We start from the raw sequence: 55,052 nt of genomic DNA, 5'->3' as shown, positions 1-55,052 counted from the left end.
GATTGTAAGCAACCCGAAATACCCCAATTCTCCGGGTTCGCCCGCCGTGGTGGCGCAGATTGTCGGCAAGCTGCATGCCCTTTCAGGACATCAGTTCTGGCCTGACGAGATCAGCCTTGTCGGTTCCAACGACATCGATGCAGCCAGGATCCTCACCCCGGCACAGGTAACGGATAGCTATCTGTTGGGACTCGCCAAGGCGCGTGACGGCCAATTGGCGACGTTTGACCGAAAGCTGTCGACGGCAGCGGTAAAGGGAGGAAGGTCGATCCTCCACCTGATCCCAAGCGAATGAATGGCTGAGTTCCGCTTCGATCGCAAACTGCGTGGCTGCAAGACCGCTTGGCAACGTCAGCTGCCGCATTGCTGCAGCTGTTCGGCATAGTCGCGGCCCATCTTTTCGGTCGCCCTGGCATAGCCCTGCACGCCGGCGTCACCACGGTTGCCACGGCCGTAGGCGGTCCAGCCGAGATAGTAGGCGAGATAGAGATTGTAGGTGTCGTTGCGGGCGACGCCGAACGTGTCTGATGTCTTGGAATGGTACCAGCCGACGAAATCGACGGCATCGGCAAATTTGGTCCGCCGCGCCGCCCAGCTGCCGGTTTCGCTTTGGTATTGCGACCAGGTGCCGTCGAGCGCCTGCGAGAAACCGGTGGCCGACGAGACATGCTTCCACGGAATGAAGCCGAGCAGTTTGGTACGCGGCGGCCTGGCATTGCTCTTGAAACCGGATTCCTTGCGCACCGTCGCCATCAGCACGGGGACGGGGACGCCGTATTTCTGCGAGGCGCGCTCGGCGGCCGACTGCCAGTTGTCGAACCAGCCGTCGTTCTGGTCGAAGACGGCGCAGACATTGTTGATATGGTTGGGCGGCGTCGCGCAGGCCGGCAAAGCCAGCAGCACGCCAACCGCTACAATTTTACTCAAATTCGAACTACGCATGGAAGACGGATAGGCTGAAATCATAAAGGGAATCTTGCGGCGTTTCTTAACGGCTTGCCGGCCCGGCTCCGCTGAGTGGGACCTTTATCATTATTCCGACCTTTTGCGTCGCCTCTGTCTCCATACGAATTCAAAAATGCCGCCTTGGCTAAAATCACGCCCGCGAAGGGCGGATTTCTGACAGCGATATCCGGATGCCGGCGCTCTGATGCCAGGCATGAATGAACCAAGACGAAAGCGCGGCGCGGAGCGAACCAGCAACCGGGGGCCCGCCGCCATCCCGCAACTTCCACTGCGGCGGGTGACCAATCCCTATCCGCCGATGGCGATGCTCTCAGTCGACCAGGTCGAAGCGATCCACCAGGCGTCGATGCACATTCTGGAAAATTTCGGCATCGAGGTGATGTCTCAGCGGGCGCTGGCGCTGTTCGAGAAGGCGGGCGCAAAAGTCGACCATGCGACCGCGAATGTCCGCATCGACCGGGGTCTTGTCGCCGAGGCGCTGAAGACCACGCAGTCCAGCTATCGGCTGACGCCGCGCAATCGCGCCAACACCATTCATCTCGGCGGCAACACGATCAATTTCACCCTCGTCGCCGGGCCGCCCAATGTGCACGACATGGAGCGCGGCCGGCGCGCTGGAAACTTGCACGACTATGCCGATCTGACCCGGCTAGCGCAGCATTTCAACTGCATCCACATGCTCGGTAACCAGGTCTGCGCGCCGGTGGAACTGCCGGCCAACACCAGGCACATGGATACCTATTTCACCAATCTGACGCTGACCGACAAATCGTTCCATGTCTCGGCGATCGGACGAGGCCGGGCGCTGGACGGCATCGAGATGATGGCAATCGCGCGCGGGCTGACGCTGGACGAGATGCGCGATGATCCCGGCATTGCCACCATCATCTCGGTCAACTCGCCGCGGCGTTTCGACGAGATGATGGCCGAAGGGCTGATGACCATGGCTGAGTTCGGCCAGTCGGTGGCGGTGACGCCGTTCACGCTGATGGGCGCGATGAGCCCGGTGACGCTCGCCGGCGCCCTGGCGCAGCAGAATGCCGAGGCGCTGTTCGGCGTGGTGCTGACGCAACTGGTGCGCCCCGGCGCGCCGGTGATGTACGGCGCCTTCACCTCCAACGTCGACATGAAGTCGGGCGCGCCGGCCTTCGGAACGCCGGAGAACACCAAGGCCAACATCGCCTCGGGGCAATTGGCGCGGCGCTACAATCTGCCCTACCGCACGACACCGGGGTCGGCATCGAATGCGGCGGACGCGCAAGGCGCCTACGAGACGCTGATGGCGCTGTGGGGCGCTGTGCTCGGCCACGGCAACCTCGTCTATCATGCCGCCGGCTGGCAGGAGGGCGGGCTGACGGCATCGTTCGAAAAGCTCATCATTGATGTCGAGATGATCCAGCACATGATGGAGTTCTTGCGCCCGATCGTCGTCGACGAGGCGGAGCTTGCGGTCGAGGCGCTGGGCGCGGTGCCGACCGGCGGCCATTTCTTCGGCGAACCGCACACGCTGGAACGCTATGCCACCGCCTTCTACCAGCCGATACTGTCCAACTGGCAGAATTACGAGGCATGGCAGGAGGCCGGCGGCCTCGACACGACGGCGCGCGCGACCCGGCTGTGGAAGAAGGCGCTGGAAGACTATGTCGAGCCGGTGATGGATATCGCCGTGCGCGAGGCGCTGGAGGCGTATGTGGCCAGGCGCAAGGAAGCGATCGGGCAGGGCGAGCCGTGACTTTTTCAGCGTCGGCGCGCGGCGCTGCCTTTCTGATTCACCTTATCTCCTCAACTCATTGATAACAGAGCAAAACTCATGAAATCGCATGCAAAGGTCGTGGTCATTGGCGGTGGCGTCGTCGGGTGCTCCGTGCTGTTCCATCTGGCGCGTCATGGCTGGACCGATGTCGTGCTTTTGGAGCGCGACGAGCTGACCTCCGGCTCGACCTGGCATGCGGCCGGCGGCATGCACACGATCAATGGCGACCCCAACGTCGCCAAGCTGCAGAAATACACGATCTCGCTCTACAAGGAGATCGAGGAGCTGTCGGGACAGGCGACCGGCGTACATCTGACCGGCGGCGTGCTTCTGGCGGCAACCGAGGCGCGGCTCGACTGGCTGCGCGGCGTCGTCGCCAAGGGGCGTTACCTCGGCATCGACCTCGAGGAGATATCGGCCAATGAAGCGGCCGAGCTGATGCCGCTGCTCGACCCGAAACAATTCGTCGGCGCCGTCCGCAACAAGGAGGACGGCCATCTCGATCCCTCTGGCGTTACGCATGCCTATGCCAAGGCCGCGCGGAAACTGGGCGCCGAGGTCGAGCGCTTCACCAAGGTCGAGGACATTGTGCGCCGGCCCGACGGCATGTGGCGCGTCATCACCAACAAGGGCGAAGTGGTGGCCGAGCATGTCGTCAATGCCGGCGGGTTATGGGCGCGCGAGGTCGGCCGCATGGTCGGGCTGGAGCTGCCGGTGCTGGCAATGGAGCACATGTACCTGATCACCGAGGATATGCCCGAGGTGGCGGCGTGGAACGCCAAGACCGGGACCGAGATCATCCATGCCGTCGATTTCGATGGTGAGCTGTACCTGCGCCAGGAGCGCGGCGGCATGCTGATGGGCACGTACGAGAAGGCCAACAAGGTCTGGTCCGAATTCCAGACGCCGTGGAATTTCGGTCATGAATTGCTGGAGCCGGACATCGACCGCATCGCGCCGTCGCTCGAAGTGGGCTTCAGGCATTTCCCGGCCTTCGAGAGGACCGGCATCAAGCAGATCATCAACGGGCCCTTCACCTTCGCGCCGGACGGCAATCCGCTGGTCGGGCCGGTGCGTGGCCTTCCCGGCTTCTGGGTCGCCTGCGGCGTCATGGCGGGCTTTTCACAAGGCGGCGGCGTCGGCCTGGCGCTGTCCAACTGGATGATCGAGGGCGATCCAGGCGCCGACATCTGGGCCATGGATGTCGCGCGCTACGGCGACTGGGCGACGATGGCCTACACCAACGCCAAGGTGCGCGAGAATTATTCGCGCCGCTTCTCGATCCGCTTCCCCAATGAGGAACTGCCCGCCGGGCGGCAGCTCAAGACGACGTCGATCTACGATTTGCTGTCGGCCAAAGGCGCGCAATGGGGTGTGTCCTATGGGCTGGAAGTGCCGCTGTGGTATGCGCCCGAGGGTGTCAGGGACGAATTCTCGTGGCGGCGTTCCAGCGATTTTTCCCATGTCGCCAATGAGGTCGCGGCGGTTCGTGAAAGCGTCGGCCTGGCGGAGATTTCGAACTTCGCCAAATACAAGGTGACGGGAGAAGGGGCGGCCGCTTGGCTCGACCGGATCTTTGCCTGCAAGTTGCCCAAGCCAGGCCGCATGACGTTGGCGCCGATGCTGAAGGACGACGGCAAGCTCATCGGCGATTTCACGCTGGCCAATATCGGTGCCCCCAATTCCAACGGGACCGAGTGGTTCATCGCCGGCTCCGGTATCGCCGAGCAGTATCATATGCGCTGGTTCGAGGCGCATTTACCTGCGGATAGCTCAGTGCGCATAGAGGCGCTGGGGCAGAAACTGACCGGTCTGGCGATCGCCGGACCCAAGGCGAGGGAGGTGCTGGCAAAGGCCAGCCGCGCGGATGTCGCCAACATCGCATTCCCGTTCATGGCGGTCGCGAAAATGGACATCGGCACGGCGCCGTGCCTGGTCGGCCGCGTCAGCTACACCGGCGATCTCGGCTACGAGATCTGGGTGGGGCCGGAATATCAGCGCGCTGCCTTCCAGGCGTTGATGGCGGCAGGCGAGGAATTCGGCCTCGGCCTGTTCGGCTCGCGCGCGCTCAATGCGCTGCGGCTGGAGAAAAACTACGGCTCATGGGCGCGCGAATACCGGCCGATCTACGGGCCGCTGGAGGCCGGGCTCGACCGTTTCGTCGCCTATGGCAAGGATGCCGATTTCATCGGTAAAACCGGCGCTCTTGCCGAGCGCAAGCAGGGCGGCAAGCTCAGGCTGCGCACATTTATCCTCGATGCTGACGATGCCGATGTCATCGGCGACGAGCCGATCTGGTACGATGGCGCGGTGCGCGGCTGGGTGACGTCAGGCGGTTATGCCCATCATCAGAAGAAGTCCGTCGCCCTCGGCTATGTGCCGAAGGAGATCGCCGATGAGAGCGACGGCTTCGAGATCGAACTTTTGGGCAAGCGCCACGCGGCGCGCGTTCAGGCAGCGCCGCTCTTTGACGCGAACTTCGAGCGAATGCGCGCCTGAGGCGCTTCGGCTTCGCCGAGGCGCTTCAGATTCTTGTTTTGTGCAAGTCGTTTTTTGTGCAAGTCGTTATCCCAAAACCGCTGCGCACTTTTGGGCGACATGCATCAGGCGCGTCAGGTGCTGCGGCGGTTGTCGAGCGCGAAGGCGCCGGCGCCGGCAAACACCAGATAGAGGAAGATGAAGCAGAAGGAGATCGCGGCATCGCCGCTGTTGTTGACCGGGAAGAAGTCGCGCGGGTAGTGCGCCATGAAATAGGCGATGGCCATCTCGCCGGCCAGCAGGAACGCGACCGGGCGGGTGAACAGACCGAGCGCCAGCAGGATGCCACCGGCGAATTCCAGGATGCCTGCCGTCGCCGTCAGGCCGCTAAGAGCGTGAGGCTCGGCGCTGACCGGAAAATTGAACAGTTTCTGCGAGCCATGCTCGAGGAACTGCAGGGCTGTGATGATGCGCAGGACGCCGAGTGCCTGCGGCTGAAATCTGGCGAGACCGTCAAAAAGCTTCATCTAAACTCCATTTTTTCCAACCATGTGGCCCGGCCATAAATCATCACCCGGCGCTGGACCATTCACTTCCCATGGCCTGTCATCAACAATCGGTGATTGCAATTATTTCCAGTCTGACTTCGAAATTTGCTCTCGTTATGGTTGCATATATCTCGTTAAGGTTGTATATCTGCGAGTAGACACTCGAAACCAGACGGGTTCCTTCGCCATGAAAAAAGTCGCCATCAGCCTGTTCGCAATCCTCGCAAGCACCAGTTTCGCCATGGCCGCTGATGCTGGCTGCGATGGCTTCAAATGGCCGGTGACACGCGAGCAGGAACTGTTTCCGGCTGCGCCCGCCGCGCAGTCAGGTGCCTCTCTTGCTTTTGGCGAAGCCGCGGATATGGCGCTGGAGCCGGTCGATGCGGTCAGCTTCACGGTCTCACCGCAACGCGCGCCGGCAGCCGGCACGTTCGGCGCGACGGCAAACGTGGCCGTGCCAACGGAAGGAGAGCTCCAGATCAGCCTGTCCGATGAGGCCTGGGTCGACGTCATTCAGGATGGCCAGGCCGTGAAATCAGCCGGTTTCAGCGGCGTGAAGACCTGCCTCGGCGTCCGCAAGAGCCTGCGCTTCAAGCTGACGCCTGGCGCAGCCACGATCCAGCTCAGCGGCGCCAGGAAAGAGAACCTCAAAGTTGCGGTGCTGGCGCCGGAGTGACCGCGCCCGGACGCGCCTCTCATCGCACCAGCGGCGCGATGAGAGCAGTTCCGTGCAGGCGAGTACCGGAGGGGATCAGCGGCCCGGCGCGATCAGCGCGAAATAAGCGCCTTGCGGATCGGTGAACTGGGCAATCCATTGGCCGGTCGGCACCGGCATCGGACCCATGACGATCTTGCCGCCATTGTCGGTGACGCGTTTGGCGGCTGCGTCGATGGCATCGACATTGAAGTAGAACAGCCACACCGGCACCGGCAGCTGTTGTGGCTTGTTCATGATGCCGCCGCCGGATTCAGGGCCGGCCGAGAAGGTCTGATAGATGCCCATCTCGCCGACGTCCATGCTACCGGCATCGGTCCAGCCGAACTGGCTGGAGTAGAAATCGAAGGCCTTCTGGCGGTCGGCCGCATAAAGCTCGTGCCAGCCGACATGGCCCGGCGTCGTTGCCGGAAGGACGGGCTGGTCGGGGCCATTGGGCTGCAGGAACATGAAGGCGGCGCCTTGCGGGTCGGCGACGACGGAGAAGCGGCCGACGCCGGGAATGTCGTCGGGTTCGCGGTGAACAGCCCCGCCGGCCGCTTTCAGTGCCTCGGTCGAGGCAACGGTATCGCTGGTGTGGATATAGCCGAACCAGGCCGGCTTCAGACCCGTCCTGGCTGCTTCCTCGGGCAGGGTCATCAGCCCGCCGACGCCACGCTCGGCGGAGTTCACCACGATATAGCGCGGCATGCTGGGCGCCTTGTCGAAGGGCTCGGCCCGCCAGCCGACCACGGTGGTGTAAAATGCTTGCGCCGCATCGAGGTCGCTGGTCATCAACTCGTACCAGAAGAAGGGCATTGGGGATTTCGGCATTTTCGGTCTCCTCACCTTCATGCATAGATCGTCGTCCGATCCATCAAAGGACGTTTTCAGCGACGCGAATCCGACAGCGAAGCGGAGAAAGTTCAACGGCTGCGTTGACACATCGTTCCGCACTTCGCCCCACCGGCGGCTTGCACATGCGGCGGTTTTCGACTTTCCTTGGGGCAAACGAGGGGTTGTCGTTTCATGCGCCTTATGTCGCTCACGCCTGAGCTTGTGTCACTGTGTCATCGCGAAGAGGTCGATCCCGGACCCGACTGCAGTTGGACGCAACTGAACGATGAGGATTACCGGACCTTGGCCTTGCGGCTGTCTGATGAAGCAGACGAGGGGCCTCTGTGGGTGTTCGCCTATGGCTCGCTGATCTGGAAGCCGGCTTTCGAATCCGTCGAACGCCAGCGCGCCACTGCGTTTGGCTGGCATCGCTCGTTCTGCCTCGACATGGTGCGCTGGCGCGGCAGCGTCGCGCAGCCGGGGCTGATGATGGCGCTCGAACGCGGCGGCCGATGCGACGGCGTCATCTACCGCCTGCCCGACGGCGACAAGCCGCAGCAGATCGAAAGATTGTTGCGGCGCGAGATCGACGATCATGAGAGTGTCAGCTCGGTCCGGTGGGTTCCCGTGCGCACGGAGCAGGGCCGGATACGGGCGCTCGGCTTCTGGGTCGGGGTGACGGGCAGGGGAACCTCGCTCGGGCAGCCGCTGGATCGGGTGGCGAGGGTGCTTGCCAGAGCCTGCGGCCATGTCGGCTCAGGCGCGGAATATCTCTACAACACCGTCAGCCACCTTGAGGAATTCGGCATCCGCGACCGCAATCTGTGGCGGCTGCAGCAACTGGTTGCCAACGAGATCAGGTCGATCCATGGCGGCGCTACGAGCACTGGCTTTTCGCCCGTGACATAGGCCATAACATGAGTGGTCCGATCATATTATCAGCTAGGCTTTTCAGTGGTTTGCGGCGAAAATTGACCAATTGATAAAAAAATAAAACGTGCTAGCCTTCCCCAAAACGAAAACATGGGGAACTGACGATGCCAGAAGGCCAGTTCAAGGACGGCATTGCCGGCGGCCGGCTTGCCGCCGACCAGTACGCCGAGAATTTTTCCGACCTGCATCCGCCGCTCGATCACCACGAAGCGCTGGTCGAATCCGACCGCTGCTATTTCTGCTACGATGCGCCGTGCATGAACGCGTGCCCGACCTCGATCGACATTCCGCTGTTCATCCGCCAGATATCGACCGGCAACCCGATCGGTTCGGCCAAGACGATTTTCGACCAGAACATATTGGGTGGCATGTGCGCCCGCGTCTGCCCGACCGAGACGCTTTGCGAAGAGGTCTGCGTGCGCGAGGTGGCGGAAGGCAAGCCGGTGCAGATCGGCCGCCTGCAGCGCTACGCCACCGACGTCGCAATGGCCGAGCACAAGCAGTTTTATCCGCGCGCTGAATCGACCGGCAAGTCGGTCGCCGTCGTGGGCGCCGGACCGGCCGGTCTTGCCGCCGCCCACCGGCTCGCTCGCCACGGCCATGACGTCACCATTCTGGAAGCCCGCCCGAAGGCCGGCGGCCTCAATGAATATGGCATCGCCGCCTACAAGAGCGTCGACAATTTCGCCCAGGCCGAGGTCGACTATGTCACTGGGGTCGGCGGCATCGATATCCATAACGGCAAGGCGCTCGGTCGCGACTACCAGCTGTCGGACCTGATCCTCAATTATGATGCCGTCTTCCTCGGCATGGGGCTTGGCGGCGTCAATGCGCTGCGCGCCGATGGCGAGGAGGCCGGTGGCGTCGTCAATGCAGTCGAATTCATCGCCGAACTGCGCCAGGCCAGCGATCTCTCGAGCCTGCCAATCGGCCGGCGCGTCGTCGTCATCGGCGGCGGCATGACGGCGATCGACGCCGCCGTGCAGTCGAAGCTGCTCGGCGCCGAGGAGGTGACGATCTGCTACCGGCGCGGCCAGGAACACATGAACGCTTCCGAGTTCGAGCAGGATCTGGCAGCCGCCAACGGCGTCACCATCCGCCACTGGCTGCAGCCGAAGCGGGTCATTGTCGAAGGTGGCAAAGTGTCGGGCATCGAGCTCGAATACACAGCGATGAACGGCGACACGCTTGTCGGCACCGGCGAGCGGCTGACGCTGGCCGCCGACCAGGTGTTCAAGGCGATCGGCCAGAGCTTTGTGCCGGCGGCACTTAACGGCAGCGGTGCTGCGATCGAACTCGAAGCCGGCCGCATCAAGGTCGACGCAGAAGGGCGCACCTCGCTCGCCAATGTCTGGGCCGGCGGCGACTGCATTTTTGGCGGCGACGATTTGACGGTATCGGCCGTCGCGCAAGGCCGCGATGCGGCGGAGAGCATCAACCGGAGTCTGGCACAGGGATAGAGATCATGGCCTCAGTGGAATCAGGCATCGCGCGTCACTACGACGTCTCGGATCTTGAGCAGCACATTCTTGCCGTGCTCGCCGATACCGGCGTGGAAATTGCCCATCTACGCGCTGGCGATCTCGAAGCGGTCGACGAGTTCCACATTGGCGGTATCGCCGCCACCAGGGAACTCATCGGCCAGATGGGTTTGAAGCCGGGGGCCAGGCTGCTCGACATTGGTTCCGGCGTGGGTGGTCCAGCCCGCTTCGCCGCCAACAATGCCGGCGCCGATGTCACCGGCATTGATCTGACGCAAAGCTATGTCGACATCGCGACCAGCCTGTCGAAGCGGGTGGGAATGGCCGACAAAGTCCGGTTCGTGCAGGGCAGCGCGCTGGACATGCCGTTCAGCAACAAAAGCTTTGATACGGCCATGATCCTGCATGTCGGCATGAATCTTCCCGACAAGAAAAAGCTGATGAGCGAGGCGGCGCGTGTGCTCAAGCCGGGCGGCGTCTTTGCCGTCTACGATGTGATGCGGCTCAAGGCAGGTGCGCTGACCTATCCGCTGCCATGGGCATCCGACGAGAGCATGTCCTTCGTTGCCACGCCCGACGACTATCGTTCGGCTGCCGCCGCCGCGGGGTTCTCTGTAACCGCCGAGCGCCCTCGTGGCGCCTTCGCCATCGAATTTTTCGACACGATACGGGCGCGCATGGCTGCGGCGCAGGCGGAAGGAAAAAAGCCGCCGCCTGGCGTTAATCTTATCATGGGCGAGAACGCCGGCACCAAGATCGCCAATCTCACCCCCGCGCTTAAAGGCGGCATTCTCGCACCCGTGGAAATGCTCCTTCGTCTCGGTTGAAAGGGACCTGTCATGGCAGACATCCGCAACAATTTCGTCGGCATCAAATCGCCCAATCCGTTCTGGCTGGCTTCGGCGCCGCCGACCGACAAGGCCTATAACGTCATCCGCGCCTTCAAGGCGGGCTGGGGCGGCGTCGTGTGGAAGACGCTGGGCGAAGAAGGTCCGCCGGTGGTCAACGTCAACGGCCCGCGTTATGGCGCGATTTGGGGGGCCGACCGGCGCCTGCTCGGCCTCAACAATATCGAGCTGATCACCGACCGCGATTTGCAGGTCAATCTGCGCGAGATCAAGCAGGTCAAGAAGGACTGGCCCGACCGCGCCATCGTCGTCTCGCTGATGGTGCCATGCGTCGAGGAAAGCTGGAAGGCGATCCTGCCGGTGGTCGAGGAGACCGAAGCCGACGGCATCGAGCTCAATTTCGGCTGCCCGCACGGCATGTCGGAACGTGGCATGGGCGCGGCTGTCGGCCAGGTGCCGGAGTATATCGAAATGGTGGTGCGCTGGTGCAAAGCCAACACCCGCATGCCTGTCATCACCAAGCTGACGCCCAACATCACCGATGTGCGCAAGCCGGCGCGCGCCGCCCACGCCGGCGGCACCGACGCGGTGTCGCTGATCAACACCATCAACTCGATCACCGGCGTCGACCTCGACAGTTTCGCGCCGCAGCCGACCATCGACGGCAAGGGCTCGCATGGCGGCTATTGCGGCCCGGCGGTGAAGCCGATCGCCATGAACATGGTGGCCGAGATCGCCCGCGATCCGGAAACGCGCGGCCTGCCGATCTCCGGCATTGGCGGCATCACCACCTGGCGCGATGCGGCTGAATTCATGGCGCTCGGCGCCGGCAATGTGCAGGTGTGCACGGCGGCGATGACTTACGGCTTCAAGATCGTGCAGGAGATGATCGCCGGTCTCGAAAACTGGATGGACGAGAAAGGCCACGCCTCGCTCAACGACATTGTCGGCCGCGCCACGCCCAACGTCACCGACTGGCAGTATCTCAACCTCAATTACATCGCCAAGGCGCATATCGACCAGGACGCCTGCATCAAATGCGGCCGCTGCCACATCGCCTGCGAGGACACTTCGCACCAGGCAATCACCAACATGGTCGACGGCGTCAGGCATTTCGAGGTGATCGAGGCCGAATGCGTCGGCTGCAATCTGTGCGTCAATGTCTGCCCGGTCGAGAACTGCATCACCATGGAGCCGCTGGCCGCCGGCGTCATGGACCAGCGCACCGGCAAGCCGGTGTCGCCGGTCTATGCCAACTGGACGACGCACCCGAACAACCCGATGGCCAAGGTGGCCGCAGAGTAGGGAACGGGTCGAAGAAAAAAGCGGCGCTTTCGAGCGCCGTTTTTCATTTTACTATTGCAGATAAAATCTATCTAGGATAAAAGATATCCATGAATAGGAGCGCAACATCGTGAAACTGGGCGAGGGTGTAGAAGCGGCCATCCATTGCGCGGCCACACTGGCCAGCGTGGAGGGCAACAGCACGATACCGGGTGCTGCTTTGGCAGAGTCCTTCGGCCTGTCGCCGAGCTATCTGCTGAAACATCTGAACCAGCTGACTGCTGCGCGCATCCTGGAATCGGTGCCGGGACCGGCGGGCGGCTACCGGCTGGCGCGTCCGGCCGAGCGCATCACGCTGCTCGATATCGTGCTTGCGGTCGAGGGTCGCGAGCCGGCCTTCCGCTGCGGCGAGATCCGCCAGCGCGGCCCGGTCAAGATCGATGCTTCGGCCTATGTGAAGCCGTGCGGCATCAATGCCGCGATGCTGAAAGCCGAGCGTGCCTATCGTGCCGCTCTCGCGGAAACCCGGTTGTCCGACATCGTGGCTGACTACAAGGCCGAAGGCGATCCGCGATCGTTTGCCGCCAGCTGTGCCTTTGTGGCGCGCCATCAGCGGCCGCAGAAACCCGCTTCGACCAAACAGATTTAATCCCCCGCAAACAGATGTGAAAGGAAAGACGATGAAACAGAGACTGCAATTCTTCGCCAAGGCGCCTGAGATCATGAAGGCGGTGTCAGCGCTCAACAAGGCGGTCGACGAATGCGGGCTTGAAGTGAGCCTGCTGCATTTGATCAAGCTCCGCGCCTCGCAGATCAATGGCTGCTCCTACTGCGTCGAGATGCATAGCCGCGAGGCGAGGCGCGATGGCGAAACCGAGACACGGCTCTATCTGGTTTCGGCCTGGAAGGAATCGCCGCTGTTTTCCGAGCGCGAACGCGCGGCGCTTGCTTGGACCGAGGCAACGACCCTGATCGCCAACAATGGCGTTTCGGACGAACTCTATGCCCGCACGCTAGAGCACTTCTCGGAAGAGGAACTGGTCAAGCTGTCGGTCGCGATCGGCATGATCAACACCTGGAACCGGCTCTGCATCCCGTTCCACGCCATTCACCCGATGCCGGCTGCCAAAGCAGCCTGACCGTCCGGTTAGTCATGGAGCGCCGTGGAAAGGGCGGCGCTCCACCTGTTTCATGCTTAAGTACGGGGAAGATTTCATGCCTGTCGATTTGCCTTCGACCTTTTTGTTTCTCGGCCGCCTGTTGCTCGGCGGCGCCTTCGTTTGCGCCGGCCTGCGCAATGTTCAGAACGAGACCTTCCTGACCGGGCTGATGACCGCGCGCGGCGTGCCGCAGGCGAGATTGGCGTTGTGGGCCGGCATCGTCCTGCAGACCATTGCCGGCGCGCTGTTGATGGCCGGCCTGTGGACTGCGACCGCCTGCGCCGTGCTGCTGCTGTTTCTCATCGTCGCCACGCCGATGTTCCACAATTTCTGGGACCATCAGGGCCCGGACCGGGCGTCGCGCATCAACGGTTTCGTAGGCAACGTCGCACTGGCCGGAGGCCTTCTCACGCTGATCGCGCAGTCGCTGTAAGGTCACGCCGCGTAGCGCAGGCCGCCGTCGCAGGTCAGCACCTGGCCGGTCATGAAGCCGTTGGAGACTAGAAAGGCGATTGCGCCGGCGACGTCTTCGGCGCGGCCGATCCTGCCCACCGGGGTTTTGCCGGCATATTCGCTGAACACCGCCTGCCGCTGGTCTTCGGCCAGGAAATCCCACCACGGCGTGTCGATGACGCCGGGCGCCACGACATTGACGCGCAGCGGCTTCAGTTCGACCGCCAGGATCGGCACCACCGTCAACAGCATGCCGTTGACGGCGGCAATGCCAGCCACGCCGGGCGCCGACAATTGTGCCGACACCGCCGAGATGAAAGTGACCGATCCCGATCTGTTGAGCGTCGGCAAGGCAGCCTGCAGGCAGGACAGCTGCGGCCTGACTTTCTCGTCGACGCCGCCGGCGATGTCTGAGAGATCGAGGGTTTCGAACGGCCCAAGTCCCTTGCCGCCGCTGGCAGCCAGCACGAGGTGATCGAACGGTCCGAGTTCCCCAAAGAAATGGCGGACTTCATCCGGCTTCGAAGCATCGAAGGCAGCTTTTTCGGCGGCGCCGCCGAGGCTCTTCCAGGCGCTGGTGAGCTTGTCCTGGCTTCGTCCGGTGATGGTCACCTTCATGCCTGGGCCCAGCAGTTTTCGCGCCGTTGCGAGGCCGATGCCGGATGAGCCGCCGATGACGACCGTGTGTTCGATCTTGCCGGTCATGAATGCTGTTCCTTCGATTTTGCGGAGACTTGGCCGACGAAGTCGAGGCTCAGGGTTCGCAATTGCTGTCTGGCCTTGGCGTCATAGGCTTGTGCTTCGGCGCGGGATTCCTTTAGGCCATCGAAATAGAGGCCACTGCGGCCCTCCAGGGCGGGCGATGTCGCGAGGTTGAGAATGGCGTCGGCGCCGGTCTCGACCGAGCTCCATGGCGTCACGCCGGCTTGGCGGACCATGGTGGTGTTCATGTAGCTCGCTGGATGCAGAGCGTTGACGGTGACGCCGCTGCCTTTCAACTCTCCGGCCAGGTCGATGGTGAACAGGATCTGCGCCAGCTTGCTCTGGCAATAGGCGCGCACGCCGTCATAGGAACGTGTCAGCATGACATCGCCGAAATCGATCGCCTGCTGGCCGGCCGAAGCGACGTTGATGATGCGCGCCGGCGAACTCGCCTTGAGCAGCGGCAGCAGTTCCGAGGTCAGCAGGAAACCGGCGAGATAGTTGACCGCAAAGCGCAGTTCGAAGCCGTCGGCGCTGAGCTGTCGCTTGGCGCCGGCCGTGCCGATGCCGGCATTGTTGATGAGGATGTCGAGCCGGTCGGTTTTTGCGCGTACGGCCTCGGCAAGGCGGCGGACCTCGGCTAGCGAGGCGAGGTTGGCGGCGAGGAACTCGGCTTTGCCGCCGGCGGATTCGATTTCTGCGACGGTTGCCTTGCCGCGAACCGCGTCACGGCCATGCACCAGCACGCGCGCGCCGCCGGCGCCCAGCCTTTGCGCGACGACACGGCCGACGCCGTCGGTCGAACCGGTGATGAGGATTGTCTTGTCTTTCAGATCCATATTCAGAGCCTCCATCTCTCTGGATGGAAGATGGGGCGCCTGACCCAGCCCAAACAGTTCAAACTTTATCCTGGTATCAATACTGCTATAATAGCTCTCATGGATGCTCCCACGCACTCCGCTGAAGACAGCCGCCGGCGCGAGCTTGGCGCCTTCCTGCGCTCGCGCCGCGAAAGATTGACGCCGTCCGCCACCGGCATCGCGACCGGCCTGCGGAGACGCACGCCAGGCTTGCGTCGCGAGGAAGTGGCGATGATCGCCGGCGTCGGCACCACCTGGTACACATGGCTAGAGCAGGGGCGCGAGGTCAGACCCTCGGTGGAGGTGCTAGCGGCGCTCAGCGAAGCGCTGCGCCTCGACGCCGTTGAAAGGCGGCATCTGTTCATCCTGGCAGGCCGCCAGCAACCGGAGAACCGCGTGGCTGCGCCGGAAAAGGTCGATGGCCCGCTAATGCATATGCTGGAGAGCCTGGTGCTGCAGCCGGCCTATGTCGTCGGGCGGCGCTGGGATGTGCTGGCCTGGAATCCGGCGGCGGTAGCGGTGTTCGGTGATTATGGCCTGCTAGAGGGCGACGCCCGCAACATCGTCCACATGGTGTTCACCAATCCGCATCACCGGCGCCTGCTGGTTGACTGGGAGCAATTGGCGCGCACCGTGCTGGCCTCGTTCCGGGCGGAAAGCGCCCGCTATGTGGGCGATGCGGATTTCGAGCGGCTGATCGTGCTTATGACGCGCTCAAGTCCGGAGTTTCGCGACTGGTGGCCGCAACGCGACGTGGCACGCCGATTGTCGGGGGTGAAACATGTCCGACATCCGAGCGCCGGCGCCATGACGTTCGAGCATATGAGCCTGTCGATCGACGACGGCTCGGACATGAAGCTGATCGTCTACACGCCGCTGGCCGAACAGGATTCGATCGAGAAGCTGCAGAATTTGCTTGAGGCGATGCCGGCGGAGCGCCGCAGCGCCTGACGCCCAAGGTCAGCCCTTCGGCTTCAGCCCATCAATGAACAACTGCTCCAGAAACCGCGCCGCATCCTCGAAGCGGCCGTCGCCGCCGCGATCGGGCCCAAGCACCGCGCGGACCTGGACATCGAAATCGGCATAGTGCTGCGTCGTCGCCCAGATCGAAAAGATCAGGTGCCAGGGATCGGTGCGGGCGATTTTTCCTGCGCGCATCCAGCCCTTGATGACGTTGGCCTTCTCGTCGACCAGCGTTTTCAGCTCACCCGCCAGCAGCGGCATGATGCGCGGCGCGCCTTGCAGGATCTCGTTGGCGAACAGCCGGCTCTCCCTGGGAAAATCACGCGCCATTTCGAGCTTGCGCCGGATGTAGCTCCTGAGCTCGGTCAGTGGGTCGCCGATGTCGTCGAGTTCACGTAGCGGCGCCAGCCACGTCGCCAGCAGCCGCTCCATCAGCGTTTCGTGGATGTCTTCCTTGCGGCGGAAATAGTAGAGCAGGTTCGGCTTCGACATCCCGGCGGCCTCGGCGATCTGGTCGATGGTCGAACCGCGAAAGCCGTTGGCGGAGAAGACTTCGAGGGCTGCCTCCAGGATCAGTTCGCGCTTTTCCTGCTGGATGCGGGTGCGGCGAGGGGCTGAGCCTTCCATGGCGCCGCTCACCCCTGCAAGCCTTGGCCGAGCGGGTCATCTGGACCAATTCTCTGGACCAGTTTTTCTCTTACCCGTGGAGCGCACTTCGCAGGCCGCATTTCCGCTAGTAATCCCTTGACCGCCGACAGGGCGGTGCTAACGTTTGTCCAATCGGTCAAAAATTTGCGTAGCATGAAAACGCAGCAAAAACCAAGCTTTGGAAAGACCAAGCGTTAGCCGCACCGAAACAGGTTACAAGGGGAAGTCTTGGTCATGTCCAACCGGCTGAAAGTCACGCCGAACGATCTCAGTGCATTCTGGATGCCGTTCACGGCAAACCGGCAGTTCAAACAGGCGCCGCGCATGTTCGTGTCCGCCAAGGACATGCACTACACCACCAGCGACGGCCGCAAGGTGCTCGACGGCACCGCCGGCCTCTGGTGCGTCAATGCCGGCCATTGCCGTCCCAAGATCACGGAAGCGATCCAGCATCAGGCGGCCGAACTCGACTATGCGCCGGCCTTCCAGATGGGTCACCCGATCGTGTTCGAACTGGCCAACCGCCTGGTCGACCTCGCGCCCAAGGGCATGGACCATGTCTTCTTCACCAATTCCGGTTCGGAATCGGTGGAAACCGCGCTGAAGATGGCGATCGCCTATCACCGTGTGAAGGGCGAGGGCGCGCGCACCCGCCTGATCGGCCGCGAACGCGGCTATCACGGCGTCAATTTCGGCGGCATTTCGGTTGGCGGCATCGTCACCAACCGCAAGATGTTCGGCACGCTGCTCGGCGGCGTCGACCACATGCCGCACACGCATCTGCCGGAAAAGAACGCCTTCTCCAAGGGCGTGCCGGAATATGGCGCCGAACTCGCCAACGAGCTGGAGCGCATCGTTGCCCTGCATGACGCCTCGACCATCGCCGCCGTCATCGTCGAACCGGTCGCCGGCTCCACCGGCGTCATCCTGCCGCCGAAGGGCTATCTGCAGAAACTGCGGGAGATCTGCACCAAGCACGGCATTTTGCTGATCTTCGACGAGGTCATCACCGGTTTCGGCCGTCTCGGCGCGCCGTTCGCAGCGGATTATTTCGGCGTCACGCCCGACATCATGACCACCGCCAAGGGCGTCTCCAACGGCGTCATCCCGATGGGCGCGGTGTTCGTGAAGAAGGAAATCCACGACGCCTTCATGACCGGCCCCGAGCACATGATCGAGTTCTTCCACGGCTACACCTATTCGGGCAATCCGATTGCGTGCGCCGCGGCACTCGGCACGCTCGACACCTACAAGGAAGAGGGCCTGCTCACCCGCGGCGAGGAACTGGCGCCGTACTGGGAAGATGCGCTGCATTCGCTGAAGGACGAGCCGCATGTCATCGACATCAGGAATATCGGCCTGATCGGCGCGATCGAACTGGCGCCGATCGCCGGCAGCCCGACCAAGCGGGCCTTCTCGGCCTTCGTCAAGGCGTTCGAGCGCGGCGCGCTGATCCGCACCACCGGCGACATCATCGCGCTGTCGCCGCCACTGATCATCACCAAGGGCCAGATCAACGAATTGATCGACCATGTCAGAGAAGTGCTGAGGGCGATCGACTAATCTATCCAGCCAGTCGGGCGGCGGCGGGAACCGCCGCCCGGTTGGTTATATGAAATGAGAGGACTTTGAATGGCCGCCCCGGGCGAGAATCTGCGAATCAATTCAGACCGTTTGTGGGATTCCATCATGGAGATGGCGAAGATCGGCCCCGGTATTGCCGGCGGCAACAATCGCCAGACCTTGACCGACGAGGACGGCGAGGGACGGCATCTGTTCAAGCGCTGGTGCGAGGCGGCCGGGCTCGAAATGGGGCTCGACGAAATGGGCACCATGTTTGCCCGCCGGGAAGGCGCTGATCCCAGCCTGCCGCCGGTTTATGTCGGCAGCCATCTCGACACGCAGCCGACCGGCGGCAAATATGACGGCGTGCTCGGCGTGCTCGGCGGGCTGGAGATTATTCGCTCGCTTAACGATCTCGGCATCCAGACCAGGCATCCGATCGTCGTTACCAACTGGACCAATGAGGAAGGCTCGCGCTTTGCCCCGGCTATGATGGCGTCCGGCGTGTTCGCCGGTGTGCTCGATCAGGCGGACGTGTATCAGCACACTGATAAACAGGGCAGGAAATTTGGCGAGGAGCTGGAGCGCATCGGCTGGAAAGGCACCGAGAAAGTCGGTGATCGCAAGATCCACGCCTTCTTCGAACTGCATATCGAGCAGGGGCCGATCCTCGAGGACGAAGGCATCGACATTGGCGTCGTCACCCACGGCCAGGGCCTGAAATGGCTGCAGGTAACGCTGACCGGCAAGGAGGCGCATACCGGCTCGACCCCGATGCCCAAGCGCCGTAATGCCGGGCTCGGCATGGCTCGGGTCATCGAACTGGTGCACGAGATCGCCATGGACTACCAGCCCGACGCCGTCGGCGCGGTCGGCCACATGGAGGTGTTTCCGAACTCGCGCAACATCATCGCCGGGCGCACCGTCTTCACCATCGACATCCGCTCGCCCGAGAAGGAAGTGCTGGACGCGATGGATGGACGCATACGCGAAGGCATCGACACAATCTGTGAGGCGCTCGACATCCAGTACAAGGTCGAGCAGGTCGGCGCTTTCGATCCGGTCACCTTCGATGCCGGCTGCGTCAAGGCGATCCGCGACGCCGCCGATCGGCTCGGCTATTCCCACCGCAACATCGTCTCCGGCGCCGGCCACGACGCCTGCTGGATCAACCGCGTTGCGCCGACCGCCATGGTGATGTGCCCCTGCGTTGACGGGTTGTCACACAACGAGGCTGAGGAAATCACCAAGGAATGGGCCGGCGCCGGCGCCGACGTGCTGTTCCATGCGGTGGTAGAGACAGCGGGGATCGTGGCGTGAACTAAGATCTGTATTCAAAACGACGCTCACAAGAAGCGCGAAGAGAACAAGGGAACACGACAGTGACCAAAGTCATCCGAAACGGCACCATCGTCACCGCCGACCGCACCTGGAAGGCCGATGTGCTGATGCAGCACGGCAAGATCGTCGCCATTGGCTCGAACCTGCATGGCGACCATGAGTTCGACGCCAGCGGCTGTTACGTCATGCCGGGCGGTATCGATCCGCACACCCATCTCGAAATGCCGTTCATGGGCACCTATTCGGCCGACGATTTCGAGTCCGGGACGCGTGCGGCCCTTTCCGGTGGCACCACGATGGTGGTCGATTTCTGCCTGCCGGCGCCGCAGCAATCGCTGCTGGAAGCGTTGCAGATGTGGGACAACAAGACCTCGAAGGCTGCCTGCGACTACTCCTTCCACATGGCGATCACCTGGTGGGGCAAGCAGGTGTTCGACGAGATGGCCACCGTCGTCGACAGAGGCATTACCTCGTTCAAGCATTTCATGGCCTACAAGGGCGCGCTGATGGTGGACGACGACGAGATGTACGCGTCGTTCCAGCGCTGCGCCGATCTCGGCGCGCTGCCGCTCGTTCATGCCGAGAATGGCGACGTGGTTGCGGCGCTGTCGCAAAAGCTGCTCGCTGCCGGCAATAATGGTCCCGAGGGACACGCCTATTCGCGGCCGCCGGAAGTGGAAGGCGAGGCGACCAACCGCGCCATCATGATCGCCGACATGGCCGGCGTGCCGCTCTATGTCGTGCATGTGTCCTGCGAGCAGAGCCACGAAGCCATCCGCCGCGCCCGCCAGAAGGGCATGCGGGTTTTCGGCGAGCCGCTGATCCAGCATCTGACGCTGGATGAAAGCGAGTATTTCGACAAGGATTGGGACCATGCGGCGCGCCGCGTCATGAGCCCGCCCTTCCGCAACAAGCTGCACCAGGATTCGCTGTGGGCCGGCCTGCAGGCGGGATCGCTGCAGGTGGTGGCGACCGACCACTGCGCCTTCACCACCAAGCAGAAGCGCAATGGCGTCGGCGATTTCACCAAGATCCCGAACGGCACCGGCGGGCTTGAAGACCGCTTGCCCGTGCTGTGGACGACGGGCGTCAACACCGGGCGGCTGACGATGAACGAGTTCGTCGCGGTGACTTCGACCAACATCGCCAAGATCCTCAACATGTATCCTAGGAAAGGCGCCATCGTCGAAGGCGCGGACGCCGACATCGTGGTGTGGGACCCCAGCGCCAAGAAGACCATCACCTCGAAGAAGCAGCAATCGGTGATCGACTACAACGTCTTCGAAGGTTTTGAGGTGACCGGCCTGCCGCGCTTCGTCTTTTCGCGCGGCGAACTGTCGGTCGAGGAAGCGGAGGTCAAGGCCAAGCCCGGCCATGGCGAATTCGTCGCCCGCGAGCCGAACGCGGCGGTCAACCGGGCTCTATCGACCTGGAAGGACATTACCGCGCCGCGCAAGGTGGAACGCACCGGCATTCCGGCGACAGGCGTTTGACGTTGCGGAGCCCGGGGGCGCTCATTTCACTGGTCGTGGCGATGGTGGTCGCTGGTCCGGCAACAGGGGCCGAGAGGCTGGCCGGCTCCTGGGGCAACGATGCCGGCTGTGTCTTTGCAAAGGCCGGTTTTCAGGGCCGGGACGATTATATCGTGCTGACCGCCGAAGGCATCGAGACCTATGGCAGCGGCTGCCGGTTCGCGCAGCAATTGACGTGGGCGCCGGGCACGCAATCGCTTGATGCGACCTGTTCCGCCGAAGGCGAGGCGGGGACGACGGCTGAAACCGTTGTGGTCACCAACAAGGGCGAGGGTGGGTTCTTCGTGACCATTCCCGGTCTTGAAGAAATGGGGCCGTTGCAACCGTGTTCGTGACGTTGGAGCTGGGGGAATGAGCGCGCGCGGTTTGGGGCCGTCTGTTGCGATGATAGTCGTTCTGGCTGCGGGTCAGGCCCTTGCGGCAGGCATCGACCTGACGAAACCCTATGGGGACAAATATGGCTGCATCAACCGCAACGGCCAGGAAGTCGCCGCCGATCGGATGCTGCTTTTGACCGACGAGGCATTGGTCACCGCCGCCAGCGCCTGCACCTTCACGGACAAGCAGGCGCAGGCTGATGGGTCGCTGGTGGTGACGGCAACATGCGAGGCGGAAGGCGAAGAAGGACAGGAGCCGACCAAATTCACCATCAAGCGCAGCGCCAAGAACGCCAAGAAGCTGACGGTCACCGACGACGACGGCAATGTCATGGGCGAAGTGGCGCGGTGCAAATGACGGCAGTCCCGTCAGCGTCAGGCCACCAGCGCATCCAGTTCCGGCAACAGGACGACGCTTTCCTGTTCATTGGGATCGGTGCGGGCGATGACGGCCGAGGACGGGGCGTTGCTCATATTGGCCGGCAGATGCGGTACGCCGGCCGGGATGTAGAAGAGGTCGCCGGCCTTGACGACGATGTGGTTCTCGAGCCTGTCGCCATACCATGTGTGGACCTCGCCCGAGAGCACATAGATCGCCGTCTCATGGCTTTCATGCAGATGCGCCTTGGCGCGGGCGCCGGGCGGCAGCGTGAGCAGATGCATGCAGATGCCGGACGAGCCGACCGTCTCGGCTGCAATGCCGGCAAAATAGGTCAATCCCTGCTTGCCTTCATAAGTGCTTTCAGGACGGATAAGGTGACAAGTGGGTTTGGGCGACATCGGCAAGGCTCCGGGCGTCGATTGGGTGGGATTGGACGAGTGGAAAGCAACATCAACGCGAATGCAACGGCATTTCATCCTGGGCGGCTGCGAGAAGCAGGCAGCAAGCGATGACGGGACGATCGCCAGCCGTCGTCTCGGCAAGCAAACTTGGCCTTACCTTTCAGACCAATGACGGTCCGGTAGAGGCGCTCTCCAAAGTCGACCTGACCATCGGCAAGGGCGAGTTCGTCTCCTTCATCGGCCCATCTGGCTGCGGCAAGACCACCTTGCTGCGCGTCATCGCCGATCTGGAAAAACCGACATCGGGCACGATCTCGGTCAACGGCATGACGCCGGAACAGGCGCGCGAGAAACGCGCTTATGGCTACGTCTTCCAGGCGGCAGCCCTTTTCCCGTGGCGCACGATCGAGCGTAACGTGGCGCTGCCGCTGGAGATCATCGGCCTTTCGAGAGCGGAGCAGGCCGAGCGCATCAAGCGCACGATGGAGCTCGTCAACCTCTCCGGCTTCGAGAAGAAATACCCTTGGCAGCTTTCCGGCGGCATGCAGCAGCGCGCTTCGATCGCCCGCGCGCTCGCCTTCGACGCCGACCTGTTGCTGATGGACGAGCCCTTCGGCGCGCTGGACGAGATCGTGCGCGACCATCTCAATGAACAGCTTCTGGAATTGTGGGCGCGCACCAACAAGACGATCTGCTTCGTCACCCATTCCATCCCCGAGGCGGTGTATCTGTCGACGCGCATCGTCGTCATGTCGCCGCGCCCAGGTCGGGTTACCGACATCATCGAATCGACGCTGCCAAAAGAGCGGCCACTGGATATCCGCGAGACGCCGGAATTTTTGGCGATCGCGGCCAGGGTACGCGATGGCTTGAGGGCAGGGCACAGCTATGATGATTGAGGGGGCGAACGACCGGCTGGCTCCTCTCCCCAACGGGGAGAGGGTGGCCGGAGCGAAGCGGAGGTCGGGTGAGGGGGCGGCGCCGACGGATCCGACCAAGAGAAATGTCGGGGCAACCGCTCGCGCCCGAAAGCTGCGGTTTGACGAGACCGAAGCTGAATACCGGCTTTGGGGGGAATTGAGAGGACGTCATCTCAACGGCTACAAATTTGTGCGGCAAGTGCCGCTCGGACCTTTCATCGCGGACTTCGTCTGCCGCGAGCAGGGGCTGATTGTCGAACTTGATGGCAGCCAACACGCGGATTCACTGACCGATCCCGCCAGGACAGCCTGGCTGAACGGACAAGGTTATTCGGTTCTGCGCTTCTGGAATCACGAAGTTTTGGCTGAGCGCCGAGCGGTCCTGGATACGATCTTGGCTTGTCTCGACGGAAAGATTTCTACCCCCTCACCCGACCTCCGCTTCGCTCCGGCCACCCTCTCCCCGTTGGGGAGAGGAGGGCGCCCCGCTGGCGAGGCGCGCTAGATGGACACCTTCCGCGAAAAATTCATCCCCGTGACCTCCATCCTCCTGGGCGTGGTGGTGCTCTGGTATGTCTTCGCCGTCATCCTAAACGCGCCCTTCCAGCGCGACCTCGACCGGCGCGCCGGGGAAACCCACGACACCGTCGAATTCATCGGCAAGACGCTGTCGCAGCCCAAGCCGACGCTGCCGGCGCCGCATCAGGTGGCGGTGAACTTCTTCGAGAACACCTTCCTGCGGCCCATCACATCGAGCCGAAGCCTCGTCTACAATGCTTGGGTGACCCTGTCGTCGACGTTGCTCGGCTTTGCCTTCGGCACGGCGCTCGGCATCGTCATCGCGGTTGGCATCGTGCATGTGGCGACGCTCGACCGCAGCCTGATGCCGTGGATCATCGCCTCCCAGACGATTCCCATTCTGGCGGTGGCGCCGATGATCATCGTCGTGCTGGGGGCGATCGGCATCAGCGGTCTGATCCCAAAGGCGATGATCTCGACCTACCTGTCGTTCTTCCCGGTGACGGTTGGCATGGTGAAGGGCCTGCGCTCGCCCGAACTCATGCATCTCGACCTGATGCACACCTACAATGCCAGTGTCTCGCAGACCTTCTGGAAGCTGCGGGTGCCGGCCTCGGTGCCGTTCCTGTTCACCTCGATGAAGGTGGCGGTGGCGGCGAGCCTGGTCGGCGCCATTGTCGGCGAACTGCCGACCGGTGCTGTCGCCGGCATCGGCGCCAAGCTTTTGGCAGGTGCCTATTACAGCCAGTCCATCGACATCTGGTCCGCCCTTGTGGCGGGCTCGGTGGTGGCGGCCCTTCTGGTCATGGTGGTCGGCATAGCCGGGCGCCTCGTTGACCGCGCGATGGGCGGGAGGCCGGCATGAACTGGCTGAAGCCCTCCTGGCAAGCCGTGCTGGCCGTTGCGCTGTGTCTTGTAGCCCTGTCGCTCGGCGCGATGTCGAAGCCGGAAGCGGCCACCCTTGCAGACCCGACGGCAATCTTCGACTACCCCTATTTCGGTATAAAGACCCCGATGATCGGCCTGGCCGTGCTGGCGGGGCTGATCTCGATGATCAGAATTTCGCCGCTGGCCGAGGCTGCGGTGCTGTTCATCGGCGCTCATCTCGTCGCCTGGATGCTGATCTCGGGCATTACAGGTTTCGAAGGCACGGCATTGGCGCCGTATTTCCTGCTGCTCGCCGCTGCCTGGCTGCTGGCCTGGCGCTGTGTGGCGGTGCTGTCGGGGCTTCGCCCGATGGCAAAAGGGGCGCGGATGGCGCTGCGCCTCATCATCGCGGCGATCTTCGGCGCCTGGATCCTGATCATATGGGAAGCGGTGACGCGTGGCGCCGGCATTCCCTTCATCCTTTTGCCGCCGCCGAGCGCCATCGGTGTGCGCATCGCCAGTTCCCTGCCGGTGCTCGGCGCCGATATCAGGCAGACCATCTTCAAGGCGGTGATCTTCGGTTATGTCATCGGCAGCGGCGCCGGCTTCCTGGTGGCGATTGCGGCCGACCGCGTGCCGTTCCTGCGCCGCGGTCTGCTGCCGATCGGCAATATGGTCTCGGCGCTGCCGATCATCGGTGTGGCGCCGATCATGGTGATGTGGTTCGGCTTCGACTGGCCGTCCAAGGCCGCGGTCGTCATCATCATGACCTTCTTCCCAATGCTGGTGAACACGGTTGCCGGTCTTGCCGCCTCCGGCCATATGGAGCGCGATTTGATGCGCACCTATGCGTCGGGCTACTGGCCAACACTCTTGAAGCTCCGGCTGCCGGCGGCAGCGCCCTTCATCTTCAACGCGCTGAAGATCAACTCGACGCTGGCGCTGATCGGCGCCATCGTCGCCGAGTTCTTCGGCACGCCGGTCGTCGGCATGGGCTTTCGCATCTCGACCGAGGTCGGGCGGATGAACATCGATATGGTCTGGGCCGAAATCGCAGTTGCAGCACTGGCGGGTTCGGTCTTTTATGGCGTGGTCGCTCTCGTCGAGAGAGCCGTCACGTTTTGGCATCCCTCTGTCCGTGGTGGATAGGGCGGTGGGTTCGGGTGTTAACTTCAGAGGGTAAAAACATGAAAAGACTGATCATTCCGATGCTGGCCGGCGCGATGTCGCTGGCCGCGTTCCAGGCAATGGCCGCCGACAAGGTGACCTTGCAGCTGAAATGGGTCACGCAGGCGCAGTTTGCCGGCTACTATGTCGCCAAGGCCAAGGGTTTTTATGAAGCAGAAGGCCTCGACGTCGACATCAAGCCGGGCGGTCCCGATATCGCACCCGAGCAGGTGATCGCCGGCGGTGGCGCCGACGTCATCGTCGACTGGATGGGCGGGGCGCTCGCCGCGCGCGAAAAGGGCGTGCCGCTGGTCAACATCGCCCAGCCGTTCAAGAAGGCCGGTATGGAGCTGGTCTGCCCGAAGGACGGCCCGATCAAGACCGAAGCCGATTTCAAGGGTCACACGCTCGGCGTCTGGTTCTTCGGCAACGAATATCCTTTCTACGCCTGGATGAACAAGCTCGGCCTGAAGACCGAAGGCGGCCCGGATGGCGTCACGGTTTTGAAGCAGAGCTTCGACGTGCAGCCGCTGATCCAGAAGCAGGCGGATTGCATTTCGGTCATGACCTACAACGAGTACTGGCAGCTGATCGATGCCGGCTACAAGCCGGACCAGCTCACCGTGTTCAACTACTCGGCGATGGGCAACGACCTGCTTGAGGACGGGCTCTATGCCTCGGAAGACAAGCTCAAGGATCCGGCTTTCGAAGACAAGATGGTGCGTTTCGTGCGCGCCTCGATGAAGGGCTGGAAATATGCCATCGACAACAATGACGAGGCCGCGGGCATTGTCATGGACGGCGGTGGCCAGGACGAAAACCACCAGAAGCGGATGATGAGCGAAGTCGCCAAGCTGATCGACAATGCCGACGGCAAGCTCGACCCGGCGACCTACGAGCGCACCGCCAAGGCGCTGCTCGACCAGAAGATCATCACCAAGGCGCCGACCGGCGCCTACACCACGGCCATCACCGACAAGGCGATCAAATAAGCCTGGCCAGGCAATTTCGACCTCGAGAGCGGCGCCTTTGACCCAATGTCAGAGGCGCCGTTCCTTTATGGTGTTCATGACGAAGCTGGTCTCGATCGAGGCGACGCATTTCAGCCGCGCGATCTTTTCCTTAATGAAGCGCTCGTACTGTTCGAGGCTGCCGGTCACCACCTTCAGCACATAGTCGCGCGACCCGGTGACGAGGTGGCATTCCAGCACCTCCTCCCACCCGCGGATGGCGTCCTCGAACATGACGATCTCGTCCTCGTTCTGGCGGCTGAGCCGAACGGTGGCGATGGCGACCATGTTCCAGCCGAAGGCGGCCGGGTCGACCAGCGTGGTATAGCCCCGGATGATGCCGGCCTCCTCCAGCCGGCGTACCCTCCTCAAACATTGCGACGGCGACAGGCCGATGCGCTCCGCAAGCTCATTGTTGGTGATGCGGGCGTCGGCCTGCAGCTCGCGCAGGATCTTGCGGTCGAAATCGTCGGCTATCTTCTGCTGCACTTTTGCTCTCGCTCGGCAATTTGTTGCCGGGATGCAGCCATGCGAGGCCGAAAATAGCAAGGACTGGTGGACCGGGATCGCATAAATTGCTGCACGAGACTCCTCCAGATGCAGGAAAAGCCATGACCGCGCCGCGCCCGTCGAAAACCCACATCAGCAACCACAAGCTCCATCCGGAAACGTTGATGTTGAGCTATGGCTTCGATCCGCAGCTGTCGGAGGGCGCCGTCAAGCCGCCGGTGTTCCTGACCTCGACCTTCGTGTTCAAATCGGCGGAGGAGGGGCGCGACTTCTTCGACTACACATCCGGCCGCAAGGAGCCGCCGAGCGGCACGGCGTCCGGCCTGGTCTATTCGCGCTTCAATCACCCCAACTCGGAGATCGTCGAGGACCGGCTGGCGGTCTATGAGGGAACGGACGCCTGCATCCTGTTCTCGTCGGGCATGTCGGCGATCGCCACGACGCTGCTCGCCTATGCCCGCCCGGGCGATGTCATCCTGCATTCGCAGCCGCTTTACGGCGGCACCGAGACGCTCTTGACGCGCACGCTGTCCGGCTTCGGCATCGGCGCTGTCGGCTTTGCCGACGGCGTCGACGAGAAGGCGGTGCGCTCGGCTGCGGATGCTGCGGTGGCAAAGGGGCGTGTCTCGGTCATCCTCATCGAGACGCCGTCAAATCCGACCAACAGCCTGGTCGATATCGCGCTGATCAGGAAGATTGCCGACGAGATCGGCGCAAGCCAAGGATCAACGCCGATCATCGTCTGCGACAACACGCTGCTCGGCCCGGTGTTCCAGCGGCCGATCGAACATGGCGCCGATGTCTCCGTCTATTCGCTGACCAAATATGTCGGCGGCCATTCCGACCTGATCGCCGGGGCGGCCATGGGCAGCAAGGCGGTGACCAAGCCGATCAAGGCGCTGCGCGGCGCCATCGGCACGCAACTCGACCCGCATTCCTGCTGGATGCTCGGCCGCTCGCTGGAGACGCTGTCCATCCGCATGGAGCGCGCCAACGACAATGCGCGGCTCGTGGCCGAATTCCTGCGCGATCACGCCAAGGTCGAGAAGGTGCATTACCTGCCGTTCCTGGGCGAGGATACGGCAGCGGGACGGGCCTACAAGGCGCAATGCAGCGGCGCCGGGTCGACATTTTCTTTCGATATCAAAGGCGGAGAGAAGGCGGCCTTCGCATTTCTCAACGGGCTGCAAATATTCAAGCTGGCGGTGAGCCTCGGCGGCACGGAGTCACTCGCCAGCCACCCGGCGGCGATGACGCACTCCGGCATCCCCTTCGACGTGCGCCAGCGCATCGGCGTGCTGGACACGACGGTCAGGCTGTCGATCGGCGTCGAGCATCCGGACGATCTTATCGCCGACCTGACGCAGGCGCTGGCAGCGGTCTGATAGCTCGCTTGTAGATATCAGGAAAGGGGCGATCGCCTTGGCAGCGTCGGCGGGACAGCACCCCCCTCTGGCCTGCCGGCCATCTCCCCCGCAAGGAGGGAGATTGGCAGCTTGACCGCCGGCCCTCATCTTCAACGTTGGTGATTGGCAAAGGCCGATGTGACTTCTGATCTCCCCCCTTGCGGGGGAGATGTCCGGCAGGACAGAGGGGGGTGTGACGAACTCGGCTTTCGCTACGAAGTTCTTAGGCCTTGTCGCGGATCTGCGTCATCGTCCGCGTCGGCGTGATCGCCTCGGGATCGAGCCTTATCTCGACGATCGCCGGCTTGCCGCTGGCGCGGGCACGCTCGAAGGCAGGGGCAAAATCTGCCGTGTTCTCGACCGTCTCGCCGTGGCCGCCATAGGCGCGGGCAAGAGCGGCAAAGTCAGGGTTCTTCAGATCGGTGGCGACGACGCGGCCGGGATAGTCGCGCTCCTGGTGCATGCGGATGGTGCCGTAGATGCCGTTGTTGACGACGATGACGATGATCGGCAGGTCGTATTGCACGGCGGTAGCGAATTCCTGTCCGTTCATCAGGAAGCAGCCGTCGCCGGCAAAGGCGATCACGGTGCGGTCGGGATGGAGCGCCTTGGCGGCGACCGCGGCCGGGGTGCCGTAACCCATCGAACCGGAGGTCGGCGCGCCTTGGGTGGCGAAGCGGCGGAAGCGGTGGAAGCGGTGCACCCAGGTGGCGTAATTGCCGGCGCCGTTGGTGAAAATGGCGTCATCGGGCAAAATCTTTTCCAGATAGTTCATGATCGGCCCCATCTGGACCGTGCCGGGGCCGGTCTCAGGAGGCGTCGACCAGTCGAGGTAGGCAGCGTGTGCTTTCGCTGTCTCATCCGCCCAGGCTGGCGTGGACGTTGGCTTGCGCTTGGCGAAGGCTTCGACGAAGGCTGACGGCGCAGCGTTGATCGCCAGGGTCGGCCGGTAGACACGGCCGAGTTCGCCGGCATCGGCATGGACATGGACCAGCGTCTGGTCGGGGTAAGGGCTCTTCAGCAGCGTATAGTCGGAGGACGGCATCTCGCCCATGCGGCCGCCGATCAGCAGCACCAGGTCGGCCTGCTTGATGGCGGTGGCCAGCTTCGGATTGATGCCGATGCCGACATCGCCGGCATAGTTCGGGTGCAGATGGTCGAACAGCATCTGGCGGCGGAAGGAGCAGCCGATCGGCAGCGACCAGGCCTCGGCAATGGTGCGCATGCGCGCCACCGCTTCCTCGTCCCAGCGTGTGCCGCCGAGGATGACGAAGGGACGCTTGGCCTTGGCCAGAAGCTTTTCCAAAGCATCGAGTTCGGCTCCGCCGGGGCGGGTTTCGACCGGCGTGTGCGGCAAGGCCGCAGGCGCGTCGACCAGGCTGGTCAGCATGTCCTCCGGCAGCGAGATGACCACGGGGCCGGGGCGGCCCGATGTCGCGACGGCGAAGGCGCGGGTGACGAGTTCGGGGATGCGCGCGGCATCGTCGATCTCCACCACCCATTTGGCGATGTCGCCGAAGAAGCGCTTGTAGTCGACCTCCTGGAAAGCCTCGCGCTCCTTGGCGTGGCTGGCGACTTGGCCGATGAACAGGATGACGGGTATCGAATCCTGCATGGCAATGTGAATGCCGGCCGATGCATTGGTGGCGCCGGGGCCGCGGGTGACGAAGCAGATGCCTGGCCGGCCGGTCAGCCGCCCCTGGCAGTCGGCCATCATGGCGGCGCCGCCTTCCTGTCGGCAGACAATGGTGCGGATGGGCGAGTCATGCAGCGCGTCCAGCACAGCGAGATAGGATTCGCCAGGCACGCAGAAGATGCGGTCGGTGCCGTTCGCCTCGAGTGCGTCGACAATCAGTTGTCCACCGGTCTTCATCGTCCAGACTTCTCCAGTTCGGCAAGGATTTCTTCGGTATGTTCGCCAAGGCGAGGCGAGGGACGCTCATAGATGAGCGGCGTGCCCGACATCACCATCGGCGCGCGTACCGAGGGCAGACGATTGCCATGGCCATCGTCGAGGTCGAGGCGCATGCCGCGTGCGATCGTCTGCGGGTCGGCAAACATCTGGCCGATATTGTTGATCGGGCTCGCCGGCACGCTTGCCGCTTCGAGCTTGGCCAGCAACGGGTCTCGGTCCCAGTTCTTCAGCGTCTCGATCATGTGCTCGCGCAATTTCACCCGGTTGGCGACGCGGGCCGGATTGGTGGCGAAATCGGGATTCGCTGAGAGATGGTCGAGCCCGACGGCGGCGCAGAATTTGGCGAACTGGCCGTCATTGCCGACCGCCAGGATTATGTGACCGTCCCTGACCGGGACAACCTCATAGGGCGCAATGTTCATATGCGCATTGCCCATCTGCACCGGCGCCTTGCCGGAGACGAGATAGTTGAGGTTCTGGTTGCCGAGTGCGGAAATCTGCGTGTCGAACAGGGCCATGTCGATATGCTGGCCTTCGCCGGTCTTTTCGGCATGGCTAAGCGCTGCCTGGATGGCGATCACCGAATAGAGGCCGGTGAAGATGTCCGATATGGCGACGCCAGCCTTTTGCGGCTCGCGCCCGACCTCGCCGGTGATCGACATCATGCCGGCCATGGCCTGGATGATGAAATCATAGCCGGCGCGTGGGGCGTAAGGCCCGTCCTGGCCGAAGCCGGTGATCGAGCAGTAGACGAGCTTTGGATTGATCGCCTTCAGGCTCTCGTAATCGAGCCCGTATTTCTTCAGGCCGCCGAGCTTGAAGTTCTCGATCAGAACGTCGGCCGTGGCAACCAGCCGGCGCACCGTCTCGGCCCCTTCGGGCGTCGAGAAATCGACCGCGATGGAGCGCTTGCCGCGATTGCAGGAGTGGTAATAGGCGGCCGACAGGTTCTCGCCATCATGGCTCATGACGAAGGGCGGACCCCATTTGCGGGTATCGTCGCCGCCATCTGGGCTCTCGACCTTGATAACATCGGCGCCGAGATCGGCCAGCAATTGTCCTGCCCACGGGCCGGCCAGGATGCGGGCGAGTTCGACGACGCGGACGCCTTTCAGCGGAGGTTCAGCCATAAATCACCAAAAACGGGTCGGAACCGCAGCCTCTATCAACCCGGGATGCCGCTGTCACGGGCCTTGCGGTGGGCCAGCGATGTCAGCGTTTCAACACACCATCGGCCCACGCGGCAAAATCGGTCATGACGGAGTCGCGGTTCACCTCGTTCAAGCTTTCGTGGCGGGCGTCGGCGTAAACCTTTGAAACCAGATTCGAAAAGCCCATCGCGCGCATGCGCTTGGCGAGATGGTCGATGCCCTTGCCATAGTCGGAGGCCGGATCCTTCTCGCCGCCGACGATGCTGACGGGCAGGTCGCGCCTGATGCCGGCAAAGCCCGCATCCTTGCCGCCTTTCTGCGCCATCTCCACGACATCGCGCCACATCGAGATCGAGGCATCCCAGCCGCACAGCGGGTCGGCAATGTATTTCGCCACTTCTGCCTCGTCGCGCGACAGCCAGTCGAAGAGCGTCTTGTGGCTGGGCACCGCCTTGCCCCAGGCCTGGAAGGTCAGCCTGGGCAAGATGCGTGAGGGGACATCGGAGCCGAGCCTGAAGCGCTCATAAGCGAGGATGGCGAGCGCAAGCCGGCCGAGCAAGCCTTGTGAGAAATTGCCGTTCCAGATCGCCGCGGCGTGGACGCGCGGCGAGTGCGCCAGCAGGTAGTTGAGCGCCACCGACGCACCCATCGAATGGCCGAACAGGATGACCGGCAGGCCGGGCTGCTCCTTCGCAATCAAATCGTGGACTGCGTCGACATCGGAGATCACCTTGGCCGGGCCGCCTGTGCCGGCGAACCTGCCGAGCGGGGCATCGGGCGCCTTGGTCGCGCCATGGCCGCGATGGTCGTGGACGTAGACGTGAAAACCGCGGGTGCTGAGGTAATCCGCGAAGCGGGCATAGCGCGCGGCGTGTTCGGCCAAGCCATGGTTAATCTGGACGACGGCCCGTGGAGAGCCGCTCGCGTGCTTCACATAGAGGTTGAGCGTGGCCCCGGTCGGTGAGGCCAGCGTCGTCTGCTTGTCAAATGCCATGTCTCGCTCCCTCGGCGACTGTTGAGCGACGCGGGACCGACGTCAAGGGGAGGTCGAAATCAGCCGGGGCCACTGTTGACAGCTTGCTGTCAATTTGGCTATATGACAGCATACTGTCAATTGGATCGGAGCATGACCATGAAAACCGTTTCGCGCCGCGCGTTTCTGCTGGCGAGCCTTTCATCCGCAATGCTCCTGCCCGGCATTGCTTCCAGCCAAACCAGGGAGATGACCATGAAGACCATTGCCGGCCCGCAGGGCCAGCTTGCCGGCTACGACATCAAATCCGGCGACGGCCTGCCGATCCTGTTCGCGCATGGTGATTGCAGCCGCGCCACACAGTGGAACCGGGTGATGCAGCTCACCGCAGGTGGCCGTGAGGCGGTCGCCTTCGATTTTCGCGGCCATGGCGCATCGGCGCCTGCAGCTGATGCCGACTACGGCTATGACGGCCGTGCCGACGATATTGGTGCGGTGGCCGATGCGTTCGGCCTGAAGCGGTTTGTCCTCGTTGCACATAGCGGCGGCAGTGGGGCCGCGCTCGCCTATGCCGCCGGCCATGCCGACCGTGTTGCCGGCATCCTGCTGGTCGATCCGGCGACCGATCCGCGCGCCCTGCCCAAAGAGATTCGCGACGGGTTCGTGCGCGATCTGGCGGGGCCAAACGGCGGCGATGTCCTGAGCGCTTATTACACCTCGATCGCCGGCTCCAACCCAGATGTCCGCAAACAGGTCATCGCCGATGCGGCGGTGGTCGATCCGGCGGCTCGGGCAGGCGTCGGCAAGGCGCTGGCGGAATGGAATCCCGAACCGACGCTCGACGCCTATCACGGGCCGATCTTCGTGCTGGCCACGGAGGCCAATGACAATGCGGCGGCCCTGTTTCGGCTGCGCAGCGGAATTGGCCACAGAACCGTCGCCGGTTCCGGCCATTGGGTGATGCTTGACAAGCCGGAGGCGGTGGCTGAAGCCGTCAACACTTTCGTTTCCACCATCGAGGCCGGCCAGAAATGACAAGCAGGACCGAAGCCGGAGATGTGCTCACCGAACTGGTGCTTGCCGTGTTCCGGCTGAATGGCGGGTTTCTCGACGCGGCCGACCGGCTGGCGGAGCCTGCCGGGCTGACGGCGGCGCGCTGGCAGGTTCTGGGCGCGGTGCTGAAGGAGCCGAAATCGGTGGCCGACATTGCCCGCGACATGGGGCTTGCGCGCCAGAGCGTGCAGCGCCTGGCCGATATTCTGGCCGCCGAAGGGCTTGCCGCCTATGCGGACAACCCGGCGCACCGCCGCGCGAAGCTCCTGGCGATGACCGATGCCGGCCGGGCCGCGATCAGGGATATCGGCACGCGCCAGCATGTCTGGGCCAACCGCATCAGCGAGGGCATCGAGCCTCGCGTGCTTGAGAGCGCGCTTGATCTGCTGCGTATGTTGACGAAGCGGGTCGAGGAGGGCGGGGTCTGATCGACCGAGCGATTGTTTTTGCGGCGGACGAAAGAAATCGTAATTCTGACATGTCACACGTTTCTAGCTTGCGCTATGAAACGCTAGGAGTGCTGGAATGCGGATATCGGCGATATGGGGTGCGGTGTTGGTGGCGCTGGCCGGTGTCGGCCTAGCGCGCGCCGATGTGAAGATGAGCGGCTCCTTCGTGGCCGATGCGGCTTGCCCGGCGACGCAGGCAATCAAAAGCGGCAAGAACCCCGGCAATATCGCGACAACGGCTGGACAGAGCTACGACCTCCTGGCCGGCAACAAGGATGCGCCGACGCATTACCTCATCCGCGTGCCGGGCGCCGATCCTGAGCGTCGCTGGGTCAAGATCAGCTGCGGTCATGTCACCGGCGGCAGCGCGGCCGCCCAGCCGGCCGCGCCCGCCGATCAGGGCAAGCCTGCGGCTTCGGGAAAGCCCGAATATGTCTTTGCGCTGAGTTGGCAGCCGGCCTTCTGCGAAACCAAGGCAAGCAAGCCCGAATGCCAGGCGCAGACGGCGGGCGGTTTCGACGCGTCGCATTTCACCTTGCATGGTCTGTGGCCGCAACCGAACGGCAATTTCTATTGCCAGGTGCCGGCGAGCGACAAGGCCAATGATAATCCGGCCCATTGGGCCGACCTGCCGCCGGTCAACCTCGATGCTGATACGCGCGCCGAACTCGACCAGGTGATGCCTGGCACCGCCTCCAAGCTCGAACGGCATGAATGGATCAAGCACGGCACCTGCTACGGCAAGAGCCAGCAGGAGTATTTTGCCGAGGCGCTGAACCTGATGCGGGCGGTGAATGCGTCGCCGGTGCGCGAGCTCTTCACCAGGAATGTCGGCAAGCAGCTGACTTCGGACCAGATCCGCAGCGCCTTCGACAGCGCCTTCGGCGCCGGGTCGGGCGCGCGGGTGCGTGTCTCCTGCCTGGTCGATCCGTCGAGCGGCAGGCGGCTGATCGGCGAGCTGACGCTCGGCCTGACGGGCCCGATCGGCCCCGACAGTTCGCTGGGCACTCTCATGCTCGCCTCGGCGCCGACGACCAAGGCGGGCTGTCCGAAGGGCTCGGTCGATGCGGCCGGGTTCCAGTAGGATATCCGTCTGTCGCTTGGCAGTGACGCGGTGATATGGTCTGGATGTGTTTCATTCGGCGGGGGTGGCGATGAGTGGCATGACATCAGGCGCGCTGGCGCGGCTGGCTTTCTGGGCCAGGGGGATGACCGCCATAAAAGACGGCCGCATGGAATGGCCGGGCTTTTCCTATACCGATGCCGAGTGGGCGCGCATGCGCGTGCTTGCCGCGCCGATCGGGGCAAGCCGCTACCAGCTGTTCACTTGGGTCAATGCCGCGATCTTCATCGCCATTGCCGCGCTCGGCATCGTCTGTGTCTTCCTGCCGCTGGCGACACTTTTGTTTCCGGTGCCGGCCGACACCAGCGCGCTCAAATTCTCGGCTCTGCTGGCGGCGTGTGCCTTCCTCATAATCGGGCTCGGCTTGCCGATCTCCATGCGCCTGTCGAGCGCGTTGGCCATCTCTCGGGAGATGCGCGCCGGTCTTGTCGGCGAAGCCGGTGACGAAGCGCTGGCAGCAAAAGTGTCTTGGCAGATCAACCGCATCATGCTGGTCATGTGCGGCCTGCTGGTGCCCGGCATTCTGTTGTTCATCGCTTATGACATCGATGCCAGTCCGATCATCACCGTGCTGAAATGGCTGGCCATCGCGCTGATAGCCGTTTCAGTTGCGGTCGGCGCGTTGCAGCAGCGCAAGCGGAGCTGACAGCCTTATCCGCTGACGCCACGCGTGGGCAATGTCCACGCAGTTAGGTCTTCGGCATCGTCATGCGCTTCGCCGACGACGCGGTCACGCCCGGTGGACTTGGCCCTGTAGAGACGCTCGTCGGCAAGGGCGAAGAGATCGGCAAGCGAGCCTACGGTCTCATCGACAGTGGCGATGCCGGCGCTGACGCTGATGTCGAACCGGTTTACGCACGCTTTGACGGCCTGGCGGAGGTTTTCTCCGAGCAACCTGGCGACCGCATGCGGCTGCGAGCAAAGGATGGCGAACTCCTCGCCGCCGATCCTGAAAACCTGATCGTGTGCGCCGGCCGCCTGGGTCAGCACCTGGGCGATCGATCTCAGCACCCTGTCGCCCTCGGCATGGCCGAAGCGATCGTTGATCGACTTGAAATGATCGACGTCGACGATCAGCAGGCTGAGCGGCTGGGCCGTGCGCAGGCTGACAGCAACCAGACGTTCGCCGTCGCTGTCAAAGCGTCCCCTGTGCAAGAGGCCGGTGAGGCCGTCGCGGCCGACATGTTCGACCAGGGCTTCGTAGCGCTCGCGATAGGTCAACGTGTCGAAGACGTCGGACAGCCCGCGGGGTGCCACGACCTGACGCGTTTCGAACCATCTGAGGTAGGCGACAAGCATGGCGCTGTAGGCAAAAGCGGCACCCATCTTGGCGAACCAGCCGCCGAAGAAGACCGCAATCGGCGCGCCGGCGACGAAATGCAGGGCGCTGAAAAATCCGGCCTGGTCGAAGGTGAGCACGCAGGCGACGCAAATCAGGATGCGGGAGAACGGCGCCCTGCGTAGATAACGCCCGAGCTTTTCGTAGAGCAGGATGATCAGGATGGCGTCGATGAAGAGCAGCGTCGTGCCCCACACCATCAGCCAGCCCAACTGGTCGATGAAACCGATATCGGGAAGCTTGCCGTCGGAAAAGGCTGAAATATCGTGCAGGCGCAGGATCAGGACCAGCCCGATCATCAAGGCGTTGCCGAGCAAAAGGCCATAGATCGGCTGGCGCACCGTGGCCGCATCTTCCTTCATGTAGAGGAGAAGCAGCATCACCAGCTTGCCGGAAAACAGCACCGCCGAGCCTGGCGAGACCATGCCGAAGGGCAGGGCGACATAGAAGACGCTGGCGAGATAGGTTTCGAGGAAATGCATGGCGCCCAGCGCGCAGACGAAGACGCCGAGGCCGATGCGATCCCTGAAGCGGAACAGCGTGACCATGACGCTGAAGTAGACGACCGCTTCGGCAAGGAGCAGGAAACTGTTCAGCACTACCTTCGGTCCGATCTCTACTTTCGATCGCGACAGGCCAGCGATCGATCCTGTTTTGACGCTGAAGGGTTAACCGGGGATTTCAACGCTCCCTACAACCGGCGGAAAACTTAACGTGCGGTGTACACCCGGCTTGAAATGGCAAAAGCGATTGCCGTTCGGCCCGGCATCGCCTACATAGCGGCCAACCTCCATTCAATCCGACATTTTCGGTCAATCATCAAGGAAAGCGCGCGTGGCACGCCAGTTCATCTATCACATGGCCGGCCTCAACAAGGCCTATGGCACCAAGAAGGTGCTTGAGAATGTCCATCTCTCCTTCTATCCCGACGCCAAGATCGGCATCCTCGGCCCCAACGGCTCGGGCAAGTCGACGATCCTCAAGATCATGGCCGGGCTCGACAAGGAGTGGAACGGCGAAGCGTGGCTCGCCGAAGGCGCCACCGTCGGCTATCTCGCGCAGGAGCCGGCGCTCGATGCCAACAAGACGGTGTTCGAGAACATCATGGAAGGTGTCGCCGCCAAGACCGCCATCATCGAGCGCTACAACGAATTGATGATGAACTACTCCGACGAGACGGCCGATGAGTCCGCCAAGCTCCAGGACGAGATGGACCGGCTCAATTTGTGGGATCTCGAACAGCAGGTCGAGATGGCGATGGAAGCGCTGGGCTGCCCGCCCAAGGATTCCGAGGTCACCAAGCTTTCGGGCGGTGAGCGCCGCCGCGTCGCGCTCTGCCAGCTGCTGCTGCGTCAGCCCGACCTCTTGCTGCTCGATGAACCGACCAACCATCTCGACGCCGAGACCACGGCGTGGCTGGAAAAACACCTGCGCGCCTATCCCGGCGCGGTGATGATCATCACCCACGATCGCTATTTCCTCGACAATGTCACCGGATGGATTCTCGAGCTCGATCGCGGCCGCGGCATTCCCTATGAGGGCAACTACACCAAGTACCTCGAAGCCAAGGCCAAGCGCCTCAAGCAGGAAGGTCGCGAGGACGACGCCCGCCAGCGCGCCATCGGTCGCGAACGGGAGTGGATCCAGTCCAGCCCGAAAGCCCGCCAGACCAAGTCCAAGGCGCGTATCCAGGCGTTCCAGGACCTGCTGGATGCAGCCGACAAGCGGCGGCCGAGCGATACGCAGATCGTCATTCCGCATGGCGAGCGGCTCGGCAATGTGGTGATCGAGGCGGAAGGCCTGTCGAAGGGCTTTGGCGACACGCTTTTGATCGAAGGCCTGGAATTCAAGCTGCCGCCGGGCGGCATCGTCGGTGTCATCGGCCCGAACGGCGCCGGCAAGACGACGCTGTTCCGCATGATCACCGGCCAGGAAACGCCGGATGCCGGCTCTGTCCGCATCGGCGAAACGGTGAAGCTCGGCTATGTCGATCAGAGCCGCGATGCGCTCGATCCGTCAAAGACCGTCTGGGAAGAAATCTCGGGCGGCGCCGAAGTGGTCAAGCTCGGCAAGTTCGAGGCCAACACCCGCGCCTATTGCGCATCGTTCAACTTCCGTGGCGGCGACCAGCAGCAGAAGGTCGGCAACCTCTCCGGCGGCCAGCGCAACCGCGTGCATCTGGCAAAAATGCTGAAGACCGGCGGCAATGTGCTGCTGCTCGACGAACCGACCAACGATCTCGACACCGAAACGCTGGCGGCGCTCGAAGACGCGCTGGAAAATTTTGGTGGCTGCGCGGTCATCATCTCGCACGATCGTATGTTCCTCGACCGCCTGGCCACCCACATCCTCGCCTTCGAGGGCGACAGCCATGTCGAATGGTTCGAGGGCAATTTCGAGGACTACGAGCAGGACAAGATCCGTCGTCTCGGCCCCGAAGCCGTCAACCCGCACAGGATGACGTACAAGAGGTTGACGCGGTAAGGGAGCAACCGGGGCGGCGAATTTCTCAACCGATACGAGGAAAGCTTGAATGACCGACTGGTCAGCCGCCCAATATCTGAAATTCGAGGATGAGCGCACGCGGCCCGCGCGCGATCTTGTTGCGCAGGTGCCGGTGGATTTCCCGCGCCGGGTGGTCGACATCGGCTGCGGCCCGGGTAATTCGACCGAGCTGCTGGTCGAGCGCTGGCCGGATGCTGATATCAGCGGCTTCGACACCTCTCCCGACATGATCGAGAAGGCGAAGGCGCGCCTGCCCAGCGTCAATTTCGACCTCGCCGATGCCTCGACATGGCGACCGGCCGAGCCGGTCAACGTCATCTTCGCCAACGCGGTATTCCAGTGGCTGCCCACCCACCCGGTAGTGTTCCAGCGGCTGATGGGCTTTCTCGCCCCCGGTGGCGCGCTCGCCGTCCAGATGCCCGACAATCTGCTTGAGCCGTCGCATCAGGTGATGCGCGAGACGGCCGCCGAAATGCCGTTCGCCGCCAAGATGGCAGGTGCTGCGCGCGGACCGCTGCCGGCGGTGTCGTTCTATTATGATCTCTTGTCGCCGCTCTCCGACCGGGTGGATATCTGGCATACAGCCTACAATCATCCGCTGACCGACGCCGAGGCGATCGTCGAATGGGTGAAGTCGACGGGGCTGAAGCCTTTCCTCGATCCGCTGGACGCCGGCGAGCGCAAGACCTTCCTCGACAGCTACACGGCCAAGATCACCGCGGCCTATCCGAAGACCGCAAACGGCAAGGTGCTGCTGCGCTTTCCGCGTATCTTCATCGTCGCCAAGCGGGCCGGCTAGCACTCCCGATGACATCCGGCCACAGCCTATGGTTTAAGCCGGCGTAAACCGGTGGGGTGAGAAAAGTGTTGTGTCGCGCCCCTTCGTCGTTCACATGAGAACGACAACGCCTGCGCATGGACGGACTGGATATGCATCGCGTCATCATCAGCGGCATTGGCGTTGAAATCCCTGAAGCCAAGATCACCAATGAAGAACTGGTCGCCAGCTTCAATGCCTGGGTCGACACCGAGAATGCACGCCGGCAAGGCACGGATGAGACGCTGCTGCAGAAATCCGACAGCGCCTTCATCGTCCATGCCTCGGGCGTCCAGACCCGGCATGTGATCGAGCGCGAAGGCATTCTCGATCCGACCCGCATGGCGCCGCGCATTCCGGCGCGGCCCGACGATGCGCTGTCGCTGCAGGCCGAGTTCGGCGTCGCCGCAGCCAGGAAGGCGCTCGACCATGCCGGCCTGAAGCCGTCCGACATCGACCTGGTGATCTGCTCGGCCTCGCACCAGCAGCGGCCCTATCCGGCGATCGCCATCGAAATGCAGGAGGCGCTGGGCACCAAGGGCGCCGGCTTCGATATGGGGCTTGGTTGTTCATCGGCCGCGGCCGCCTTGCACATTGCGGCCAATCTGGTGCGGGCGGGCGCGCACAAACGCGTGCTGGTGGTCACGCCGGAGATCATCACCGGCCATCTCAATTTCCGCGACCGGCAGACGCATTTCATCTTCGGCGATGCGTCGGTGGCGATGGTGGTCGAGGGGCTGGCCAGGGGCGAGAAGCGGCCGGGGCGCTTCGAGGTGCTGGACACGCGCACCTGGACGCAGATGTCGAACAATATCCGCACCAATCTGGGCTATCACACCCGCACCGCCCAGGACGATCCTTACATGATCAACCTCGAAGGCAATCTGATCAAGCAGGTCGGCAACAAGGTGTTCAAGGAAGTCACCGTCGCCGGCCACAAATTCATTGTCGAATTCCTCGCCGAGCACGGGCTGACGCCGCAAGCCATCAGGCGCTTCTGGCTGCATCAGGCCAATGCGCGCATGAACGCCATGATCCTGAAACTGGCCTTCGGCCACGAGGTCGACCACGACCGCGCGCCGATGGTGCTGGAGCGGCTCGGCAACACCGCCGGCGCCGGCGCCATCATCGCGCTGTCGGAAAACCACGCCGACATGAAGCCCGGCGATTTCGGCGTGCTGTGCGCCTTCGGCGCCGGCTATTCGATCGGCGGCGCGCTTTTGCAGATGCTGTAATCAGGCCGGCATGAACGGCACCAGCATCGGTACGCTGCGGGCATAATCGTCATAGGCGTTGCCGAGTTCTCCGCGCAGAAAGCGTTCCTCCAGCCTTGCCTTCATGACGATGCCGATGGTGAGAAGAATCGCGCCGGCGATTCCCCAGACCGTGCCTTTGGCCGCCATTGTGGCAAGCATCGCCAGAAGCAGTCCGGTATAGATCGGGTGGCGGACCATTCTGTAGGGACCGGTGTCGACGACACGGTGCTCGGCCTTGGCCGTCACCGAAGCCGACCAGAGACGGCCGAGATGCAACCGCGCCCACCAGGCGAACAACAGGCCAACGGCAACAAGCCCTGCGCAGATCCACGCTTCGGCAAGGGTCGGAAACCAGAATCGCAGCCGGCCGGCATAGCCATGCGCGGGAATGAACAGCAGCACCGCGCCGATCAACCACAAAGCGCGATAGCGAAGCTCCTCCTGGATGCCGGCACGCTTTTTCGCCGGGTCGGCCCAGAAGGCGGCTAGAAACCAGGACACGACCCAGATCAGCCAAAGCAGCGCGATTGCAGTCCCGGGACGCATGGAAACCTCCGCAGACTTGTCTCACCATGAGGCCGGTGCAGCACGGCGGCAATGCGGCGCAGTACGATAGGATATGCGATCCGCGGTAAGAAGATCGTGATCGGCTGCCATCAGCCCGCTTGATCGGATCATCATTGCTTTGGACTGGACCGGGCTCATGGCTATCGCTAATGCGACCTTGCACAAGGAGTAAGCCATGCTGGATCTTTTCCCTGAGGCTCCGATCGAGATCATTTCAGCGCGAAAACTCGTAGCCAGGGTGACGGCGCTCTACGCCGCACCGTCGAATCACTTCCAGACGCGCCCAGTGGAAGGATTGCAACTCGGTTTCGAAGGCATCGACGGCGACTTCCACGCCGGCGCCACCCGTCGTTCCGGCGGTCGCGAACCCTGGTATCCGCGCGGCACCGAAATCCGCAACGAGCGGCAGATATCAATCGTAGCAGCGGATGAACTCGCCGTCGTTGCCGAGCGGATGGGGCTGGCCGAGATCAAGCCGGAATGGATCGGCGCCAATCTGCTGATCGAAGGCGTGCCGCATCTCTCGATGCTGCCGTCAGGCACGCTGCTGTTCTTTAGAGGTGGCGTGACGATCAAGGTCGATGCGCAGAACGGGCCTTGCCGGCTTGCTGGACGTTCGATCGCCGAAAACGCCGGGATGGCCGATCGGGAGGCCGGCGCGCTGGCCTTCCCGAAGGCGGCGAAACGGCTGCGCGGTCTCGTTGCCTGGGTCGAGAAACCGGGTCGTATGACAACAGGGGAAGAGATCTCGGTGCGCGTGCCCGAGCAGTGGATTTATCGATCCTAGTACCGGGCTAGGGCACGGGCTGCGCCGCCGGGGCGACGCAGCCGGATTTCAAGACGCGCTCAGGCCGCCTTGCGGTTCTTCTTGGCGCCCTGCGCCTCGACGGAAACGTGGTCCCACTTTTCCCACAGCGCGATGCGGTTGGCGTATTCCTGCTTGATCATCGGCAGGCCGCCATCGCCGAAGAAGACGCGCAGCGGCGGCTCGGCCGCGTCGACGATTTCAAGCATCGCCGGTCCGGTGGCCTCGGGGTCGCCGGCGACCGAGTTGGCGCGGCGTTCCGCCATCTTGGCGCGGGCCGGCGCGTAAGCCTCGATCGCTTTGGAGACCTTGGCCGAGGCGCCGGACCAATCGGTGGAGAAGCCGCCCGGTTCGACAAGCGTCACATGGATGCCGAATTCGGCGACCTCGATGCTGAGCGACTGGCTGAAGGCTTCGAGCGCCCATTTCGAGGCATGGTAAAGGCCGAGCGACGCAAAGGCGTTGACGCCGCCGATCGACGAGATCTGGATGATGTGGCCGGAGCCCTGCGCCCGCATGATCGGCAAAGCCGCCTGGGTGACCCAGAGCGCGCCGAACACATTGGTTTCGATCTGGTCGCGGGCTTCCTGTTCGCTGACTTCCTCGATGGCGCCGAAATGGCCATAGCCGGCATTGTTGATGACGACGTCGAGCCGGCCAAAGCGCTTGTGCGCCTCGGCGATGGCCGCTTCGACAGCCTTCTTGTCGGTGACGTCGAGCTTGATCGCGGCGACATTATCGCCGTATTTCGCGACGAGATCGGCGAGCGTGCCGGCATCGCGCGCGGTTGCGGCGACACGGTCGCCGCGAGCGAGTGCGGCCTCGGCCCAGACTCGGCCAAAGCCTTTCGACGATCCGGTGATGAACCAAACCTTGCTTGTCATGACGTGGAATCCTTGCCCATGCGGGCCGTGAACTGGGAAGCGGAGGCTTCTCCGCTTCCGCGATATACGGTGCGTCGAGCGATTTTCCAGAGGCGAGGGGGAATCTTTTTGGTCACGTCATCGTGTGGAGCAGGACCTTCGCCGGTCAGGGATAGCGCACCGGGCTCGACCAGGCCGGGTCGTCATGCTTTTGCCAGTAGAGCGCCATCAAGCGCTTTGTGATCCCGCCTATCTTGCCGTCGGCGACAGCAGCGCCGTCGATCACTGTCACCGGCATGATGCCGCCGGCGGTGGAAGTGATGAAGACTTCGTCGGCAGCCTTCAGCGCGGCAACGCTGACGTCGACGGCCGTGGTGGGAAGCGCTGCCTCGGCGCAGAGGTCGAAGACGGTGCGCCTGGTGATGCCGGGCAGCACGCCGGCGGCTGGCGTCGACAGCCTGCCGTCCTTGACGCAGAACACGTTGAAGCCGGGGCCTTCGGCGACATTGCCGTTGAAGTCGAGAATCAATGCGGTTTCGGCCCCACGGTCATAAGCGTCGTAGAGGCCGCGCACGAGGTCGAGCCAGTGGTAGTTCTTGATCGCCGGATCGATCGAGACCGGCGGAATGCGCACCTTGTCGCTAATGGCGACATGCAGGCCGCGCCGCAACTGCTCGGCATTGGCGACCGAGCCGAAGGGAACTGCGAAGGCCATGAAGCGGTTGACCGCCTGGCGCGGATCGCGGCTGAAGGTCGGCGAGGCGCCGCGTGTGCACAGCATTTCGACATAGGCGGCGCGATGGCCCGACAGCGCCACGCAATTGTGCAGAATCTCGGCCACACCATCGCGGTCGGACGGGATCGTCATGCGCAGTTTTTGCAAGCCGGCGAAGAAGCGGTCGAGATGCAGGTCGAGTCGGAAGAAGCTCCCGTCCCAGACATGCACGGTGTCGTAGGTGGCGTCGGAATGCAGAAAGCCCCAATCCAGCACCGAGATCTTGGCTTGCGACATCGGCAGATACTGACCATCGAGAAAGGCGATGCCGTCGGGATAGGAATGCGGATCGATATGGCGATCCGACAAAGCCGGCAATGGCACAATGCTACCGGCTGCTGCGCTTCGGTTCATGGCGATTGGTCCCTTCGGCTTGATGCGGCAGATTCAAGCTAGTGGTCCCCTGCAGGCGGCATAGGGCCACCCAACCATCGCTGTTTGTCCTAGGTAGCACATTCGATATGCCCTATGGTCCGGCTTGAAAATATCCGGCCGGGAGGGGCAAAATGGGCAGATCTTTTCGGACCATCAGCTTTGCAATTTTCCTCGTCTTCGTCACTGGCCATGCCTTCGCGCAATGCGCTCGCGAGGGCGAGGCGCTGTGCCAGAACGGCCAGACCTATCGTTGCGAGAAGATGGGCAGCGAGCTGACGCCGATCTTTCAGAACGTGCCTTGCGTGGTCAACGCGGCGGGGCTCAACGGCGTCTGGACCGGCAGCGGTCATCAAAGTCCGGCCGGGGCTGCCGGCGCCGATTGGGCGATCGCAATGACAATCGGCGATGGCGCCGCGTCGATCGACTATCCGTCGCTCGGCTGCGGCGGATCGTTGACCCAGATTTCTCGCGACGACAGTTCGGCGGAATACCGGGAAAACATCAGCTACGGCCAGGACAAGTGCATCGACGGTGGCGGCATCACCGTCCGATTTTTCAAAGGGAACCTGTCCTGGACCTGGGTTGGCCAGGCCGACGGCCAGCCCTACAATGCGGTTGCCGTATTGAAGCGACGGTAGCTGAAGTTATTCCTCTTCGTCCTCTGCATCGAGCAGGCGCGTGGCGCGCCAACGGGTCAGCACCATGTTTGTTTGCTCGATGACGAAGAACCGCGCCGAGTCGCGGTCATAGCCCTCGGCCAGCAGCTTTTCATAGTCGGTATGGCCGTGCCTGATATGGGCGATCGTCGCCAGCCAGACCGCGATGCCCGGCGGCAGCGTCTTCATGTGCACGGCGCCGGCCTCGGTGCGGATTTTCTCCATATCGGCATAGGGCGCCAGGGGCAGCAGTGCGGTCAGCGCCTTGGCGATGGCGCGGCGGCGGCCGGTGGGCGCGCTCATTTTTCGTCACGCCCGGCAATGGTCGCCTCGGGAAAGGCGTCGGTCGAGGCGAAATAGGGCTTGATGTCGATCACCGGGGTGCCGTCGAGCACATCGATGGCGTCGATGGCGATGCGGCCGTGGTCGATGTCGACGGCGATCAGCCTGGCGATATGCAGCCCGACTGGGTTCGGCCGGGCAGGGGAGCGCAGCGAGAAAACGCCTTTCGGCTCAGCCGCATGGCGGGGTCTCTGGACAATCAGTGCCCGCGGCGCGTGATGCAGCCAGGACAGGATGACGATGTGGCTGGCCCGCTCCAGCGCAAGCAGGCCGTCGCGATAGGCAGGGTCGATGAGAACCGTGGCCGCCTGTCCGGCCTCGCGCGCCGCGCGCATGTTCTTCGGGCAGGTTTGCCTGGATGTCCATGGCGAGGCGATGCGGCCGATGAACACGATATGGCCATCCGCCGGCATGTCAGCCGGGTCAGTCTGCAGGAGCTTTTCGCCGTCGCGCGTCTCGAACATGGCTTTCGCCCTAGCACAAGTTTGCAGCCGATCGTCAGGGAAAAGCGGTTCTCTCGGGCGGGGACCATGTGTGCGGCATTTTCTTGTCAGGAAGCGACATAGGCCTTGCTATGCCGCCAAAGCTGACATAAACATATGTTTATATCTTTTCAACGAGAATACGCCAATGCATGTTTCGCTCGATACGATGGTTGATACGTTGAAGGCTGCGGCCGAATCGAGCCGGCTCCGCATCCTGGCGCTGCTGTCGCGCGGCGATCTCACCGTGTCCGACCTCACCGAGATCCTCAGCCAGTCGCAACCGCGGGTGTCGCGGCATTTGAAGCTGCTGCTGGAGGCCGGGTTGATCGGCCGCTACCAGGAGGGCTCGTGGGCCTTCTTCCGGCTGTCGGATACGGATTCCGCGCGCGACTTCGTCATGGGGCTGGTCTCTGGCATTCGCGGCGCCGATCCACAGGTCGAGCGCGATCTCGAGCGGTTGGCATCGGTCAAGCGCAAGCGCCAGGACCGTGCCGCCGAGTATTTCTCCGAGAACGCCGCCAGCTGGGATCACATCCGCTCGCTGCATGTGCCGGACCGCGCGGTGGAAGCCGCACTCCTCAAGCTGGTCGGCAAGCGGCCGTTCCAGTCGATGCTAGACCTCGGCACCGGTACCGGGCGGCTGCTGGAGATATTTTCGCCGCTCTACCGGCGCGGCGTCGGCATCGACATGTCGCGCGAAATGCTGACGGTGGCGCGGGCCAATCTCGACAAGGCAGGCATCGCCAATGCGCAGGTCCGCCAAGGCGACATTTTCGCGCCGCCGGTCGAGCGCGACGCCTTCGACCTCGTCACCATCCATCAGGTGCTGCACTATCTCGATGACCCGGCACGCGCCATTCGCGAGGCGGCGCGGCTGCTGCGTCCGGCGGGCCGGCTGGTGATCGTCGACTTCGCGCCGCATGCGCTGGAGTTCCTGCGCGACCAGCACGCGCATGTCAGGCTGGGCTTTTCCGACCGGCAGATCTCCGAATGGTTTGCCGAGGCCGGGCTCGATCTCGAGGATGCCCAGGAATTCGAGCCGCGCGGCGGCAACGAAGCCAGGCTGACCGTCAAGCTGTGGCTCGGCCGCGACCGCCGCATGCTGATGGCCGAGCCTTCAAATGACACCCAACCCACCAAAGCGTACCCTATGGGGGAAATCGCCTGATGAACCAGTTCCGCTTTTCCCGCCGTCCCGACATCGGCGACAAGGTGCGCGTTTCCTTCGAGTTCTTCCCGCCGAAGACCGACGAGATGGAAGCCAGGCTCTGGGACACCGTCACCAGGCTGGAGCCGCTGAAGCCGAGATTCGTCTCGGTGACCTATGGCGCCGGCGGCTCGACGCGTGAACGCACGGCGCGCACGATCAAGCGCATCCTGAACGAGACGACGCTGACGCCGGCGGCTCACATGACCTGCGTCGACGCCGCCCGCCATGAGGTCGATGCCGTGGTCCGCGAATTCGCCGATATGGGCGTGAAGCGCTTCGTCGCCTTGCGTGGCGATCCGGCGGCCGGCGTCGGCACCGCCTACCGGCCGCATCCCGATGGCTATGCCAATGGCGCCGAACTTGTCGGAGCGCTGAAGGACGCCGGCGATTTCGACATCTCGGTCTCGGCCTATCCCGAAAAGCATCCGGAAAGTCCGGACTTTGCCACCGACTTCGACATGCTGAAGCGCAAGGCCGACAATGGCGCGACGCGGGCAATCACCCAGTTCTTCTTCGACAACGATCTCTACGAGCGTTACGTCGAGAAGGCGCGCCGCGCCGGCATCTACATCCCGATCGTGCCCGGCATCCTGCCGGTGCACAATTTCACCCAGGTCGCCAATTTCTCGGCACGCTGCGGCGCGCTGGTGCCGGCATGGCTGGCCGAGCGGTTCGAAGGGCTGCACAACGATCCGCAGACGCATGCGCTCGTGGCGTCTGCCGTGGCGGCCGAGCAGGTGCTCGATCTCGTCGAGCGCGGCGTCAGCGACTTCCATTTCTACACCATGAACCGGGCCGACCTGGTGTTTGCCATCTGCCATATGATCGGCATCCGCTCCCACGAAACAGAGGCAGCTGGATCCGCCGCCGCCTGAGCTTCATGGTGGTATGAAATCTGAAATGCAAAAGGCCGGGCGAAACACCCGGCCTTTCGAATTTGTGGGCTATTGCTGCTGTTCTTCCGCTCCGGCGGTTACGGAAGAACACCTATGATAAGGGCGCCAATGAAGGCAAATGCAGCACAGATCATCAATGCGTTGATTGGCCTCGTAAGTCCCATGTCATAGTCTCCTCTTCAAGAGCTATGGGTGGAGTCTAGGGGCATTTGTGCCACAGGCAAGCGGAAAATATGCTGCAATGCGACGCGATTGTGGAATTTGCGACCTGCCACCTGGCGTTAGGCATTGAAACTCTTCGGCAAAACCCGCTGGTAGCCTGTGAATAAATTGTGACGCGGCCGTGGCGAAAGCGAGGCATGGCAGCGCTACCAGACCTAAAGCGCGTCGTTGTTCCAAAACCGCTGCGCACTTTTGGGTTAGCGCCGACCAAACAACCGCCCGTCGATCGTCACCAGGCCAAGCGCGATCAGTGCCATGCCGCAGAACTCGAACAGAGCGAGCCGCTCGCCGAGGAACAGGAGGCCGAGCAGGATGGCGCTGGCCGGGACGATGAGCGTGACCAGCGAGGCGTTGGTGGCGCCGGCCGAGGCGACGAGGTTGAAATAGAGGATGTAGGCGAAGGCGGTGGAGAGCAGCGCCAGCGCCAGCACCGCCGTCCAGACCGGCGGCGAGGCCGAGAACAGGCCGGCCGGGCCATAGGTGAGCAGCACCACCGGGATCATGATGATGGTCGACGCCGTCAATTGTCCGGTGGCGATCACCGGCGAGGGCACGCCCTTGAAGCGGCGGGCAATCATCAGCGCGACGGCGTAAGACAGCGAGGCGCCGATCAGCGCGAATTTCGCCCAGACCGGGCCGCCGAGCCCGGCCAGCAGGCCGGGGCCGATCATGACAGCGGTGCCGGCGATGCCGAGCCCGATGCCGGCAAGCTTGTTCCAGGAGAGCTTTTCGTCCGCTGTCAGCGCGTTGGCGAGGATCAGCGTCCAGAACGGCGTCGTCGCATTGAGCACCGAGGCGACGCCGGCGCCAAGCGCGGTCTGGCCGGCAAAGATCAGCGAGAACGGGACGACATTGTTGGCGAGCGCCAAAAGGAAAAACAGGCCGGCATGCGGGAAGGCGAGGCGGAAGGACGGACCGCGAATGCCGAGATAGAGCTGCAGTGCAATGGCCGCAATGGCAACGCGAAACAGCACCAGCACCAGCGGGTGCATTTCGGCAACGGCGATGCGGGCAAAGAAGAACGAGCCGCCCCAGATGGCGCCGAGCAGCAGAAGCTGTCCCCAGTCCCTCAGCGTCATCGGTCCGCGCTGTACGGCTGTCGTGGCTATTGCCATCGTGAACGTCCTTCCCCGCGGCATCAATGCCAGCCACTCAGGCAGAAGGCATATCGGGTCCGGCGACAAGGGCCACCCGAAACCTGATTGCTGGCAACAGTGCTGCCAGGAGGGTGCGCCGCTGGGTCAGTGCCCGCCAGACACAGAATTGTTTTCTTTGGCCGCTAGCTTGGATTAATTGTGCGCAGCCGAGAAGTCAGGGGATTCGTCCATGCAGCGATTCGAGAATGCCCGCGAGGCGGCGCTGGCGCTTCGGCCGGACGATCCGGTCTACTGCTTTCGCCCGCAGGTGCTGAAGGCGGATGCCAAACAGTTCATGGGCATGTTTCCTGGCAAGACCGCCTACGCAGTCAAGACCAATGGCGAGCAGATCGTGCTGAAGGCGCTGGTCGAAGCCGGCGTCACCGCCTTCGATGTAGCCTCGCCCGGCGAGTTCGCCGCCGTGCGCGCCGTCTCACCCGACGCCGAGATGCTCTACATGCATCCGGTCAAGGCGCAGTCGGACATCAAGCTTGCGCTGGAAAAATACGCCATCCGCGTCATTTCGCTCGACCATGAGGACGAGATCACCAAGCTGACGCGGGTGGTGCGGGCGCTTGACATCGATCCGGGCTCCATCAGCGTGTTCGTGCGAATCCAGACCAAGGGTTCGGCGGCCTATGAACTGTCGAAGAAATTCGGCGCCGGGCCGGCCTATGCGGTGGAACTCGCCGAGCGGCTCAACCGCACCGGCTACAAGGTCGGCCTGTGCTTCCATGTCGGCAGCCAGATCGAGGATCCCGACACCTATGAACGGGCGCTGGCCTCCGCCGATTGGGTGCGCAACCGGCTGACCTTCGACATTGCGGGGCTCGATGTCGGCGGCGGCTTTCCCGCCGAGTACGGCCATGACCCCAATCGCAAGCAGATCGAGATGCCGTCGCTCGGCCAGATCATGTCGCGGCTGTCGGGCGACCTCAGGGAATACCAGTTCGACCAGATCCCGTTGGTGGCCGAGCCCGGCCGGGTGATCGTGGCGCGCTGCCTCTCGCTGATCGTGCGGGTGCTGCTGCGCAAGGGCAAGCGGCTCTACATCAATGACGGCATCTGGGCGTCGCTGTCGGATTCTTGGACCGGCAAGATCACACTGCCGGCCCGCTTCATCCCCGATCCGGCGATCCGCTCGCGCAATGGCGAGGAGAAGAACATCGTGCCGTTCAAGGTCTGCGGCGCGACCTGCGATTCCGTCGACATCCTGTCGCGGCCGTTCTGGCTGCCGGAAACCGTCGACACCGGCGACTGGATCGAGATCGGCCATATCGGTGCCTATTCGCTGTCGCTGAGAACCCGCTTCAACGGCTTTTATCCCGATACCTTCGTCGAGGTGACGACACCCTTCGATGAAGGCGATGCGCCGCAGGGATTCGCGAGTTTGGAGACGATGGCGGATTAGGTTTCTTCCTTCTCCGCTTCAGCGGACGAAAAGCCAATTGCTTGGCTTTTCGAGCCTTCGACGCCCTGAGCTATGCGAAGGGCCGGGGTGGTGGCCGATCCACCTGCCGGGTCCCGCTGCTTCGCAGCGTCCCGGCGTTCGCCAGCCTTCATGCCGATGAATTCGCTCCGCGAAACCGGCTGCTCACCCCACAAGGGGAGAAGGCAAGGAGCGCTACAGTTTCCCCAAAAGCTCCGGCGTCGGCCAGCCGTCTACCGGCATGCCGAGCCGCATCTGTTCCTTGCGGATGGCTTCGCGGGTGTTGGTGCCCAGAATGCCGTCGACGGTGCCGACGTCATAGCCCCTGGCTTCGAGCTTGGTCTGCAATTCCTTCATCTGGTCGCCATTGAGACCGGTTTCGGGATTGCGCGGGTCGAACTGCTTTGCCCCGGCCAGCCGGCTGGCGAAGTTGGCGGCGGTCAGCGCGTAGGTGAAGGACTGGTTCCATTCGAGATAGACGTCGAAATTGTCGTAGGCGAGGAAGGCCGGACCTTTGCGGCCCATCGGCAGCGCCAGGCCGGCCTTCAGGCCATTGTCGATCAGCGGCGTGCCATCGGGATTGGTGACGCCCCAGGCGGCCCATTGCGACAGCGGCAGCTTGTTGGTGCGGCCGGTCTGCTCCCAAGGCATGTCCTCGGGCACGCGCACTTCCTCGATCCAGGGCTGGTCGCGTTTCCAGCCGCGCGACAGCACCTTGTTGGCCGTGGTCATGATCACGTCGGACACACTGCGCCTGAGATCGACGATGCCGTCGCCATCGCCGTCGACGCCCCGCGCGAGATAGTCGGAAGGCAGGATCTGCGTCTGGCCGATCTCGCCGGCCCAGGCGCCGGTGACGTCGGCCGGAACGACGCCGCGATCGATCAGCGTCAACAGCGGCACCAGTTGCGGCCGAAACAGCTGCGGGCGGCGGCAGTCATGCGACAGCGTCACCAAGGCGCTCAGCGTGTGGAAATCGCCCTGTACGGCGCCGAAATCGGTCTCCAGCCCCCAGAAGGCGGTGATGATCGGCGCCTGGACACCGAACTGCTGGTCGGCGCGCGCAAAGATTTCGGCGTATTTCTTCAGATTGGCCGCGCCCTGCTTCAGCCGGTAGGCCGAGATCATGCGGTTGGAGAACTGGATGAAGGTCTGTGCGAAGACGCCCTGGGCGCGGTCACGCGCCAGCACCTTGTCGTCGATGGTGGCGGCTTCCAGCGCGTCAAGGCCGACAGCGCCGACACCGGCTGCCCTGGCTTCCGCCGCCACGCCTTGCTTCCAGGTTTCGAAGTCGCCGCCGCATTCCTGCGCCCCCGCCGGCATCGCCGTAGCGCCGAGCAGCAGAGCCGCGAGCAGCCCGGAGCGCAGGCGGCTCTTCGATCGTTTCCGGCGTAAATATCCCAGTGGCTGCAGGTAGGTGCGCATGGGACGTCGAAAAGCAGGCGGCAGAGCCGGTGTCAACGGGTGTTCTGCCGCAGCCACTTTTTCCAGGCTGCCTCAGTGCCGTTGAAGACGTTGATATCGGACTTGCCGTTCATGCCGGGCACGATACCGGTTCCGGTGTATTGCCAGAAGGTGAAAGGGTGGCTGCCGTACTTCTGGCGGGGGTGGCCGGCCACCGAGCGCAGCCAGTAGGGATAGCCGCGGAAGGTCGCAAGGTCGTTATCGTCGAAGAAGTCGACCGAGGTGTAGATGATCGGCTTCTTGCCATAGTGCCGCTCGATCATCTCGAGAAAGGTGGTCATTTCGGCCCGCACCGTCGCCGAATCCGGGCGCAGCCGGCAGGTCGGCGATTGCGGGTTCCACTCCATGTCGAGCACCGGCGGCATGGCCGAGCGGTCGACGGGCACGTTCTGGATGAACCAGCGCGCCTGGGTGGCGGCAGGCGTGCAGAAATAGAAGAAATGGTAGGCCGCGCGCGGAATGCCATTGGCCTTGGTGCGCGACCAATGCTCGTTGAAATACTCGTCGAAACGGTCGCCGCCCTCGGTCGCCTTGATGAAGGCGAAGGAGATGCCGCTGGCCTTGGCCGTCGGCCAGTCGACCGAGGTCTGGTATTTGGAGACGTCGGTGCCGTGAACGGCATAGTTCCAGGGCGCGCCGCTATCCCATTCATGCGGCTTGGAATCTTCGAAACGCGGTGCGCGCACGGCAACCGTCGGGCTGCTGGATGGCGACATCGAGGGCACGAGATCGCCGGCGGTCGAGCAGGCGGCCAGCAGCGTCAACGTGATGAGGGCCGCGAAACGGCGCATCGCATTTCCCGAGCCGGAATCAGCCGGTCGCTGTTGGGTTGTCGTTGCAGGTGCCCCTCAGGCGATCGCCCCACAGCATCGCCTGATACGCTATTTTCGTGCATGTCGTTGTTCCAAAACCGCTGCGCACTTTTGGGCGACATGCACCAGTGATCGCCGATCATGGTTGATAACAGGTTGACGGCGCTCGACAAGAACACCGATTTTGCGGAAGCAATGGCGGCAAATCGATGACATAATTCGGGCCGCAAGCCACGGGCAGCGGAAAAGCAGGGACGGAAGATGCGGATCGCCGTGAAGATCATCAAATGGCTGCTCGGCCTGGTCGTGCTGGCGATAGCCGCGCTGTTTGCCTGGCTCTACATCGCTCCGCCCGACCTGATCCGCGTCGGTTCCGGCTATTCCGCCAAGATTGTCTGCTCGAATGTTTTTATCGCCGGCCGTGATCCCAATGAGGTGCTGGCCATCGACGTGCAGGCGCCCGGCCATCCGCTGCTCAGGCTGATGAAGGTGTCGGTCGACAAGAACAGGGGGACCGTCTCGGCCGGGCTGCTTGGCTTCCTCGGCAAGAGCGTTGCCGTTGCGCGCGCCGGCCTGGGTTGCGCCTCGGTTCCCGATGGCGACGTCGGCAAGGCACGGCGCACGTCAATCCCTGCCGAGGCGTCGGCGGCCACCAAGGGCGATCTGTGGCCCGAGGGAGATCGAGTCGATGCCTCGCAAAATCCCGAAATCAACAAGATCCTCGACGGTGCGGCGATGACCGGCATCGGCATGCGCGCCGTGGTGGTGGTCAAAAATGGCCGCATTGTTGCGGAGCGTTATGGCGACGGCTTTTCGGCGAAAACGCCGCTGCTCGGCTGGTCTATGACCAAGACAGTCAACGCCGCGCTCGTCGGCACGCTGGTCAAGGACGGCAAGATGGCGGTGACCAATCAGGGCCTGTTCGGCTCATGGAAGGCGGACGGGCGCGCCGCCATCAGCCTTGCCGACATGATGGCGATGTCGAGCGGGCTCGAGTTCAACGAGGATTATGGCGACGTCGCCGATGTGACGCGCATGCTCTACCTCGAACCCGATATGGCGGGCTTCGCCGAGGCCAAGCCGCTGACCGGCGACGTCGGCAAGGTCTTTTCCTATTCGAGCGGCACGGCGGTGATGCTGTCGAGGCTGTGGCAGGATGCTATCGGCGACAAGGACAAGGCGCTGATGTGGCCAAGGACAGCGCTGTTCGGGCCGCTCGGCATGCAAAGCGCGGTGCTCGAAACCGACGAGGAGGGTACCTTTGTCGGCTCATCCTACCTCTATGCCACGGGGCATGACTGGGCGCGGTTCGGCCAATTCCTGCTGCAGGGCGGCGTCTGGAACGGCAACCAGATCCTGCCGGCCGGTTTCGTCGACTGGATGCGCGAACCGGCACCGGCCTCGAAAGTCTACGGCAAGGGGCAACTTTGGATCGAAGCCCCGGGGGACGAAGGAAATCCCGGCGCCGGCGTCGCCGCCGGACTGCCCAACGATACCTACTGGATGGAGGGCCATGACGGCCAGACGGTCGCCATCATCCCGTCGGAGCAACTGGTGGTGGTGCGGCTGGGGTTGACGCCGGCCAAGCTCGGCTACCGGCCGCAGGTGATGGTCGGCGCGCTGATGAAGGCACTGCGCTAGCTCCCTTTACCCTCCCCTTGATGGGGAGGGTCGGCGCGTAGCGCCGGGGCGGGGTGCCTGGCCACCCGCGCCTTCGGCGCGACCTCCCCCATCGAGGGGGAGGTAAGAGACCGTTTTGAAAATCGGCTTGCCGGGGGTTTCGTCTGAGGCTGGGTTATGATTCAAGCTTTAGATGTGGACAAAGCAGAGC

General features: G+C 63.2%; 57 protein-coding genes (1 of these 57 running past the window's edge). 36 read left to right on the top strand and 21 right to left on the bottom strand.

The features are described from left to right. On the top strand, positions 1-295 hold the 3' portion of the coding sequence (locus tag NKI46_RS28345; RefSeq protein WP_023682204.1) for a TA system VapC family ribonuclease toxin. It extends 143 nt beyond the left edge of the window; the window shows 295 of its 438 coding nt (coding positions 144-438); the start codon falls outside the window, past its left edge; its stop codon occupies positions 293-295. Between the two features lie 56 nt (positions 296-351). Here NKI46_RS28345 and NKI46_RS28340 read toward each other — a convergent pair whose 3' ends face one another. Further along, positions 352-942, bottom strand: coding sequence for a transglycosylase SLT domain-containing protein (locus NKI46_RS28340; RefSeq protein ID WP_023739905.1), 591 nt, complete (start codon positions 940-942; stop codon positions 352-354). Between the two features lie 217 nt (positions 943-1,159). Between NKI46_RS28340 and NKI46_RS28335 the strand changes: the two genes are divergently transcribed. Then, the gene (locus NKI46_RS28335) at positions 1,160-2,698 is read left to right on the top strand and encodes a trimethylamine methyltransferase family protein (protein WP_023739904.1); all 1,539 of its coding nucleotides are present in this window, start codon (positions 1,160-1,162) and stop codon (positions 2,696-2,698) included. A gap of 78 nt (positions 2,699-2,776) precedes the next feature. Further along, positions 2,777-5,218 (top strand): GcvT family protein, encoded by a 2,442-nt coding sequence (locus NKI46_RS28330; RefSeq protein ID WP_352749107.1) that lies wholly within the window; start codon positions 2,777-2,779, stop codon positions 5,216-5,218. Positions 5,219-5,331: 113 nt separating this feature from the next. Here NKI46_RS28330 and NKI46_RS28325 read toward each other — a convergent pair whose 3' ends face one another. Continuing rightward, a complete protein-coding gene (locus tag NKI46_RS28325; RefSeq protein WP_352749104.1) occupies positions 5,332-5,724 on the bottom strand; it encodes a DoxX family protein in 393 nt (130 codons plus the stop codon). Positions 5,725-5,932: 208 nt separating this feature from the next. Here NKI46_RS28325 and NKI46_RS28320 point away from each other — a divergent pair, with 208 nt between their 5' ends. Continuing rightward, complete coding sequence (locus NKI46_RS28320; RefSeq protein ID WP_352749101.1) at positions 5,933-6,421, top strand: hypothetical protein; 489 nt, start codon at positions 5,933-5,935, stop codon at positions 6,419-6,421. 75 nt (positions 6,422-6,496) lie between these two features. On the opposite strand, the gene NKI46_RS28315 is transcribed toward NKI46_RS28320, so the two are convergent. Next, positions 6,497-7,273 carry a VOC family protein gene (locus NKI46_RS28315; RefSeq protein WP_352749098.1) on the bottom strand — a complete coding sequence of 259 codons (777 nt, stop codon included), beginning with the start codon at positions 7,271-7,273 and terminating at the stop codon, positions 6,497-6,499. A 195-nt stretch (positions 7,274-7,468) separates the two neighbouring features. Between NKI46_RS28315 and NKI46_RS28310 the strand changes: the two genes are divergently transcribed. The 7 genes from NKI46_RS28310 (at position 7,469) to NKI46_RS28280 (ending at position 13,415) form a co-directional block, all read left to right on the top strand. After that, positions 7,469-8,185: a gamma-glutamylcyclotransferase gene (locus NKI46_RS28310; RefSeq protein ID WP_352749096.1), complete on the top strand. Its 717-nt coding sequence runs from the start codon at positions 7,469-7,471 to the stop codon at positions 8,183-8,185. A 128-nt stretch (positions 8,186-8,313) separates the two neighbouring features. Next, positions 8,314-9,669, top strand: coding sequence for an NAD(P)-dependent oxidoreductase (locus tag NKI46_RS28305; RefSeq protein WP_352749093.1), 1,356 nt, complete (start codon positions 8,314-8,316; stop codon positions 9,667-9,669). Positions 9,670-9,674: 5 nt separating this feature from the next. Next, positions 9,675-10,517, top strand: a complete 843-nt coding sequence (locus NKI46_RS28300) for a class I SAM-dependent methyltransferase (RefSeq protein ID WP_023690824.1) — start codon at positions 9,675-9,677, stop codon at positions 10,515-10,517. A 12-nt stretch (positions 10,518-10,529) separates the two neighbouring features. Then, positions 10,530-11,843 (top strand): NAD-dependent dihydropyrimidine dehydrogenase subunit PreA, encoded by a 1,314-nt coding sequence (gene preA, locus NKI46_RS28295; RefSeq protein WP_352749091.1) that lies wholly within the window; start codon positions 10,530-10,532, stop codon positions 11,841-11,843. Between the two features lie 109 nt (positions 11,844-11,952). Beyond that, positions 11,953-12,471 (top strand): RrF2 family transcriptional regulator, encoded by a 519-nt coding sequence (locus NKI46_RS28290; RefSeq protein WP_023668205.1) that lies wholly within the window; start codon positions 11,953-11,955, stop codon positions 12,469-12,471. Positions 12,472-12,502: 31 nt separating this feature from the next. After that, positions 12,503-12,961, top strand: coding sequence for a carboxymuconolactone decarboxylase family protein (locus NKI46_RS28285; protein WP_023668206.1), 459 nt, complete (start codon positions 12,503-12,505; stop codon positions 12,959-12,961). Between the two features lie 76 nt (positions 12,962-13,037). Beyond that, the gene (locus NKI46_RS28280) at positions 13,038-13,415 is read left to right on the top strand and encodes a DoxX family protein (RefSeq protein ID WP_023668207.1); all 378 of its coding nucleotides are present in this window, start codon (positions 13,038-13,040) and stop codon (positions 13,413-13,415) included. A gap of 2 nt (positions 13,416-13,417) precedes the next feature. Here the strand turns inward: NKI46_RS28280 and NKI46_RS28275 are convergent, their stop codons facing one another. Both NKI46_RS28275 and NKI46_RS28270 read right to left on the bottom strand, forming a co-directional pair. Further along, positions 13,418-14,140: an SDR family oxidoreductase gene (locus NKI46_RS28275; protein WP_023668208.1), complete on the bottom strand. Its 723-nt coding sequence runs from the start codon at positions 14,138-14,140 to the stop codon at positions 13,418-13,420. Further along, a complete protein-coding gene (locus NKI46_RS28270; protein WP_352749089.1) occupies positions 14,137-14,976 on the bottom strand; it encodes an SDR family oxidoreductase in 840 nt (279 codons plus the stop codon). Before NKI46_RS28270 ends, NKI46_RS28275 begins: the two co-directional genes overlap by 4 nt. 99 nt (positions 14,977-15,075) lie before the next feature. On the opposite strand from NKI46_RS28270, the gene NKI46_RS28265 reads away from it, so the two are divergent. Next, positions 15,076-15,948 carry a helix-turn-helix transcriptional regulator gene (locus tag NKI46_RS28265; protein WP_352749086.1) on the top strand — a complete coding sequence of 291 codons (873 nt, stop codon included), beginning with the start codon at positions 15,076-15,078 and terminating at the stop codon, positions 15,946-15,948. 9 nt (positions 15,949-15,957) lie between these two features. Here NKI46_RS28265 and NKI46_RS28260 read toward each other — a convergent pair whose 3' ends face one another. Further along, positions 15,958-16,587 (bottom strand): TetR family transcriptional regulator C-terminal domain-containing protein, encoded by a 630-nt coding sequence (locus tag NKI46_RS28260; RefSeq protein ID WP_023668211.1) that lies wholly within the window; start codon positions 16,585-16,587, stop codon positions 15,958-15,960. Positions 16,588-16,842: 255 nt separating this feature from the next. Between NKI46_RS28260 and aptA the strand changes: the two genes are divergently transcribed. From aptA to NKI46_RS28235, 5 genes are all read left to right on the top strand, one after another. Beyond that, positions 16,843-18,171 (top strand): omega-aminotransferase AptA, encoded by a 1,329-nt coding sequence (aptA, locus tag NKI46_RS28255; protein ID WP_023705584.1) that lies wholly within the window; start codon positions 16,843-16,845, stop codon positions 18,169-18,171. A gap of 69 nt (positions 18,172-18,240) precedes the next feature. Continuing rightward, positions 18,241-19,491, top strand: a complete 1,251-nt coding sequence (locus NKI46_RS28250) for a Zn-dependent hydrolase (RefSeq protein WP_352749083.1) — start codon at positions 18,241-18,243, stop codon at positions 19,489-19,491. Between the two features lie 62 nt (positions 19,492-19,553). Further along, positions 19,554-21,005, top strand: a complete 1,452-nt coding sequence (gene hydA / locus NKI46_RS28245) for a dihydropyrimidinase (RefSeq protein WP_023682186.1) — start codon at positions 19,554-19,556, stop codon at positions 21,003-21,005. Then, positions 21,002-21,379, top strand: a complete 378-nt coding sequence (locus NKI46_RS28240) for a hypothetical protein (RefSeq protein ID WP_023668216.1) — start codon at positions 21,002-21,004, stop codon at positions 21,377-21,379. Before hydA ends, NKI46_RS28240 begins: the two co-directional genes overlap by 4 nt. Positions 21,380-21,395: 16 nt before the next feature. Next, positions 21,396-21,779 carry a hypothetical protein gene (locus NKI46_RS28235; RefSeq protein ID WP_023714800.1) on the top strand — a complete coding sequence of 128 codons (384 nt, stop codon included), beginning with the start codon at positions 21,396-21,398 and terminating at the stop codon, positions 21,777-21,779. A gap of 17 nt (positions 21,780-21,796) precedes the next feature. Here the strand turns inward: NKI46_RS28235 and NKI46_RS28230 are convergent, their stop codons facing one another. After that, positions 21,797-22,201, bottom strand: a complete 405-nt coding sequence (locus tag NKI46_RS28230) for a cupin domain-containing protein (protein WP_031196380.1) — start codon at positions 22,199-22,201, stop codon at positions 21,797-21,799. A gap of 110 nt (positions 22,202-22,311) precedes the next feature. Between NKI46_RS28230 and NKI46_RS28225 the strand changes: the two genes are divergently transcribed. Genes NKI46_RS28225 through NKI46_RS28205 form a run of 5 tightly spaced genes read left to right on the top strand, consistent with a single transcriptional unit; the run spans position 22,312 to position 26,669 of the window. Then, positions 22,312-23,103, top strand: a complete 792-nt coding sequence (locus tag NKI46_RS28225) for an ABC transporter ATP-binding protein (protein WP_023668219.1) — start codon at positions 22,312-22,314, stop codon at positions 23,101-23,103. Further along, the gene (locus NKI46_RS28220) at positions 23,093-23,629 is read left to right on the top strand and encodes an endonuclease domain-containing protein (protein ID WP_023705579.1); all 537 of its coding nucleotides are present in this window, start codon (positions 23,093-23,095) and stop codon (positions 23,627-23,629) included. Before NKI46_RS28225 ends, NKI46_RS28220 begins: the two co-directional genes overlap by 11 nt. Beyond that, entirely contained in the window at positions 23,630-24,508 is an 879-nt protein-coding gene (locus tag NKI46_RS28215; protein WP_023690837.1) for an ABC transporter permease, read from the top strand. It begins immediately after the preceding gene. After that, positions 24,505-25,659, top strand: coding sequence for an ABC transporter permease (locus NKI46_RS28210; protein WP_352749078.1), 1,155 nt, complete (start codon positions 24,505-24,507; stop codon positions 25,657-25,659). The genes NKI46_RS28215 and NKI46_RS28210 overlap by 4 nt, the downstream gene beginning before the upstream one ends. 38 nt (positions 25,660-25,697) lie before the next feature. After that, entirely contained in the window at positions 25,698-26,669 is a 972-nt protein-coding gene (locus NKI46_RS28205) for an ABC transporter substrate-binding protein (RefSeq protein WP_023682178.1), read from the top strand. 48 nt (positions 26,670-26,717) lie between these two features. On the opposite strand, the gene NKI46_RS28200 is transcribed toward NKI46_RS28205, so the two are convergent. Continuing rightward, entirely contained in the window at positions 26,718-27,176 is a 459-nt protein-coding gene (locus tag NKI46_RS28200; RefSeq protein ID WP_352749076.1) for an Lrp/AsnC family transcriptional regulator, read from the bottom strand. A gap of 122 nt (positions 27,177-27,298) precedes the next feature. Between NKI46_RS28200 and NKI46_RS28195 the strand changes: the two genes are divergently transcribed. Then, positions 27,299-28,582: a cystathionine gamma-synthase family protein gene (locus NKI46_RS28195; protein WP_352749073.1), complete on the top strand. Its 1,284-nt coding sequence runs from the start codon at positions 27,299-27,301 to the stop codon at positions 28,580-28,582. Between the two features lie 244 nt (positions 28,583-28,826). Here the strand turns inward: NKI46_RS28195 and NKI46_RS28190 are convergent, their stop codons facing one another. The 3 genes from NKI46_RS28190 to NKI46_RS28180 all read right to left on the bottom strand — a co-directional run bounded on the left by NKI46_RS28190 (position 28,827) and on the right by NKI46_RS28180 (position 32,663). Further along, positions 28,827-30,476 (bottom strand): thiamine pyrophosphate-binding protein, encoded by a 1,650-nt coding sequence (locus NKI46_RS28190; RefSeq protein WP_023746937.1) that lies wholly within the window; start codon positions 30,474-30,476, stop codon positions 28,827-28,829. Then, positions 30,473-31,648, bottom strand: coding sequence for a CaiB/BaiF CoA transferase family protein (locus NKI46_RS28185; RefSeq protein WP_023746936.1), 1,176 nt, complete (start codon positions 31,646-31,648; stop codon positions 30,473-30,475). The genes NKI46_RS28190 and NKI46_RS28185 overlap by 4 nt, the downstream gene beginning before the upstream one ends. 82 nt (positions 31,649-31,730) lie before the next feature. Next, positions 31,731-32,663, bottom strand: a complete 933-nt coding sequence (locus NKI46_RS28180) for an alpha/beta fold hydrolase (RefSeq protein ID WP_023746935.1) — start codon at positions 32,661-32,663, stop codon at positions 31,731-31,733. Between the two features lie 132 nt (positions 32,664-32,795). Here NKI46_RS28180 and NKI46_RS28175 point away from each other — a divergent pair, with 132 nt between their 5' ends. From NKI46_RS28175 to NKI46_RS28160, 4 genes are all read left to right on the top strand, one after another. Continuing rightward, positions 32,796-33,677, top strand: a complete 882-nt coding sequence (locus NKI46_RS28175) for an alpha/beta fold hydrolase (RefSeq protein WP_352749069.1) — start codon at positions 32,796-32,798, stop codon at positions 33,675-33,677. Continuing rightward, entirely contained in the window at positions 33,674-34,123 is a 450-nt protein-coding gene (locus tag NKI46_RS28170) for a MarR family winged helix-turn-helix transcriptional regulator (RefSeq protein ID WP_023826583.1), read from the top strand. The genes NKI46_RS28175 and NKI46_RS28170 overlap by 4 nt, the downstream gene beginning before the upstream one ends. 97 nt (positions 34,124-34,220) lie before the next feature. Continuing rightward, positions 34,221-35,228 carry a ribonuclease T2 family protein gene (locus NKI46_RS28165; RefSeq protein WP_352749067.1) on the top strand — a complete coding sequence of 336 codons (1,008 nt, stop codon included), beginning with the start codon at positions 34,221-34,223 and terminating at the stop codon, positions 35,226-35,228. Between the two features lie 70 nt (positions 35,229-35,298). Beyond that, on the top strand, positions 35,299-35,913 hold the full coding sequence (locus NKI46_RS28160; RefSeq protein WP_031194875.1) for a hypothetical protein: 615 nt from the start codon (positions 35,299-35,301) through the stop codon (positions 35,911-35,913). A gap of 5 nt (positions 35,914-35,918) precedes the next feature. Here the strand turns inward: NKI46_RS28160 and NKI46_RS28155 are convergent, their stop codons facing one another. Beyond that, on the bottom strand, positions 35,919-37,205 hold the full coding sequence (locus tag NKI46_RS28155) for a GGDEF domain-containing protein (protein WP_352749065.1): 1,287 nt from the start codon (positions 37,203-37,205) through the stop codon (positions 35,919-35,921). Positions 37,206-37,440: 235 nt separating this feature from the next. Here NKI46_RS28155 and ettA point away from each other — a divergent pair, with 235 nt between their 5' ends. The 3 genes from ettA (at position 37,441) to NKI46_RS28140 (ending at position 41,163) form a co-directional block, all read left to right on the top strand. Next, positions 37,441-39,090: an energy-dependent translational throttle protein EttA gene (gene ettA, locus NKI46_RS28150; protein WP_023688009.1), complete on the top strand. Its 1,650-nt coding sequence runs from the start codon at positions 37,441-37,443 to the stop codon at positions 39,088-39,090. Between the two features lie 49 nt (positions 39,091-39,139). Next, positions 39,140-39,910 (top strand): trans-aconitate 2-methyltransferase, encoded by a 771-nt coding sequence (gene tam, locus NKI46_RS28145; RefSeq protein WP_023697039.1) that lies wholly within the window; start codon positions 39,140-39,142, stop codon positions 39,908-39,910. 131 nt (positions 39,911-40,041) lie between these two features. Beyond that, complete coding sequence (locus NKI46_RS28140) at positions 40,042-41,163, top strand: beta-ketoacyl-ACP synthase III (protein WP_023697038.1); 1,122 nt, start codon at positions 40,042-40,044, stop codon at positions 41,161-41,163. On the opposite strand, the gene NKI46_RS28135 is transcribed toward NKI46_RS28140, so the two are convergent. Further along, positions 41,164-41,730, bottom strand: a complete 567-nt coding sequence (locus NKI46_RS28135; protein ID WP_023668240.1) for a methyltransferase family protein — start codon at positions 41,728-41,730, stop codon at positions 41,164-41,166. A 196-nt stretch (positions 41,731-41,926) separates the two neighbouring features. Here NKI46_RS28135 and NKI46_RS28130 point away from each other — a divergent pair, with 196 nt between their 5' ends. After that, positions 41,927-42,538: an MOSC domain-containing protein gene (locus tag NKI46_RS28130; RefSeq protein ID WP_023753543.1), complete on the top strand. Its 612-nt coding sequence runs from the start codon at positions 41,927-41,929 to the stop codon at positions 42,536-42,538. A gap of 59 nt (positions 42,539-42,597) precedes the next feature. Here the strand turns inward: NKI46_RS28130 and NKI46_RS28125 are convergent, their stop codons facing one another. After that, positions 42,598-43,440, bottom strand: a complete 843-nt coding sequence (locus NKI46_RS28125) for an SDR family oxidoreductase (protein ID WP_023729364.1) — start codon at positions 43,438-43,440, stop codon at positions 42,598-42,600. A gap of 145 nt (positions 43,441-43,585) precedes the next feature. Further along, the gene (locus NKI46_RS28120; protein ID WP_023668243.1) at positions 43,586-44,548 is read right to left on the bottom strand and encodes a D-amino acid aminotransferase; all 963 of its coding nucleotides are present in this window, start codon (positions 44,546-44,548) and stop codon (positions 43,586-43,588) included. A 152-nt stretch (positions 44,549-44,700) separates the two neighbouring features. Between NKI46_RS28120 and NKI46_RS28115 the strand changes: the two genes are divergently transcribed. Further along, entirely contained in the window at positions 44,701-45,207 is a 507-nt protein-coding gene (locus tag NKI46_RS28115) for a hypothetical protein (RefSeq protein ID WP_023735978.1), read from the top strand. 6 nt (positions 45,208-45,213) lie between these two features. Here NKI46_RS28115 and NKI46_RS28110 read toward each other — a convergent pair whose 3' ends face one another. Together NKI46_RS28110 and tsaA are read right to left on the bottom strand one after the other, a co-directional pair. Next, positions 45,214-45,528 carry a DUF2293 domain-containing protein gene (locus NKI46_RS28110; RefSeq protein ID WP_023668245.1) on the bottom strand — a complete coding sequence of 105 codons (315 nt, stop codon included), beginning with the start codon at positions 45,526-45,528 and terminating at the stop codon, positions 45,214-45,216. Continuing rightward, positions 45,525-46,031 (bottom strand): tRNA (N6-threonylcarbamoyladenosine(37)-N6)-methyltransferase TrmO, encoded by a 507-nt coding sequence (tsaA, locus tag NKI46_RS28105; RefSeq protein ID WP_023712421.1) that lies wholly within the window; start codon positions 46,029-46,031, stop codon positions 45,525-45,527. The genes NKI46_RS28110 and tsaA overlap by 4 nt, the downstream gene beginning before the upstream one ends. A 166-nt stretch (positions 46,032-46,197) precedes the next feature. Between tsaA and NKI46_RS28100 the strand changes: the two genes are divergently transcribed. Together NKI46_RS28100 and metF are read left to right on the top strand one after the other, a co-directional pair. Next, a complete protein-coding gene (locus NKI46_RS28100) occupies positions 46,198-47,220 on the top strand; it encodes an ArsR/SmtB family transcription factor (RefSeq protein WP_023688015.1) in 1,023 nt (340 codons plus the stop codon). Then, positions 47,220-48,137: a methylenetetrahydrofolate reductase [NAD(P)H] gene (metF, locus tag NKI46_RS28095; protein WP_023682156.1), complete on the top strand. Its 918-nt coding sequence runs from the start codon at positions 47,220-47,222 to the stop codon at positions 48,135-48,137. The genes NKI46_RS28100 and metF overlap by 1 nt, the downstream gene beginning before the upstream one ends. 440 nt (positions 48,138-48,577) lie before the next feature. Here metF and NKI46_RS28090 read toward each other — a convergent pair whose 3' ends face one another. After that, entirely contained in the window at positions 48,578-49,495 is a 918-nt protein-coding gene (locus NKI46_RS28090) for a DMT family transporter (RefSeq protein WP_023682155.1), read from the bottom strand. 211 nt (positions 49,496-49,706) lie between these two features. Between NKI46_RS28090 and NKI46_RS28085 the strand changes: the two genes are divergently transcribed. Further along, positions 49,707-50,927 carry an alanine racemase gene (locus NKI46_RS28085; RefSeq protein ID WP_023668250.1) on the top strand — a complete coding sequence of 407 codons (1,221 nt, stop codon included), beginning with the start codon at positions 49,707-49,709 and terminating at the stop codon, positions 50,925-50,927. Positions 50,928-51,140: 213 nt separating this feature from the next. Here the strand turns inward: NKI46_RS28085 and NKI46_RS28080 are convergent, their stop codons facing one another. From NKI46_RS28080 to NKI46_RS28070, 3 genes are read right to left on the bottom strand one after another with little or no spacing between them, the layout of a single operon-like run. Then, the gene (locus tag NKI46_RS28080; RefSeq protein ID WP_352460227.1) at positions 51,141-52,370 is read right to left on the bottom strand and encodes a lytic murein transglycosylase; all 1,230 of its coding nucleotides are present in this window, start codon (positions 52,368-52,370) and stop codon (positions 51,141-51,143) included. A 32-nt stretch (positions 52,371-52,402) separates the two neighbouring features. Continuing rightward, on the bottom strand, positions 52,403-53,200 hold the full coding sequence (locus NKI46_RS28075; protein WP_023682151.1) for a glycoside hydrolase family 25 protein: 798 nt from the start codon (positions 53,198-53,200) through the stop codon (positions 52,403-52,405). Next, positions 53,170-53,505, bottom strand: coding sequence for a hypothetical protein (locus NKI46_RS28070; protein ID WP_352749060.1), 336 nt, complete (start codon positions 53,503-53,505; stop codon positions 53,170-53,172). Before NKI46_RS28070 ends, NKI46_RS28075 begins: the two co-directional genes overlap by 31 nt. Here NKI46_RS28070 and NKI46_RS28065 point away from each other — a divergent pair. Then, a complete protein-coding gene (locus NKI46_RS28065; RefSeq protein ID WP_352460229.1) occupies positions 53,483-54,862 on the top strand; it encodes a serine hydrolase domain-containing protein in 1,380 nt (459 codons plus the stop codon). The genes NKI46_RS28070 and NKI46_RS28065 overlap by 23 nt on opposite strands. The last annotated feature ends 190 nt before the right edge of the window (positions 54,863-55,052 follow it).

Source organism: Mesorhizobium sp. M0615, assembly GCF_040320805.1.
Taxonomy (GTDB): domain Bacteria; phylum Pseudomonadota; class Alphaproteobacteria; order Rhizobiales; family Rhizobiaceae; genus Mesorhizobium.
Note: the sequence above shows the minus strand (reverse complement) of the source record. Positions and strands in the feature narration are given on the sequence as shown.

Excerpts from the sequence above, each read along its gene's own strand:
- NKI46_RS28100 (WP_023688015.1), top strand. The coding sequence starts at position 46,198 with ATGCATGTTTCGCTCGATACGATGGTTGATACGTTGAAGGCTGCGGCC.
- NKI46_RS28330 (WP_352749107.1), top strand. The coding sequence starts at position 2,777 with ATGAAATCGCATGCAAAGGTCGTGGTCATTGGCGGTGGCGTCGTCGGG.
- NKI46_RS28070 (WP_352749060.1), bottom strand. The coding sequence starts at position 53,505 with ATGATCTTCACGGCGATCCGCATCTTCCGTCCCTGCTTTTCCGCTGCC.
- NKI46_RS28210 (WP_352749078.1), top strand. The coding sequence starts at position 24,505 with ATGAACTGGCTGAAGCCCTCCTGGCAAGCCGTGCTGGCCGTTGCGCTG.
- NKI46_RS28280 (WP_023668207.1), top strand. The coding sequence starts at position 13,038 with ATGCCTGTCGATTTGCCTTCGACCTTTTTGTTTCTCGGCCGCCTGTTG.
- NKI46_RS28335 (WP_023739904.1), top strand. The coding sequence starts at position 1,160 with ATGAATGAACCAAGACGAAAGCGCGGCGCGGAGCGAACCAGCAACCGG.
- NKI46_RS28235 (WP_023714800.1), top strand. The coding sequence starts at position 21,396 with ATGAGCGCGCGCGGTTTGGGGCCGTCTGTTGCGATGATAGTCGTTCTG.
- NKI46_RS28275 (WP_023668208.1), bottom strand. The coding sequence starts at position 14,140 with ATGACCGGCAAGATCGAACACACGGTCGTCATCGGCGGCTCATCCGGC.
- NKI46_RS28260 (WP_023668211.1), bottom strand. The coding sequence starts at position 16,587 with ATGGAAGGCTCAGCCCCTCGCCGCACCCGCATCCAGCAGGAAAAGCGC.
- NKI46_RS28190 (WP_023746937.1), bottom strand. The coding sequence starts at position 30,476 with ATGAAGACCGGTGGACAACTGATTGTCGACGCACTCGAGGCGAACGGC.
- NKI46_RS28125 (WP_023729364.1), bottom strand. The coding sequence starts at position 43,440 with ATGACAAGCAAGGTTTGGTTCATCACCGGATCGTCGAAAGGCTTTGGC.
- NKI46_RS28325 (WP_352749104.1), bottom strand. The coding sequence starts at position 5,724 with ATGAAGCTTTTTGACGGTCTCGCCAGATTTCAGCCGCAGGCACTCGGC.
- NKI46_RS28205 (WP_023682178.1), top strand. The coding sequence starts at position 25,698 with ATGAAAAGACTGATCATTCCGATGCTGGCCGGCGCGATGTCGCTGGCC.
- NKI46_RS28310 (WP_352749096.1), top strand. The coding sequence starts at position 7,469 with ATGCGCCTTATGTCGCTCACGCCTGAGCTTGTGTCACTGTGTCATCGC.
- NKI46_RS28120 (WP_023668243.1), bottom strand. The coding sequence starts at position 44,548 with ATGAACCGAAGCGCAGCAGCCGGTAGCATTGTGCCATTGCCGGCTTTG.
- NKI46_RS28170 (WP_023826583.1), top strand. The coding sequence starts at position 33,674 with ATGACAAGCAGGACCGAAGCCGGAGATGTGCTCACCGAACTGGTGCTT.
- NKI46_RS28340 (WP_023739905.1), bottom strand. The coding sequence starts at position 942 with ATGCGTAGTTCGAATTTGAGTAAAATTGTAGCGGTTGGCGTGCTGCTG.
- NKI46_RS28195 (WP_352749073.1), top strand. The coding sequence starts at position 27,299 with ATGACCGCGCCGCGCCCGTCGAAAACCCACATCAGCAACCACAAGCTC.
- NKI46_RS28315 (WP_352749098.1), bottom strand. The coding sequence starts at position 7,273 with ATGCCGAAATCCCCAATGCCCTTCTTCTGGTACGAGTTGATGACCAGC.
- NKI46_RS28110 (WP_023668245.1), bottom strand. The coding sequence starts at position 45,528 with ATGAGCGCGCCCACCGGCCGCCGCCGCGCCATCGCCAAGGCGCTGACC.
- NKI46_RS28225 (WP_023668219.1), top strand. The coding sequence starts at position 22,312 with ATGACGGGACGATCGCCAGCCGTCGTCTCGGCAAGCAAACTTGGCCTT.
- NKI46_RS28215 (WP_023690837.1), top strand. The coding sequence starts at position 23,630 with ATGGACACCTTCCGCGAAAAATTCATCCCCGTGACCTCCATCCTCCTG.
- NKI46_RS28320 (WP_352749101.1), top strand. The coding sequence starts at position 5,933 with ATGAAAAAAGTCGCCATCAGCCTGTTCGCAATCCTCGCAAGCACCAGT.
- NKI46_RS28230 (WP_031196380.1), bottom strand. The coding sequence starts at position 22,201 with ATGTCGCCCAAACCCACTTGTCACCTTATCCGTCCTGAAAGCACTTAT.
- NKI46_RS28135 (WP_023668240.1), bottom strand. The coding sequence starts at position 41,730 with ATGCGTCCCGGGACTGCAATCGCGCTGCTTTGGCTGATCTGGGTCGTG.
- tam (WP_023697039.1), top strand. The coding sequence starts at position 39,140 with ATGACCGACTGGTCAGCCGCCCAATATCTGAAATTCGAGGATGAGCGC.
- NKI46_RS28090 (WP_023682155.1), bottom strand. The coding sequence starts at position 49,495 with ATGGCAATAGCCACGACAGCCGTACAGCGCGGACCGATGACGCTGAGG.
- NKI46_RS28180 (WP_023746935.1), bottom strand. The coding sequence starts at position 32,663 with ATGGCATTTGACAAGCAGACGACGCTGGCCTCACCGACCGGGGCCACG.
- NKI46_RS28220 (WP_023705579.1), top strand. The coding sequence starts at position 23,093 with ATGATGATTGAGGGGGCGAACGACCGGCTGGCTCCTCTCCCCAACGGG.
- aptA (WP_023705584.1), top strand. The coding sequence starts at position 16,843 with ATGTCCAACCGGCTGAAAGTCACGCCGAACGATCTCAGTGCATTCTGG.
- preA (WP_352749091.1), top strand. The coding sequence starts at position 10,530 with ATGGCAGACATCCGCAACAATTTCGTCGGCATCAAATCGCCCAATCCG.
- NKI46_RS28160 (WP_031194875.1), top strand. The coding sequence starts at position 35,299 with ATGAGTGGCATGACATCAGGCGCGCTGGCGCGGCTGGCTTTCTGGGCC.
- NKI46_RS28115 (WP_023735978.1), top strand. The coding sequence starts at position 44,701 with ATGGGCAGATCTTTTCGGACCATCAGCTTTGCAATTTTCCTCGTCTTC.
- NKI46_RS28305 (WP_352749093.1), top strand. The coding sequence starts at position 8,314 with ATGCCAGAAGGCCAGTTCAAGGACGGCATTGCCGGCGGCCGGCTTGCC.
- NKI46_RS28270 (WP_352749089.1), bottom strand. The coding sequence starts at position 14,976 with ATGGATCTGAAAGACAAGACAATCCTCATCACCGGTTCGACCGACGGC.
- tsaA (WP_023712421.1), bottom strand. The coding sequence starts at position 46,031 with ATGTTCGAGACGCGCGACGGCGAAAAGCTCCTGCAGACTGACCCGGCT.
- NKI46_RS28165 (WP_352749067.1), top strand. The coding sequence starts at position 34,221 with ATGCGGATATCGGCGATATGGGGTGCGGTGTTGGTGGCGCTGGCCGGT.
- NKI46_RS28075 (WP_023682151.1), bottom strand. The coding sequence starts at position 53,200 with ATGCGCCGTTTCGCGGCCCTCATCACGTTGACGCTGCTGGCCGCCTGC.
- NKI46_RS28185 (WP_023746936.1), bottom strand. The coding sequence starts at position 31,648 with ATGGCTGAACCTCCGCTGAAAGGCGTCCGCGTCGTCGAACTCGCCCGC.
- NKI46_RS28130 (WP_023753543.1), top strand. The coding sequence starts at position 41,927 with ATGCTGGATCTTTTCCCTGAGGCTCCGATCGAGATCATTTCAGCGCGA.
- NKI46_RS28250 (WP_352749083.1), top strand. The coding sequence starts at position 18,241 with ATGGCCGCCCCGGGCGAGAATCTGCGAATCAATTCAGACCGTTTGTGG.
- NKI46_RS28265 (WP_352749086.1), top strand. The coding sequence starts at position 15,076 with ATGGATGCTCCCACGCACTCCGCTGAAGACAGCCGCCGGCGCGAGCTT.
- NKI46_RS28285 (WP_023668206.1), top strand. The coding sequence starts at position 12,503 with ATGAAACAGAGACTGCAATTCTTCGCCAAGGCGCCTGAGATCATGAAG.
- NKI46_RS28300 (WP_023690824.1), top strand. The coding sequence starts at position 9,675 with ATGGCCTCAGTGGAATCAGGCATCGCGCGTCACTACGACGTCTCGGAT.
- NKI46_RS28175 (WP_352749069.1), top strand. The coding sequence starts at position 32,796 with ATGACCATGAAAACCGTTTCGCGCCGCGCGTTTCTGCTGGCGAGCCTT.
- NKI46_RS28085 (WP_023668250.1), top strand. The coding sequence starts at position 49,707 with ATGCAGCGATTCGAGAATGCCCGCGAGGCGGCGCTGGCGCTTCGGCCG.
- NKI46_RS28140 (WP_023697038.1), top strand. The coding sequence starts at position 40,042 with ATGCATCGCGTCATCATCAGCGGCATTGGCGTTGAAATCCCTGAAGCC.
- metF (WP_023682156.1), top strand. The coding sequence starts at position 47,220 with ATGAACCAGTTCCGCTTTTCCCGCCGTCCCGACATCGGCGACAAGGTG.
- NKI46_RS28065 (WP_352460229.1), top strand. The coding sequence starts at position 53,483 with ATGCGGATCGCCGTGAAGATCATCAAATGGCTGCTCGGCCTGGTCGTG.
- NKI46_RS28080 (WP_352460227.1), bottom strand. The coding sequence starts at position 52,370 with ATGCGCACCTACCTGCAGCCACTGGGATATTTACGCCGGAAACGATCG.